Genomic DNA, 57,671 nt, shown 5'->3' with positions numbered 1-57,671 from the left:
CGGCACCGGCCAGGTCGTTGTAGGTGAACTCGATCGTGTCGGCCCGCTGGTTCGGCGTCGTGCCGGACAGGCCGGGCGTGCACCAGGGGTCCGCGCCGTGGTAGGCACCGTGCGCGACCAGGACCTTCGTCCGCCCGGTCGCGGCGCGGGCGACCATGAGGGCCTGTGTGGTCGCGTCGGTGCCGTTCTTGGAGAACATCGCCCAGTCCGCGGACGGGATCAGGTCCACCAGCAGTTCGGCCAGCTCGACCATGACCGGGCCCGGCCCGTTCAGGCAGTCGCCGTACGCCTGCTGGGCCGTGGCGGCGGCCTCGACCCTGGGGTTGCGGTGCCCGACGATCATCGGCCCCCAGCTGCACATCAGGTCGACGTACTCACGGCCGTCGGCGTCCCACTGCCTGGCGCCCTCGCCGCGTACGAAGAACTGCGGGTAGGCGTCGCCGTGCAGGGCGGCGTTGAGGTGGCCGTACATGCCGCCGGGGACGACCTTTGCGGCGCGCTCGCGCAGCGACGCGTCCGAGAAACCGGTCACGGAGATCTCCTTGGTGCTGTCGGGGATGGTCACAGGGCGGCCGGGTCGACGCCGTCCAGGTCGGCGTCGCTGCCCAGCCCTCCGGCGACCCTGGCGGCGACGGCCGTGCCGAGCCGGGCGGCGCCGATGACGTCGCGGCCGCCGAGGAGGCCGGCGATGAAGCCCGCGCAGTACGCGTCGCCGCAGCCGGTGGTGTCGACCACCGGGACGTCGAGCGCGGGGATCCTGGTGTGGCCGTCCGAGGTGGCCACGAGGCTGCCCTCGCCCCCGAGCGTGACGAGCACGCTCGTCACGCCCTCACCGAGCAGGGCCGCGGCGGCCTCCTCGACTCCGTCCGCGCCGGTCAGCATGAGCGCCTGCTCCTCGTTGGGCAGGACGTGATCGACGTGCGGCAGGAAGGTTCTGGCCCCCGTCACGAGGTCCGGCATGTTGGACAGCAGGTCCATGGTGACCACCGTGCCGCCCGCGCGCGCCTCGTCCAGCAGGGCGAAGAACGCGGGATCGTGCAGTCCCCACGTGACGTCCATGCCGCCGAGGTGGAGCACCGACGCCCCGGTGATCCGCTCCTTGTCGAGGTCGGCCAGGGACAGCCCGAGGTTCGCGCCCGGAACGTGGAACGAGGGGCGCCCGCCGTCCGGCCGGATCGGCAGGATGGACGCGGCGGTCTGCTCTCCGGGCTTGCGCACGACTCCGGTGACGTCGACACCGTGCCGCGCCATGATCATGATGAGGAAGTCGCCGAGTTCGTCGTCGCCCACGGCGCCCGCGGACGCCACCGGAACGCCGATCTTGGCCAGATCGACCGCGGTGCCCGCGGCCGCCCCCGCGGCCGTGATACGGATCTGTTCGAGGAGATGGGTGTCCTGGCCCTGCGGGATCGACTCCACCGGGCGGGCCAGCACGTCCACGATGTGGACGCCGAGTGTGACGACGGTCATGCCCGGGATAATAGACGGGCGTCCGACTAAAATGTCAACAGACGAAGGAGGATCCGTCATGCCGAAGATCGTGGACCACGGCGAGCGTCGGGACGAGGTGATGGCGGCCGCCCGGCGGGTCATCCTCCGCGACGGCGTCGAGGGCGCGACCACCCGGGCGATCGCCAAGGAGGCCGGCTACTCCAACGGCGTGCTCACGCACTACTTCGCCGACAAGGACGACATCCTGCTCTCGGCCCTGCGCGACTCCCACCGCCGCATCGCGAACCGGCTGAAGGAGAAGCTCGTCGGCCTCACCGGGCTCGCCGCCCTGCGGGAGGTGCTGCTGGACAACCTCCCGCTGGACGAGGAACGCGCCGGGGAGACCGGCCTCGAAGTGGGTTTCTGGGGGCGCGGCCTGAGCAGCCCCGCGCTCCTCGCACTCCAGCGGGAGGACGCGGCCGAGCTGCGCTATCTCGTGCGCAGTCTGCTCCAGTCCGCCGCCGACGCCGGGGAGATCGCCGCGCCAGAAGACCTCGGCGAGGACCTCGACGACGTGACGGAGCGGCTGCTCGCGCTGGTCGACGGGCTCAGCGCGCACCGGCTCCTCTACCCCGACCGGATCACGCCCGAGCGCCTCGAACGCCTCATCCTCCGCGAGCTGGACCGGCTCGCCTCATAGGGAGTTCCGGCCGGCCGCGGCGCGGCCGAGGGGGCCCGTGTTCCGGGCCCCCGCGGAGGTCACGCTGTACGGTGCGGCTCGTAGCGCATGGTGCGGGAGACCCCGATCCGCACGGTCGTGCCCGGGGCGATGGCGACGACCTCGTTCGGCGGGATGTCGTAGAAGTTCGGGTCGCCGGGCGGCTGGATCTGCGTTCCGTTGACCGAGCCGAGGTCGACCAGCGTGACGTCCCATCCGTCCAGCGCGATGCGCAGGTGACGCCGGGAGACCGAACCGTCGGGGCTGGTCACCCGGGCCGGCCTCGCCTCGCCCGACTGCGCCTCCGGCGCACGCTCGGGATCACGCCCCAGCACGTAGTCGGCGTCGAGGCCCAGCGTGACGCCGTCGTCGAGCAGCAGCACGCCGAGCGACGGCCGCGTCCCCTTGTACGGCACGAGCACGTGCGCGGGGATGGGCACGCCGCACACCGCGCAGAACTGGGCGCGCGGGTCGTTGAAGTGGTCGTTCTTGCAGTCGACCCCGTAGACCATGGGCAGCGGGCCGTCGGCCGGCGCGGAGTCGAGCTGGGTGGACTCCCCCTGCTCCTCGTCGGAAGCGGGCGACGGGGAGCTCATGAACGGCTCGAACGGCCCGGCGTCGCGCGCGGGCGGCGCGTCGTCGTTCTCGTGGGCGCCGGGCTGCTCCGGTTCCGGCTGCGGCCCCGTGGCGAAGCCCGGGACCGGATCGGCCATCGGGCCGAAGATCGGTCCTGACGGCGGGCCGGAGACCGGATCCGGCCCGGACAAGGGCGGCGCGGGATAGGGGAACGAGTCCGCGGGCGGCGCGGGATAGGGGAACGAGTCCGCGGGCGGCGCGGGGTACGGGACCTGCTCCGCGGGCGGCCCGGAGTAGGGAAGCGGCTCCATCGGCGGCGCGGGGTACGGCAGCGGCTCCATCGGCGGCCCGGGGTACGGCAGCGGCTCCATGGGCGGCCCGGGGTACGGCAGCGGCTCCATGGGCGGCCCGGGCAGCGGCGGCAGGGCGAACGGCCCCGAGTCGCGCTCAGGCTCGACCCGCGGGAAGGGCGGAGGAGGGACCTGGCCCGGCTCCCTGTGCGGCTCTCCCGGCGAGAACGGCGGCTCCATGGTGCCGAACGGAGAGGGCGGCGGCACGACGGGCTCGCGCGCGGCGATCGGCTCCATCGGCAGGACCGGCGGCCCCGGCATCGGCTGCCGGTGCGGCGGCGGCGGAGGGAACGCGGTCCCGCCCGCCTCGGTGAGGTCGTGAACCACGCCCGCGCCGGCGACCACGCCTCCGTCGAGCCGCGAGTAGGGGCTGGAGGGGCCGGCGCCGGGCAGTCGCAGCTCGATCCGCGTCACGGGGCCTCGGACGAGGCGGTCGGTCCAGGTGAGGGCGTCACGCCCGGAAAGACGGACGTCGCCGTCGGGCCCACCGCTCACGGTGGCCTCCGCGGCGCCGCTGACCAGGACCGCGACACCGCCCGCGGTCTGCCCGGCTATCGCGCACGCGACCGGCTCGCCCGTGGTCCGGTCCATCGTCCCGGCCAGGACCTGGGCGACCCGGCGGGCCAGCGCCCGGCCGTCCCCGCCCGAGGCCGCGGTCTCGCGCAGCGCCGCGAGCAGATCCTCGACCGCCTGATCCGCGGCCGCGCAGACCACCAGCAGGCCGTTCAGATGGGCGACGACGCCCTCTCCCGGCAGCGGGCGGACCACCCCCACGCCCTGTTCCGTCACAGAACTCTCCCTTTCCGGAAACCCCACCAGATGAACGGCACCGGCATCGGCGCGCTCACCCGGACATCCGTCCGCGGCGAGCGGGCCCGGAACGCGACCGTAGGCGACACCAGGTCGATCACCCCAGAACGTAGCAAAAAGAATGGCATGCGGCCTTCTGGAGACCGCGCGCCCCCGGAGATCTCCGGCCGGGCCGCCGCCCGGTCCGCTCCCGTACGCGCCGCCACGGTCACGGCGCCGGACGGCTCGCGGGTCGGTACGCCGACGCTCAGGGGGCTGGCCACTACACGCTCCTGATCAGTTTGACCAGAACACTAGCCCCAGAGGCCCTCACTAGACGAGTGGGAAGAGGGTCAGATCATCAGACCCCGGAGAACACCCGGTTCACGTCCGCGGTGACGAGCACGCCGTAGATCTCGCCGCCCCGCTCGACCAGGAGGTACTCCCCCGACGGGGTGCCGCGCATGGCGTCGAGCAGCGCTTCTCCCTCGAGATCCGCGCCGAGCACCAGGGACGGCTCCAGGGTGCGGGCGAGGGCTCCGACGTTCACCCACGGCCTGCGCTGCTCGGGGGTGGCGTTCACCGCGGCGTCGTTGACGATGGCGACCGGGTGGCTGTCGTGGTCCACCACGACCATCGCCCCGGCGCCTGCGTCCCTCGCCCGGCGCAGCGCCTCCGACAGGGGCACCTCCGCGGTCACCGGGAGCGCTCTGCGGGCCAGGGCGCGTGCTCGCAGGTGGGGAAGGCGGGCCCGGACCCGGGCCACCCGCAGGGACTGCGTGGCGCCCATCCAGATGAACGACGCCAGGATGACCGACCAGATCATCAGGGGCACGTCGATGTCCTGCCCGGTCATCACCGACGTGAGGAGCGGCCACGCGATCATCACCACGGCGAGCCCGCGGCCGACCCAGGCGGCGGCGAGGGTGCCGTTCACGGGGCTCTTCGTGATCTTCCACACACCGGCGCGCAGGATGCGGCCGCCGTCGAGCGGGAGGCCGGGCACCAGGTTGAAGACGCCGACGATCAGGTTCGCCCCGGTGAGCTGGAAGACCAGCACGTAGGCGAGCCCCTCACTCGGCATCACGAAGGTGAGCAGCAGGTAACCCACGGCGCCGAGACCGAGCGAGAGCGCCGGACCCGCCGCGGCGACGAAGAACTCGCGGCCGGGGGTGTCCGGCTCGCGCTCGATCTCCGAGACGCCGCCGAGCATGTAGAGCACGATCCTGCGTACGGGATAGCCGTAGTGCTTGGCGACCACGCAGTGGGCCAGCTCGTGCGCGAGCACCGAAAGATAGAGGAGCACCGCGAAGACCAGGGCCACCGCGTACGTGGCGGGCGGTCCGAACCCCGGAAGGGACCCCGCGAACCACGGTTCCGCGGTCCAGGTGATGAAGACGGCCACGATCAGCCAGGTGGGCGAGACGTAGACCGGGATGCCGAACGGCCGTCCCATTCGCAGTCCGGGGGAGCCATTCACAGGGGTACTCATGGTGGTCGTCTTCCCTCCTTGGCCTTGATGGTACGCGCCGGGAGGTGAGCGCAGGCCATGCCCGACGCGGGCACCCGGTGCCTTGGGGAGGGATTCTGTCGGCTCGGTGGCCTACAGTGCGGGACATGGCCCTCACCGAAGAGCGCGCGATCATCGGCGCCCTTTCCCCTTCCCGTGCCGGCGATTTCATGACGTGCCCGCTGCTCTACAGGTTCAGGGTGATCGACCAGCTGCCCGAGCGGCCCTCCCCCGCGGCGGTCCGCGGCACCCTCGTGCACGCCGTCCTCGAGCGGCTGTACGACCTGCCCGCCGAGGCGCGCACGGTGGCCGCGGCGCAGGAGCTGCTGGAGCCGCAGTGGCGGCGGCTGCTGGAGGAGGAGCCGGAGTACGCCGGGCTGTTCGCCGACGACGACGAGCGGGAGGGCTGGCTCACACAGGCCCGGGGCATGGTCGAGCGCTACTTCACCCTGGAGGACCCGCGCCGCCTGGAGCCCGCGGAGCGGGAGATGTACGTCGAGGCGGTGCTGGACAGCGGGCTGCTGCTGCGCGGCTACATCGACCGGCTCGACGTCGCGCCCACCGGCGAGGTGCGGGTCGTCGACTACAAGACGGGCAGCGCGCCGGGGCCGGAGTTCGAGGCCAAGGCGCTGTTCCAGATGAAGTTCTACGCCCTCGCGCTGTGGCGGCTGCACGGGAACGTGCCGCGGATGCTCCAGCTGATGTACCTCGGCAACGGCGAGATCATCCGGTACGTGCCCGACGAGGCCGACCTGCGGGCCACCGAGAGGAAGGTCCAGGCGCTCTGGGAGGCGATCGAGCGCTCGCTGCGGTCCCGTGAGTGGCGGGCCAGGCGCTCGCGGCTGTGCGACTGGTGCGACCACCAGGCGCTGTGCCCCGAGTTCGGCGGCACTCCCCCGCCCGTCCCCGCGCGGGAGCCGGGGCTCAGCTCGCGCAGGAGCAGCCACCGGGCCGCCAGCGACGAGCTGTGACCAAGGGCACGCCCGCGGGCGTGGCAACCGGGACATCAGCGGGCGCACCGGCGGGCGCGGCGGCCCGCGACGAGCTGTGACGGGGGGTCACGCCGGTTGACATGGGGACCGGCGCTCCGGCTCATCCGTTCGGACGAGCCGCATATCCGCCCACGGCAGGGGCGGACTCCCAGGATGGGTCCGTAAATTTGGATCCGTGCGTCCCACCCCCGGTAGTCCGAGATCTCGGATCCGATCTCACCATCTGATCAACGACTCGGTTCTGGCGGTGGCCCTGACCGCGGCCTCGCTCGCGCTCATCCCGCTGATGGGGTCCGTGCAGTGGCCGGATTCCTCCGTCCCCCAGCTGCGGGACCCCGACGCGCTCAGCCTCGTCCTGGCGGCGCTGTGCACGCTGCCGGTGGCGGCGCGCCGCCTCTGGCCGTTGCTCGCTCTCACGTTCACCACGCTGCCCGGCCTGGCTCTCCAGGCACTGGGCCACAGCCCCGGCCTGCGCGGTGTCGCGGCGCTCATCCTCCTCTACTCCGTGGCCGCGCATCGCGGGCTCGCGCTCAGCCTGATCGCCCTGGCCGTCACCGGCCTCGGGTACGCCGTGGGCGTCCTGCTGAGCGGGGAGCCGGCCTCGTGGACGGATCACGTCATCGTCGTCGTGCTGACCATGCTGTGCTGGATGGGCGGCCGCAGCGTCCGGCTGCGCCGGGCCTACCTGGCCGAGTTGGTGGACCGTACCGACCGGCTGGAGCGCGCGCGGGAGGCCGACACCCGGGCCGCCAGGGCCGAGGAGCGGTCCCGCATCGCCCGTGAGCTGCACGACGTCGTGGCGCACCACGTCAGCGTCATGACCGTCCAGGCCGCGGCCGCGCGCAAGATGCTGGCCGTCAAGCCGGACGTGGCCCGCGACGCGCTGACAGCCATCGAGGAGATGGGACGCACGGCGATGGCGGAGATGCGCAGCATCGTGGGGGTGCTGCGCACCGACGGCCCGGCGGAGCTCGGGCCGCAGCCCGGCGTGCAGGACGTGCCCACGCTGGTCGAGCAGATGCGGGAGGCGGGCCTGCGCACCCAGCTGAGCGTCGAGGGCGACGTCGGCGGCGCCGCCGAGGGCAAGGAGCGGGCGCTGCCGCCCGGCGTGGACCTGGCGGCCTACCGCCTCATCCAGGAGGCCCTCACCAACAGCCTCCGGCACGCCGGTCCCGCCGCCAGGGCGTGGGTGACCGTACGCCGGGAGAGCCGCGAACTGCTGGTCCATGTGGAGGACGACGGGCGCGGCCCGGCGGCGGAGCAGCGGCCACCGGGACGGACCGGTCACGGTCTCGTGGGCATCAGGGAGCGAGTCGCCCTTTATGGTGGAGTCCTGCGGATCGGTCCTCGCGACGGGGGCGGGTTCGAGGTCAGCGCCCGTTTCCCCCTCAAGGACAGATGATGCCCATCAGAGTGCTGCTGGTGGACGACCAGCCGCTGCTGCGTACCGGATTCCGCTTCATCCTTGAGGCCGAGCAGGACGTCACCGTGGTCGGCGAGGCGGGTGACGGGGCGACGGCGATGGAGCAGTCACGGGCGCTCCTGCCCGACGTCATCCTCATGGACGTCCGCATGCCGGGCATGGACGGCATCGAGGCGACCCGCCGCATCGTCAGGGAGGCGGCGGCGAGCGCGCACGTGCCGAAGGTCCTCGTGCTGACCACGTTCGACCTGGACGAGTACATCGTGGAGGCGCTGCGCGCCGGGGCCAGCGGGTTCCTGCTGAAGGACGTGCCGCCCGACGATCTCGTCCAGGCCATCCGCGTGGTCGCCGCGGGAGACGCGATCGTCGCGCCGAGCGTCACGCGGCGGCTCCTCGACCGGTTCGCCACCCGGCTGCCGTCCGCGCACGAGCGTGCGATCCCGGCGCGGCTGGACCGGCTGACCGAGCGTGAGCTCGAAGTGCTCCAGCTCATCGCCAAGGGCATGTCCAACGCCGAGATCGCGGCGAAGCTGGTGGTCAGCGAGACCACCGTGAAGACGCACGTCGGCAACGTGCTGACGAAGCTGTCCCTGCGCGACCGGGTGCAGGCCGTGGTGCTGGCCTACGAGACCGGGCTGATCACGCCGGGGACCCGTTCCTGACGGGCCCACCGGCGTGATCGGGCGTCACTCCGCCGCGGGGCCGCCGTCCGCGGTCACGAAGCCGTCTCCGGTCGTGGAGACGTCCCCCGGCGCGGGCGCGTTCTCCGGGAAGTGACACGCCACCTGGTGGCCGGTCGCGAGCGCCAGCAGCGGCGGCTCGACCTGCGAGCAGATCTCCTGCGCCTTCCAGCAGCGGGTGTGGAAGCGGCAGGCGGGCGGCGGGTTGAGCGGCGACGGGACGTCGCCCTGCAGCCGGATGCGCTCGCGCTCCTTGCGCCGCTTCGGGTCGGGGATCGGCACGGCCGACAGGAGCGCGTTGGTGTACGGATGCATCGGCGACTCGTACAGGCTCTTGCGGTCGGCCAGCTCGACGATCTTGCCGAGGTACATGACCGCGACCCGGTCGCTGATGTGCCGGACCACCGACAGGTCGTGCGCGATCACCACGTAGGTGAGGTCGAGCTCGTTCTGCAGGTCCTCCAGGAGGTTGACCACCTGCGCCTGGATCGACACGTCCAGCGCGGACACCGGCTCGTCGGCGATGATGAGCTTCGGCTTGAGCGCGAGGGTGCGGGCGATGCCGATGCGCTGGCGCTGGCCGCCGGAGAACTCGTGCGGATAACGGTTGTAGTGCTCCGGGTTGAGCCCGACCAGTTCCAGGATCTCCTGGACGGCCTTCTTCGTGCCCTGCTCGGTCTTGATCCCCTGGATCCGGAACGGCGCGCCGACGATGGCGCCGACCGTGTGCCGGGGGTTCAGCGAGCTGTAGGGGTCCTGGAAGATCATCTGCACGTCGCGGCGGAGCGGGCGCATCCGCCCCTGCGACGCGTGGGTGATGTCGTGGCCCTCGAAGACGATCTTTCCGCCGGTCGGCTCGATCAGCCGTGTGATCAGCCGCCCGGTCGTCGTCTTGCCGCAGCCCGACTCGCCCACCAGGCCGATCGTCTCGCCCTTGACGACGTCGAAGCTGACGCCGTCCACGGCCTTGACCGCTCCGACCTGGCGCTTGAGCAGTCCCTGGGTGATCGGGAAGTGCTTCTGCAGGTTCTGAACACTCAGCAGAGGGTCCGTCACGATGCCTCCTTCGTGGGCTCGTGACGGATCGTGCCGTGTCGACCGGCTCGCTCGCTACGCGCGCTCACGACGCCTCCAGGTTGGGCTTGATCTCGTTCTCCCAGACGGCCCGCCGGACGTCCCGGGGCAGGTGGCAGCGCACCAGGTGGCCGCCTTCGCTCTCCAGGAGCGCCGGCACCTCGGTGGTGGATTTGCCGCCGGTGCGGTCCTCGTACGCGCAGCGCGGGTGGAAGGCGCACCCCGGCGGCACGTTGATCAGCGAGGGCGGCGTGCCCTTGATCGGGACGAGGCGCTCGGTGCGCTCCCGGTCCAGCCGTGGCATCGATCCCAGCAGGCCCCAGGTGTACGGGTGCTCCGGCCGCTCGAAGATGTCCTCGGCCGTGCCGTACTCGATGGCCTTTCCGGCGTACATCACGAGGATGTCGTCGGACAGCTCGGCCACCACGCCCAGGTCGTGGGTGATGATGATCAGCGCGGCGTTGAAGTCGCGCTGCAGGTCCCGCATCAGGTCGAGGATCTGCGCCTGCACGGTGACGTCCAGCGCCGTGGTGGGCTCGTCGGCGATCAGCAGCTCGGGGTCGCAGCTCAGCGCCATGGCGATCATCGCGCGCTGCCGCATACCGCCGGAGAACTCGTGCGGGTAGCTGTCCACCCGCCGGTCGGGCTGCGGGATGCCGACCCGGTCGAGCATGTCGATCGCGTGCTTGCGCGCGACCTTCTTGCTCACGTTGTGGTGGATCCGGTACGCCTCGATGATCTGGGCGCCGACCGTGTAGAACGGGTGCATCGCGGACAGCGGATCCTGGAAGATCATCGCCATCTTCTTGCCGCGCAGGGTCCGTACGTGCTCGGCGCTGGCGCTGACCAGCTCCTCGCCGTCCAGCCAGATCTCACCGGAGATCTTCGCCGGGCCGCCCTTGTGCAGGCCGAGGATGCCGAGGCTGGTGACGCTCTTGCCCGAGCCGGACTCCCCGACGATGCCGAGGGTCTTGCCCCGCTCCAGGCTGTAGGAGATCCCGTCCACGGACTTGACCAGGCCGTCGTCGGTCGGGAAGTGGATCCGCAGGTCCTTCAGTTCCAGGAAGGTCACGAGAGCCTCACCCTCGGGTCGACCACCGCGTACAGCAGGTCGACGATCAGATTCGCCACGACGACGAAGAACGCGGCGAACAGCACCACGCCCATGACCTTGGGCAGGTCCTGGCTGTAGATCGCGTCGATGGCGTACTTGCCCATGCCGGGCAGCGAGTACGTGCTCTCGGTGAGCACCGCGCCGCCCAGGAGGAGGCCGACGTCGAGGCCGAAGATCGTCAGGATCGGGGTGAGCGCGCCGCGCAGGCCGTGCTTGAGCACCACCGTGCGCTCGGCCAGCCCCTTGGCCCGGGCCGTTCGGATGTAGTCCTCGTTCATCGTCTCCAGCATCCCGGCCCGGGTGAGCCGCGCGTATCCGGCGGCGTACAGGAAGGCGAGGGTGATCCACGGCAGGATGAGGCTGTACGCCCATTCCACGGGATTCTCGAATAACGGGGTGAAACTGCCGCCGGGGGCGGTGATCTCGAACGGGTAGCCGTAGCTGAACACCACCAGCGACGCCATTCCCGTGAAGAAGATGGGCAGCGACACCCCTCCGAGCGCGACGGTCATCGCGGCCCGGTCGAAGAAGCTTCCCCTCCGCAGAGCGGAGACCACTCCTGTCGCCACGCCCGCGAGCACCCAGATGACCGCGGCGCCGAACGCCAGTGACATCGTCACCGGCACGCGGTCCAGCAGGTCGGGCCAGACCGGCAGCCGGGTGAGGAAGGAGTAGCCGAAGCAGGGGGCGGGGCACTGCTCCACCCCCGGGCCGTAGTCGTACTCCGAGCCCGCGACGATGCCCTTGGCGAATCGTCCGTACTGCACGACCAGGGGATCGTAGAAACCGAGTTTCTCAGCGGCGATCTTCACCTGTTCGGCGTTCGCGGTACGGCCGACGTAGCGCGTGGCGAGGCTCTCCGGTGTCGCGCCCGCCAGGCGCGGCACCAGGAAGAAGATGGCGAACGTGACGATGCTCACGATGGTGAGCATCGCGGCCGCCCAGATCAGCCGCCTGATGATGTATGTGACCACAATCCCCCCGGCTCCGGGGGCCGGCTCGGACGAGCCGGCCCCCTTGCCGCGTTCACGTGTCTGTCGGATCGGTTACGCGACTACTTGACGCCGAGGCCCAGGTAGTCGTACATGCCGTAGGCGTCGTTCACGAAGATGTTCGTCGCGTTCTTGCTGCGCACGAGCAGGCTCTTCGTCCAGACGCCGGGGAGGATGTAGGCGTCCTCCATGACCTTCTTGTCGATCGCGGTCCAGATCGCGTCGCGCTTGGTCTTGTCGGTCTCCGCCATCGCCTGGTCGAGCAGCTTGTCGACCTCGGGGTCCCGGACGCTGATGTTCGAGGAGCCACCGGTGTCACGGATGACGCGGCTGTCCACGATCTGGCCGAGGAAGCCGAAGCCGTCGGGCCAGTCCGACATCCAGCCGTTCTGGGCCAGGCCGATCTTGTTGTCCTTGGCGTAGCCCGGCTTGCCGGCGTACAGCGCGAAGTAGTCCGCCTGCGGGAACGGCTTGAGGGTCAGCTTGATGCCGACCCGGCTCAGGGCCTGCTGCAGCGCCTCGGCCGCGGCCTTCTCATTCGGACGCTCGGCGCGGTAGGAGATGTTGGTCTCGAAACCGTCCGGCTGGCCACAGGCCGTCAGGTGCTCCTTGGCCTTCGCGAGGTCGCCCTTGTTGTCGGCGCCCGGCGGGTAGAGGTTGAAGTCCTCGTGGCCGGGGATCGCCGGCGGGAGCAGGTTGGTCGCGATTTGACCGCCCGCGATCTCGCCGCCGAACGCCGTCTGGTAGTCCACCTTGTTCGCGGCGTACTGGACGGCCTTGCGGCAGTCGATGTTGTCCAGCGGGGGGACGTTGCCGTTGATCGACGTGTACCAGAGACGGGTGCTCGTCGGGTTGTCGGAGGTGGCCTTGACCGCCGGGTCGCCGAGGACCCGGCCGAGCGCGGCCTGCTTGATGCCGGTGCCGAGCACCGCGACGTCGAGGTCGCCGGACAGGACCCGGTTGTCGATGTCGTCGGCGTTGACGTTCGTCGAGACCTCGATGCTGTCCGGCAGCGCCGGGCGGTTCGGGTCGGTGGCCGCGTCCCAGTTGGGGTTGCGGACCAGCGTGAAGCCCTTGCCGATCTCGTTCTTCTGGAACATGTACGGCCCGGAGGCGATCACGTGCTCGCGGTACTTCGCACCGGTGTCCTTGGCCTCCGGGACCGGGATGGTCGCCGGGAGCTGGGCGAAGTAGTCGAAGTTGCTCAGCGGCTGCTTGAGGTGGAAGACGATCGTCTGGTCGTCCGGCGTCTCGATCGCCTTGTCCGTGTTGACGCCCTTGGACTTGTACGGACCCTTGTAGTCCTTCGGCAGGTCCAGGAAGTCGTTGAAGTAGGTGTACCCGTCGGGGAACACCTCCTTGTCGAGCGAGCGCAGCACGCCGTACTTGACGTCCTTGGACGTGATCGGCGTGCCGTCCTCGAACTTGACACCCGACTTGATCTTGTACGTCCAGGTCTTGGCGTCGTCACTCGGCTCGCCCATGCCCTCGGCCAGGTCGGGCGTGAGCTCGTTGCCCTCCTTGCCCGGCGCCGACTTGAACATCAGCAGCGAGCGGCCGTAGAGCCGGACGAAGTTCCAGGAGTAGCCGTAGTACGTGTCGCCGGGGTCGAGCGAGTCCCAGTCACCCTCGTTGGCGAACTTGAGGACTCCGCCCTTCTTGTCGGACGGGTTGACGATTCCGGTGAGGGCGGCGTTGAACTCCGCCTTCGCCCCGTCGGCGGCCGGCTTCGCCGAGTCCTTCGGCGTCGTGCTGCTGCCGCCGCCGCAGGCCGACAGCGCGAGGGCGAGCACCGCGCCCACGGCCGCCGCGCCTGTCGTGGTTCTTCTCTTCATCTACAACCCCTTGGTTTCGGAGCGGGGAACAACAGGGAATCGGGTGAGCTCAGCGGGCCTTCGGGTCGAGGGCGTCCCTCAGCCCGTCACCGAACAGGTTGAACGCCAGAACGGTGACGAAGATCGCCATGCCCGGGAAAAGCATGAAATAGGGCATCGTGTAGAAGCGGACGGCGTCCGACAACATGCCACCCCACGTCGGTGTCGGCGGGCGGACGCCGACGCCGAGGAACGACAGCGACGCCTCGAACACCACGTTCGTCGGGATGAGCAGCGTCGCGTAGATGAGGATGGGCGCCACCAGGTTCGGGAGGATCTCCCGGAAGATGATGTAGGACCCGCGGGCACCGAGGCTGCGCGCCGCGTCGACGAACTCGCGCTCGCGCAGCGACAGCGTCTGCCCGCGGATGATCCGGCCGATGTAGGGCCAGTTGAAGAAGCCGATGACGAAGACCAGCAGCGCCACGCGCAGGGTGTCACCGGTCAGGCCGAACGCGTCGTCCGGGATGATGCCGGTCAGCGCTATGGCGAAGACCAGGATCGGGAAGGCCAGGAAGACGTCCATCGTCTTGCTGATGATCGAGTCGACCAGGCCCCCGAAGTAGGCCGCCGTGACGCCCAGCAGCGTCCCGATGACCACCGACAGCAGGGTGGCCAGGAAGGCGATCAGCAGCGAGATGCGCGCGCCGTACACGATCCGGCTGAAGATGTCGCGCCCGTTGACCGGCTCGACGCCGAAGAGGTGCTCGGTGCTGATGCCCGTGCCGTCCTTGGGCGCCATGGTCGAGGAATCGATGAGATCGGAGTTGAACTGGAGGGGGTCGTGCCCGAGCACCCCGACGATGAGAGGCGCGAAGACGGCGACCAGGATCAGGAAGATAACGACCAGCCCGCCGGTGATGGCGATCTTGTCGCGCTTCAGCCGCATCCAGGCGATCTGCCCCAGCGAGCGCCCCTGGATGGCCGTGGCGCTCACGCCGGCGGCCGCGGACACCGGCGCGGGATCGGTCGGCGTGGCCGGCACGTCGAGCGGCGCGGTCACCGGAGTTCCCCGTTCCCGTCCGCCGGAAGCGTGTTCCGCTCCACGGCGGATCCCGGCGTCGACTCCACGACCGAAGTGCGGTGCGTATTGATGACCCTGCTGCGCGCGGCCATGCGTGTCGGCCCCCTGGGTTCCAGACGTTATCCCGTGGTCCCGGAAGGCACGCCGGTCCCAGAAGGGAGAATCTACGTCCTGAACTGGGTAAACAAGCCCACAAGGGGTCTATGTGGCCCAACTGTGATTGACGCGAAACTCATTCGTATTGATCTTGAAAGGAATGTCAGAAACCGATGCCGGTTACGTCTCGGAACCGTGACATTCCCACCATCCGAGATTTCGCGAGCATCGCTCAGCTGATGCCGCGTCGCTTGAGGATGTCCTCGATGTCGGAGAAGTCATCCGCCGGGGCCGGCTTGGCGGGCCGCTCGATCGGCGTGGTCTTCCCGCCGGGCGCAGCGGCGGGCGTTCCGGTGGGGGTCGGCGCGGAGGCGTTCTCCCCGCCGGTCCCCGTGCGGTCCCGCGCCAGAGCGCGCCCGCGCAGGGCACCGGAGACGACGAAGAGCAGGGCGGAGAGCCCCGCGAGGACGATCCCCGTCCAGACCATCGGCGACAGGACCAGTCCGGTCACGAAGGACACGAGCGAGGAGATCACGTTCCACAGCGTCTTGAGCGCCCCGGTCAAGTACGCGGCGAGCGGCAGCAGCGCCCACGCCGTGGCACGCAGCCCCGCGGCCAGCCCCCTGCGACGGAACGCCAGATAGCTCAGCACGATCCCCACGGCGGTGAGTGCGGCGCACAGCGGCATCCACGCGATCTGGTCAAAGGACATAACAGGCTCCTCTTACGGCGTTCGTTCCATCCTGGCACGCCCCGCCCGCCTGTGAGCGCCCCGAGATCACCACCGAGCCCCGAGATGCCCCTGAGATTCCCGCGGGGAACCCTGAGACGTCCGCGAGGAGCCAGCCGGCCATCGCTACGCGCGCGATCAGGCGATGAGGCCGCGTAGGAGCGCGACGTCCACGTGGCGCAGCGAGGGCACCACGATCCGTCCGGGGGCGGGGTCGATGGCCACCAGGCTGGGCACCGCGACCACCTGGCATCCCGCCGCCGACGCGGACGCCACGCCGTTCGGGGAGTCCTCCAGTACGGCGCAGCGCGCCGGATCGACGGAGAGCAGGCTCGTCGCGGTCAGGTAGGGCTCGGGATGCGGCTTGGTCCAGGTGACGTCGTCCGCCGTGACGATGACGTCGAAGTGCTCACGGCCGATGGTCTTCAGCACCGAGTCCGCGATCACCCGCAGCGACGAGGTGACCAGCGCGATGGGCACGCCCTCGTCGGCGATCGCCCGGAGCAGTTCGAGTGCCCCGGGCATGGTGACGACTCCGTCCGCGAGCCGCCGCTCCATGCCGTCGAGCAGCCACTCCCCGATCAGGGACGGGTCCACCTCGGCCCCGGTCATCGCGAGCATGTAGGCGACGCTGCGCTCCCACGACCCGCCCACGAGCTGTTCCTGGTGCTCGGGCCCCCAGGTGCCGCCGAGGCGGGTCACCACCTCGGATTCCACCTCGAACCACACCTTCTCGGTGTCGACGAGTAGTCCGTCCATGTCGAAGAGAACCGCGTCCAAGCTTCCCCCTTGCCCGCTTCGCCGTACCGCGTGATCGAGGCGCGTCGCGCATGCCGGGGGGACCCCGCGTGATCACGATCAATGGGTGTGCAGGTCAGCCATGCTATACGGCCCCGGCCACAAGATCACGCGGGGGGACGGTCAGACGTTGAAGTACTTCGCCTCCGGGTGGTGGACCACCAGAGCCGAGGTGGCCTGCTCGGGGTGCAGCTGGAACTCCTCCGACAGCGTGACGCCGATGCGCGAGGGGTCGAGCAGCTCCATGACCTGAACCTGGTCCTCCAGGTTGGGGCAGGCCGGGTAGCCGAAGGAGTAACGGCACCCGGCGATGTTGACCTTGAGCATGTCGGCCAGGGACTCGTCACCCCCGATGCCCAGCTCGGAGCGCACGCGGGCGTGCCAGTACTCGGCGAGCGCCTCGGTGAGCTGGACGGACAGGCCGTGGAGTTCGAGGTACTCGCGGTAGGAGTCCTTCGCGAACAGCTCGGCGGTGGCCTCGCTGATCCGGTTGCCCATCGTCGCCACCTGGAAGGCGACCACGTCGACCTCGCCGGAGTCGCGCGACCTGAAGAAGTCGGACAGGCACAGGTGCCGGTCGCGGCGCTGGCGCGGGAACGTGAAGCGGGTCCGCTCGTTGCCGGCGTCGTCGAGGATGATCAGGTTGTCGCCCTCGCTGACGCACGGGAAGTAGCCGTACGCGACCGCGGCCTCCAGCAGCCCCTCGGTCTGCAGCCGCTCCAGCCACATGCGCAGCCGCGGCCGGCCCTCGAGCTCGACGAGCTCCTCGTAGGACGGTCCGTCGCCGCCGCGCGCGGCCTTGAGGCCCCACTGGCCCATGAACGTGGCGCGCTCGTCGAGGAAGGAGGCGTAGTCGGCCAGCGGGATGCCCCTGACGACCCTGTCGCCGAAGAAGGGCGCCGTGGGCACCGGGTTGTCGGCGGCGACGTCGGACCTGGCCGGCAGGTCCTCGACCGCGGTGCGGGTGAGGACCGCGCCGGTCTTCACCCTGCGGGTGCGCAGCGCGGGCAGCTCGGCGCCCTGCTCGCCCCGCTTGACCGCCATGAACGCGTCCATCAGCCGCAGGCCCTCGAAGGCGTCCCTGGCGTACCTGACCTCGCCCTGGAACAGGTCGGCCAGGTCCTGCTCGACGTACGCCCGGGTCAGCGCGGCACCGCCGAGGAGCACGGGGTACTTCTCGGAGATCCCCCGGACGTTCATCTCCTCGAGGTTCTCCTTCATGACGACCGTCGACTTCACCAGAAGCCCGGACATGCCGATCACGTCGGCCTTCTTGTCCTCCGCGGCCTCCAGGATCGCCGACACCGGCTGCTTGATGCCGAGGTTGACCACCTCGTAGCCGTTGTTGGACAGGATGATGTCCACGAGGTTCTTGCCGATGTCGTGCACGTCGCCCTTGACGGTGGCGAGGACGATGCGGCCCTTGCCGTCGCCCTCCACGCGCTCCATGTGGGGCTCCAGGTAGGCGACCGCGTTCTTCATGACCTCGGCCGACTGGAGCACGAACGGCAGCTGCATCTCGCCGGAGCCGAACAGGACGCCGACGGTCTTCATGCCGTCGAGCAGCACGTCGTTGATGATCTCCAGGGCGGGCCGCTGGGCGAGCGCCTCGTCCAGGTCGGCCTCCAGGCCCTTGCGCTCACCGTCGACGATGCGGCGCTTGAGGCGCTCCCACAGCGGGAGCCCGGCCAGCTCGGCGGCCTTGCCCGCCTTCAGCGCGGCGGCGTCGACGCCCTCGAACAGCTCCATGAACCGCTGTAGCGGGTCGTAGCCCTCACGTCGCCGGTCGTAGACCATGTCGAGCGCGACCTGGCGCTGCTCGTCGGGGATCCGCGCCATCGGCAGGATCTTGGAGGCGTGCACGATCGCCGAGTCGAGCCCGGCGTTGACGCACTCGTGCAGGAACACGCTGTTGAGCACCATGCGCGCGGCCGGGTTCAGGCCGAACGACACGTTGGAGACGCCCAGAGTGGTCTGCACGGTGGGGTGGCGGCGCTTGAGCTCGCGGATCGCCTCCATGGTCTCGATGCCGTCGCGCCGGGTCTCCTCCTGGCCGGTGGCGATCGGGAACGTGAGGCAGTCGACGATGATGTCCTCGACCCGCATGCCCCAGTTGTGCACCAGGTCCTCGATGAGGCGGTCGGCGATCCTGACCTTGCCCTCGGTGGTGCGGGCCTGGCCCTCCTCGTCGATGGTCAGCGCCACGACCGCCGCGCCGTGCTCCCTGACCAGGCGCATGATCCGGGTGAACCGCGAGTCGGGGCCGTCGCCGTCCTCGTAGTTGACCGAGTTGACGATCGCGCGGCCGCCGAGCATCTCCAGGCCGGCCTCGATGACGGCGGGCTCGGTGGAGTCGATCACGATCGGCAGGGTGGAGGCGGTGGCGAAACGGAACGCCAGCTCCTTCATGTCGTTCACGCCGTCGCGGCCGACGTAGTCGACGCACAGGTCCAGCAGGTGGGCGCCGTCGCGGGCCTGCGCCCTGGCGATCTCGACGCACTCCTCGTGGTTGCCCGCGAGCATCGCCTCGCGGAACGCCTTGGAGCCGTTGGCGTTGGTCCGCTCGCCGATGGCGAGGAAGGAGGTGTCCTGGCGGAACGGCACGTGCTGGTAGAGCGAGGAGGCGCCGGCCTCGGGACGGGGGCGCCTGGCCTCGCGACCCCGGCCGCGGACGCGCTCGACGACGTGCCGCAGGTGCTCGGGAGTGGTGCCGCAGCAGCCGCCGATCAGGGCGAGGCCGTAGTCGCGGGTGAACGCCTCGTGGGCGTCGGCGAGCTCGCCCGGGCTGAGCGGGTAGTAGGCGCCGTCGGAGGTGAGCTGCGGCAGGCCCGCGTTCGGCATGCACGACAACGGCACCCGGCAGTGCTTGGCCAGGTAGCGCAGGTGCTCGCTCATCTCGGTCGGCCCGGTGGCGCAGTTGAGGCCGATCACGTCGACGCCGAGCGGCTCGATCGCGGTCAGCGCGGCTCCGATCTCCGAGCCGAGCAGCATGGCTCCGTTGGTCTCGATCGTCACCTGGGCGATGATCGGCACGTCGCGGCCGGCCGCCTCGGCGGCCCGCTTGGAACCCACGACCGCGGCCTTGACCTGGAGCAGGTCCTGGCAGGTCTCGATGATCAGCGCGTCGGCGCCCCCGGCGATCAGACCCGCCGCGTTGTCGCGGTAGGCGTCGCGCAGCGTGGCGTACGGCAGGTGCCCCAGCGTGGGCAGCTTGGTGCCCGGCCCCATCGAGCCGAGTACGAACCGGGGGTGGTCGGGGGTGGACCACTGGTCGGCCTGCTCACGGGCGAGCCGCGCGCCGGCCTCGGAGAGCTCGTAGATCCGGTCGGCGATGTCGTACTCGCCCAGCGCGGCGTGGTTGGCGTTGAAGGTGTTCGTCTCGACACAGTCGACGCCCACCGCGAGGTAGGCGTCGTGCACGGCCCTGACGATGTCGGGGCGGCTGACGTTGAGGACGTCGTTGCAACCCTCGTGACCCTGGAAATCGTCGATCGTGGGGTCGTAGGACTGCAGCATGGTGCCCATCGCCCCGTCGGCCACCAGCACGCGCTCGGACAGGGCTCTGCGGAAGGACGGTCCACTCGTCATGCGCCAAGCCTATCCGGATACGCGTCAGCGCTATTGAACGCGTAGGCCAATAGGAACGACCGGCGGCCCCCGCACGGTTCCCGGACTACCGCAGACGAACGATCATCATTGGGCGCGTGGGTGACGCCGGAGGCCCCTCACCGAATAGTCTTGGGGGAAGGCCATATCCCTGTGGGCCAGTGAGGAGGCGGCGCGTGATCGAGCTCGAAGGGCTCCCTGAGCTCGTCGACCCGGTGCTGATCGCCGCGTTCGAAGGGTGGAACGACGCGGGTGAGGCGTCCAGCGGAGTGCTCGCGCACCTCGAGTCGGAGTGGAAGGCGACTCCGCTGGTGGAGCTGGACCCGGAGGACTATTACGACTTCCAGGTGACCCGCCCGGTCGTGGAGATGGGCGACGACGGCCTGACCCGGTCCATCGCCTGGCCGACGACCCGGTTCCTCCTCGCCCGGCCGCCGGGCGCCAAGCGCGACGTCGTGCTGCTTCGCGGCATCGAGCCGAACATGCGCTGGCGCTCGTTCTGCTCGGAGGTCGTGGGCCTGTGCCACGACCTCGGTGTGGACCTGGCGGTGCTGCTGGGCGCACTGCTCAACGACTCGCCGCACACCCGCCCGGTGCCCATCGTCGGATCGGTGAGCGACGCGGGGATGGCCCGCGCGCTCAACCTCGACATGTCGAAGTACGAGGGCCCCACCGGGATCGTGGGCGTGCTCCAGCACTCCCTCGGCTCGGCCGGGCTGCGCGCCGTTTCGCTGTGGGCGTCGGTGCCGCACTATGTGGCCCAGCCGCCAAACCCCAAGGCCACCCTGGCGTTGCTCCGCAGGATCGAGGACATGCTCGACATCCCGATGCCGTACGGCGACCTCGCCGAGGAGGCGAGGGCGTGGGAGCACGGCGTGGACGAGCTGGCCGCCCAGGACACCGAAGTCGCCGAGTACGTCAGGGAGCTGGAGGAGCGCAAGGACGCCACCGAGCTGCCGGAGGCCAGCGGTGACGCCATCGCGGCCGAGTTCGAGCGCTACCTCCGCCGCAGGGACCGCGGCACCGACGGCTGACCCTGCGGCGGATCCGCCGCAGGGCTCCCTGATGACGCGGCGCATCGAGCGCGCGACGGCGAGGAGCCGTCGCGCGTCGCGAAACAGGTGGCCACACCGATCAGGAATCGAGAAGCGCGGGCCTCCGAGCCGCGGCTAGCGTGACCGTCGTGGGCATCACCATTCACCCGGGCTTTCTCCCGCACGACGACCCGGACCCGTCCCTGGCCTTCCATCGCGACCGCCCGGACGTGGTCCCGGTGGCGCTCCTTCTCCTGCGGGCCGGGCCCGGTTGAGACGAACGGCCGGCGGCGAACCCGCCACCCCCGGCGATCGGGCCGTCCGTTCCCCGACTTCCCGTTCGACTTCAAGCCGGGCGCTCCCGACCGGACTGACGCCTCGACGGGCACGCCGCCGGCCGGGGCCCAGAGGCTCCACGGGCCGGAGCGCAGGAGAACCACACGTACTACTGTTCGAATCTGGTTAGATCGAGCCAGGCGACGCCGACCGAGACCGCGAAGGCGGCCCACGCAACAGATGGAGAGACGATGAGCATGGCCACGAGGACCGACACGCAGTCGCCTGCGCGGCACGCCGCCGACAGCCACGATCTGATCCGCGTGCAGGGCGCGCGCGTGAACAACCTCAAGGACGTCACCATCGAGATCCCGAAGCGACGGCTGACGGTGTTCACCGGCGTCTCCGGCTCGGGCAAGAGCTCGCTGGTGTTCGGCACGATCGCCGCGGAGTCGCAGCGGATGATCAACGAGACCTACAGCGCCTTCGTGCAGGGCTTCATGCCGACGCTGGCGCGCCCCGAGGTCGACGTACTCGAAGGGCTGACGACCGCGATCATCGTCGACCAGCAGCGGATGGGCACCGACCCCCGCTCCACGGTCGGCACCGCCACCGACGTCAACGCGATGCTGCGCATCCTCTTCAGCCGACTCGGGACGCCGCACATCGGCTCGGCCCAGGCGTTCTCCTTCAACGTCGCCTCGATCAGTGGAGCGGGCGCGGTCACCATGGAGCGCGCCGGACGGAACGTGAAGGAGCGTCGCAGCTTCAACGTCACCGGCGGCATGTGTCCGCGTTGCGAGGGCCGGGGCTCGGTCAACGACATCGACCTGACCCAGCTCTACGACGACGGCAAGTCGCTCAACGAGGGCGCTCTCACGATCCCCGGCTACAGCATGGACGGTTGGTACGGCCGCATCTTCAGCGGCTGCGGCTTCTTCGACCCGGACAAGCCGATCCGCGAGTTCACCAAGAAAGAGCTGAACGACCTCCTCCACAAGGAGCCGACCAAGATCAAGGTCGATGGCATCAACCTGACCTACGAGGGTCTGATTCCGAAGATCCAGAAGTCGATGCTGTCCAAGGACGTCGACTCGCTGCAGTCGCATATCCGGGCGTTCGTAGAGCGGGCGGTCACCTTCACCACCTGCGCCGAATGCGACGGCACCCGGCTCAACGAGGCGGCCCGGTCATCGAAGATCAACGGGATCAGCATCGCCGACGCGTGCGCGATGCAGATCAGTGACCTGGCCACATGGGTTCGCGGCCTGGACGAGCCGTCGGTGGCGCCGCTGCTCACCACGCTGCAGCACACACTCGACTCGTTCGTCGGGATCGGCCTGGGCTACCTGTCGCTCGACCGGCCGTCGGGCACGCTGTCGGGTGGCGAGGCGCAGCGCGTCAAGATGGTCCGCCACCTCGGCTCCTCGCTCACCGACGTCACCTACGTCTTCGACGAGCCCACCACGGGCTTGCACCCCCATGACATCCAGCGGATGAACGACCTGCTGCTGCGGCTGCGGGACAAGGGCAACACGGTGCTGGTCGTGGAGCACAAGCCGGAGACGATCGCGATCGCCGACCACGTCGTCGACCTCGGCCCCGGCGCCGGTACGGCGGGCGGCGCCGTCTGCTTCGAGGGCACCGTCGAGGGGCTGCGGGCCAGCGACACCATCACCGGCCGCCATTTCGACGACCGGGCCACCCTCAAGGAGACGGTGCGGAAGCCCACCGGCACGCTGGAGATCCGCGGCGCGACGGCGCACAACCTGCGCGAGGTCGACGTCGACGTCCCGCTCGGGGTGCTTGTCGTCGTCACCGGCGTCGCCGGCTCCGGCAAGAGCTCGCTCGTGCACGGGTCGATCCCCGCCGGCGCGGGTGTGGTGTCCGTCGACCAGGGCGCGATCCGCGGCTCGCGACGGAGCAACCCGGCGACGTACACCGGACTGCTCGACCCGATCCGCAAGGCGTTCGCGAAGGCCAACGGCGTCAAGCCGGCGCTGTTCAGCGCCAACTCCGAGGGCGCCTGCCCCAGCTGCAACGGCGCCGGCGTCATCTACACCGACCTGGCGATGATGGCCGGCGTCGCCACCACCTGCGAGGAGTGCGAGGGGAAGCGGTTCCAGGCATCGGTGCTGGACCACCACCTCGGCGGCCGCGACATCAGCGAGGTGCTCGCGATGTCGGTGATCGAGGCCGAGGAGTTCTTCGGCTCAGGCGAGGCGCGCACGCCGGCCGCGCACGCCATCCTCAACCGGCTCGCCGACGTCGGGCTCGGCTACCTCAGCCTCGGCCAGCCGCTCACCACGCTGTCCGGCGGCGAGCGGCAGCGGCTCAAGCTGGCCACCCACATGTCCGAGAAGGGCGGCGTCTACGTCCTCGACGAGCCGACCACCGGCCTCCACCTCGCGGACGTCGAACAGCTGCTCGGCCTGCTCGACCGGCTCGTCGACTCCGGCAAGTCCGTCATCGTCGTCGAGCACCACCAGGCGGTCATGGCGCACGCCGACTGGATCATCGACCTCGGTCCCGGCGCCGGCCACGACGGCGGCCGGATCGTCTTCGAAGGCACACCCGCCGACCTCGTCGCGGCCCGCTCCACCCTCACCGGCGAGCACCTCGCGGCCTACGTCGGCAGCTGACCGAGGCCCTCGGGGATACCGTCAGACGAGTTCTCTCATCTGTTTCGGCGGTCCCGGTGAACTGGCACGGGGTGTGTTCGACAAGGGCGAGCGGCTCCTCCCGTGCCGGTTCCGTCTCGACGGCACGGACCACGAGAGCCATGAGACCCAGGCCGTCCTGATCCGGCGCCACGTCCCCTGGCGCAACCGGCGCGCGGGATCGAATGCCGCGTGAGAGTCCGTGTGATGAACCCCGAAGTAGAGCGTCCGTGCAAGTCAGGACTGTCTCGCAGAACGCCGGGGTGGTGAGAGGAGTTCTGCGGACGGTCACCTGGGCGGATGGATCGCGGAACGTCCGTGGCGCCGACCTCGCAGAACTGGTCATTTTGCGAATGGTGTCCATAAGCTGTCCGGCCGGATGAGTCATCGCCCGTCCAGCCGGTCACCCGCCGACCCCGGCGCGACACGAGAGGCACAGCACAAATGGTGAACCGCGACGCCGCCGCGCTCGACGACCCGGTGGGCGCGTCACTTCGCGGTCACCACGCACACCTCGCCCGCCGACTCGGCCGGGCTGCTACCTACCAGTCGGGAGTCGCGACCTTCTCCGCGGTGGCCGCCGACCCGGATCCGCAGGACTGGGCCGACCTCGCTCGACTACTCGGCCGAGGCGAGCTCGCCGACATGTTCAGCCGCGCGGCGACACCGCCGCCGGACTGGGAGCCGGTCTTCGTCCTCGAAGGCCGCCAGATGATCTGGGCCGGCGACAGCCGACCCGATCACCTCCCTGCCGGGACCGGCGCCGAAGTGGTCGAACTCGGTGTGGACAGCGTGCCCGAGATGCTCGACCTCGTCGCGCGGGCCCAGCCCGGGCCATTCTGGCCGCGCACCCGCGAACTCGGCACCTATCTCGGCGTCCGCGACGAGGGCACGCTGGTGGCGATGGCGGGCGAGCGACTCCGGCCACCGGGATGGACCGAGATCAGCGCCGTCTGCACCGCCCCAGGGGCACGCGGGCGAGGCTACGCCGCCCACCTGATCAGTGCGCTCGTCGCGCGTATCGTGGCTCGCCGCGAACGTCCCTTCCTGCACGTGGCCGAGGCGAACACGGGCGCGATCGCCCTCTACGAGCGGCTCGGCTTCGCGACCCGCAAGCCCGTGACCTTCCAAGGGTTCCGCACGCCCTGACGGCCTCAGGCACTGAGATGCGTGCGCGGAGACGCGGACACCGCCGAAGGCGACGCTGGAGCTGCTCCACCAGCTCCAGCGTTCACAGGTACTACGCGAGCTCGACTAGTTCTGTCGGGGGCCGTCGCGCCGCGCGAGCCGGCTGGGCCACCACATCCACCGGCCGACGTCCAGCGTCAGCGCCGGGACCAGCAGCGAGCGGACCACCAGCGCGTCGAGCAGCACGCCGAACGCCACCAGGAACGCGAGCTGCAGCAGGAACAGGATGGGCAGCACGGCCAGCGCGGCGAACGTCGCGGCCAGCACCACCCCCGCCGACGTGATGACCCCGCCCGTCAGGGTCAGTGCGCGGAGCATGCCCTGGCGGTGGCCGTGCCGTACGGTCTCCTCCCGGGCCCGCGTCATCAGGAAGATGTTGTAGTCGATCCCCAGCGCCACCAGGAACACGAACGCGAACAGCGGGACGACGGGGTCGGCCCCGGGCAGGCCGAGGATGCCGTTGAAGACGAGCGCGCCCACTCCGAGCGCCGACGCGAACGACAGCACGGTGGTGGCCACGAGCGCCAGCGGCGCCACCAGGGAGCGGAGCAGCACGATCAGGACGCCCAGCACGACCAGCAGCACGAGCGGGATCACCACCCGCAGGTCGCGCGCGGAGGTGTCGAGCGTGTCGAGGGTGACCGCCGCGCTCCCGCCGACGAGCGCGCCGGCGCCCGGGACGGCGTGCACGGCGGCGCGCAGGTCGCGCACGATGTCCACCGCTCCGGTCGACCCCGCGGGCTCGGCGAGCGTGGCGTGGACGAGCGACCTGCCGTCCACGACCTTGGGCTCCGGCTTCGGCCCGCCGGCGTTATCAGGCGCTCCCTCCGCGCTCCCGGTGACGGCCGCGACGGCGGTCACGCCGTCCACCCTCCCCGCCGCGGCGATCACCTCGTCCAGGTGGGACGCGTCGGCGAGGATGACGGCCGGGGTGGCCGAACCACTGGTGCCGAAGCCGCGTTCCAGGGTCCGCTGCGCGGTCACCGACTCGACCTCGGTGCGGAACACGTCGAGCTGTGCGGTCCCCTCGGCGCGGAACTGCGGGACGAACGCCGCGGCGACGGCGAGCAGCGCGACAGTGGCCGCCCAGTAGAAGCGAGGCCTGCGGTCGACGGTCGCGGCGACCCGGCTCCACAGCGGATGGTTCCGCGCTCCGGCCGGGTCTGTGGCGCGCGCCGCCGGAGTGACGGCTTCTGAGACGGCGGCTTCCGAGATGGCGGCTTCCGAGGTGACGGCCTCCCCGGCGGGGCGCGGCCGTACCGGCCAGAAGGCGGCCCGGCCGAGGAGCAGCAGCACGGCCGGGAGGAAGGTCAGCGCCGCCACCAGCGCCGCGGCGATGCCGAGCGCGGCGACCGGCCCCAGACCGCGGTTGGACGACAGGTCGCTGGCGAGCAGGCACAGCACGCCCAAAATGACGGTTCCGCCCGAGGCGAGGATCGGCTCGACTGTGCCGCGCAGCGCGGTCCGCAGGGCGTCGATCGGCCGCGCGTGCTCGTGCAACGCCTCCCGGTAGCGGGCGACGAGCAGCAGGGCGTAGTCGGTGCACGCACCGACTACCAGGATGAACAGGATGCCCTGGCTCTGGCCGTTCAGCTTGATCCACCCGACGTCGGCCATCACGTAGACGGCGACCGCCGCCAGCACCAGGCCGAGCATCGCCGAGACGATGACCACGAACGGCAGCAGCGGTGAGCGGTACACCGCGATGAGGATGATCAGCACGGCGCCCAGCGCGACGGCGAGCAGCGTGCCGTCGATCCCGCCGAAGGCGGCGCTGAGGTCGGCCGCGAGCGCTGCGGGGCCGCCCACCTGGACCTCGGCGCCGCCCACCGCCGAGTCGGCGAGCAGGGTACGCAGCTCCTTGACCGCGGTGGACGGCTTGACCCGCTCCGACACGGGGACGACGAGTTGGGCGACGCGGTCGTCCGCGGTGCCGGGGATGGGGCCGACGATCCGGCCCTCGATCCAGGGCTGCGCGGCGAGCCTGGCGGCGTCCTTCGATATCTCGGCCAGTCGCTCCGCGGCCATCGGCTCGGGGACGGAGTAGACGACGATCGCGGGGATGGCCCCGCTGTCCTCGAACCGCTTCTGGGCCTCCTGCACCTCGGTGGACTCCGCCCCGATCGGGAGGAAGGCGGCCGAGTCGTTGCTCTGCACCTCCGCCAGCCGGCCCATGAAGGATCCGAGCGGGCCGACCCCGGCTATCCACACCAGGGCGATGAGGATGGCGGCTCCGTACCAGACTCTCCGTCTCCGCCTGCTCTGACCAGGATCGACGGGCTCCTTCGGCCGCGATCCTGGCCGCCTTGTCAGGCCGTCGTGGATGGTCATCCCGCCCCCCGTGGATCCGCGGCGCCATCGCCGCGAACGCTTCCCGCGTCTGCTTGGCTCGATAGTCAAGATGCTCGGAAAGCAAGATACATTAGCGGCGAGGGGTGGGAGTGCGACGGGCCGGAGCCACGGCGGGGTCAACGGAGAGCATGGGCGGCCCGCGCGGAGCAGCGCCGCCGGTCGGCGGACCCGCCCTAGAATTCCTGTGCGACGCACGAACGAGACGACGACCCCGCCCCGCGATCCGCCGCGCCGACCCCGTTGGAGACGAATGGACAGCGCCCCGGGATCCGGTCGGCCGGAACAACCGGACACGCGACCCGAGAGCCGACCCGAGACGCAGGCTGAGACCCGGCCTGAGACACCGCCTGAGACACGGGCTGGGGCACGGGCTGGGGCACGGGCTGAGACGCGATCCGGCACAGGGGCCGACGCGGAGCGCCCGGAACCGGTCCGATCCCGCGAGAGCCTCTATCTCGCGATCCAGGGCGACGGGCAGCGGCTCGCCGCCGGCCTCATCCGGCTGCTGCACGCCATGTCGGCCGGCCTCGACCTCAACCCCACGGACTTCCAGTGCTACATGCTGCTGCGAAGCGCGGGGGCGATGACCCCAGGAGAGATCGCGCAGTGGCTGAAGCTCGCCACCGGCTCGGTCACCGGCCTCATCGACCGGATGGAGGCGCGCGGCCTGGTCGTACGCGACCGCCACCCCGAGGACCGGCGCAAGGTGGTGGTGCGGCTGGCCGACCCGTCCGGCTCCATGTCCGCGGGGGACAACCCGCTGGGGATCCGCGATGCCATGACGGCAATGCACGCCCGGTATTCCGAGGTCGAACTGGAGATCATTGCGGACTGGCTGAACCGCCTCGGAGACACCCTCAACGAGATCTCGGCCGGCATGTACCGCGGGTGACGCGTGTCGAGCCACCGGTTCCGGACAGCACTCGCCGTAAGACCTCGGGTGCTCTCCGCAAGACAGGCTCGGATGCTCGCCGTAGGACAGGCTCGGGTGCTCGCAGCAGACGGGCTCCGGGCTGCGCTACCGCGCGACGGGATCCGGGCGGCAGGCCGTACCGGCGACCGTCTCCGCCACCTCGTCGAACCGCGTCCACACCAGCGCGGCGAGGTCGTCGTCGGCGCCCAGCGGCTCGCTGACCAGGTCGGCGCCGCTCTCGCTCAGCCGGGTGTGGAAGAACCCGGGGGCGAGCAGGTAGGACGCGATCACGGCGCGCGGCGCCGGGCCCGTCCGCACCCCGTCGAGCGCCTCGCCGATCGTGGGGCTCCCGTTGGCGGCGAAGGCCGCGGTGACCGGGCGCGACAGCCGTACGGCGAGCAGGCGGGCGGCGGCCCGCACGTCGTCGAGGGCGGCGGGGTCGGAGGACCCGGCCGCGCCGAGGATCACCGCGTCGCAGGAGCGCAGCCCGGCGGAGGCGAGCCGCCGGGCGAGCACCGAGGCGAGCAGCGGATGAGGCCCGAGGCGTCCGGCCACGACGGCGTCCGGCCGGGCACGGGCGACCACCGCGGGCAGGTCGATGTGCGCGTGGTATCCGCCGGCGAGGAGCAACGGAACGACCACGACCGGGCCGCGTACGCAGGCCAGCACCTCGGTGAGGGGCGGCGAGCTGATCTCCAGGAAGCCGAGCTCGACCGGCGTGCCGGGACGCGCGCGGCGCACCCGTCCGGCGACGGCGGCCATGACCGCCGCCCACCGGGGGTCGCGGGCGCCGTGCGCGGCCAGGACGAGGGTCGTCACCATTCGTCCCGGTCGCAGGCCAGCCGGTAGCCGCGCTTGACCACGGTCTCGACGATCCCTGCCGGGCCGAGGCCGCGGCGCAGCCGTGTGATGGCCATCTCGACGGCGTGCTCGGCCGAGTCGCGCGACGCGCCGCCGGGGAGGACCAGCCGCAGGTCCGATCGCGCCACGACGTGGCCCGGCCGCTCGGCGAGGCGCTTGAGCACGGCCATCGGGGCGGGCGGCAGCGGCTTGAGGTCGTGGTCCACGACGACGGCGTGTCCGCGGATCTCCAGGCGGTGACCGCCCGCGACGAGCCGCGTCACGCCGTTCTCCGGCAGGTGGCGGGCCAGCGTGCGGGCCAGGGCACCGAGGCGGGACCGGTCGGGCTGGATCACCGGGACGCCGCGTTCCGTCAGCGGGGCCGCGGTGACGGAGCCCACGCAGGCCGCGACCACCGGGCCGCGGAAGGCCGCGATCAGGGCGTGCTCCAGGCCCTCGGCGCGGGCGGCGTTGAGCATGGCGAGGACGGCGGGCGCGCTGGTGAACGCGACGGCGTCGACCGATCCGGAGATGGCCTGGGTGACCAGGCGGCGCAGCGGCGAGGGGTCACGGTAGGGCAGCCACCGGTAGACGGGCACCTCGATCACCTGCGCCCCCGCCGCGCGCAGCGCCTCCACGAAGCCCGTCAACGGCTCGCCGTGCAGCTGGACCGCGACGCGGCGGCCGCGCAGGTCCTGGCCGAGGAGGTACTGCTTGACCTCCTCGCACGACTCGGTGGGCGGCGTCCAGTGGTCGGCGAGGCCGGCGGCCCGTACCGCGCCGCGCGCCTTGGGTCCGCGGGGCAGCAGCCGCGCCCGCGACAGCCGCGCGACGATCTCGGAGGACAGGCCCCAGCCTTCGGCCGCCGCCATCCAGCCGCGGAAGCCCACGCCGGTGGTGACCACCACGTCGTCGACGGGGGCGGCCAGGCACTCCCGCGTGGCGGCGAGCAGTTCGGTGTCCTCGGCCACCGGCACGAGCCTGATCGCCGGCGCCTGGACGACGCGCGCGCCGCGGCGTTCCAGCAGCGCGGAGAACTCCTCACGGCGCCGGGTGGCGGTCACCCCGATCGTGAACCCGGCGAGCGCGTCGGGCGCGGTCTCCGGACTGTGCTCCGGTGAGCCGGGCACGCCCGGCGCCGCCTCTGAGTACGGCCCGGACGCCTGCCCGAAGGAGGGTACGGACGGCAGCGCGGGCTGCGGTCCCGGCGGCACTGCCGGGAGGCCGCCCGGCATCAGGCCGGGCGTCGGCGCCGGCAGCAGGTCGGGCATCAGGTCAGGCGGCGCGGTCAAGGCCCACCTCCACGGTTCCGTCGGTGACGCGGATCGGATAGGTCGGTACGGCTGTCGCCGGATCGTCCAGGCTGACGCCGGTCAGCAGCGAGAAGACCTGCTTGTGCATGGGCGAGGCCACCGTCGGCTCCGCGCCCCTGCTGCCGACGATGCCGCGCGACAGCACGTAGGCGCCGCTGTAGGGGTCGCGGTTGCCGATGGCGTACAGGCCGCCTTCGAAGGTGCGGAACACGGCGACCTGGTGATGGCCGACCAGCGCCGCCGCGCCGCGGTCGGGCAGAAGGTCGGCGTACCGGCAGACCGGGGTCCAGGCACGCTCCCCGGCCGGCCTTCCGGCCATGGCGGGACTTTCCTGAAGAACGCTCATCTGCTCACTGCCTCCAGGGGGATCAGGGTCGGTTTGATCTGCTCACGCTCGGTCTCGAAGGCGATGGACGGGTCGGGGGTGCCCGGCGCGTTGACGAAGCTCACGAACCGGCGCAACCGCTCGGGGTCCTCGAGGGTGGCGCGCCACTCGTCGGCGTAGTCGGCGACGTGCCGCTCCATCTGGGCGTCGAGGTCCGCGCAGATGCCGAGCGAGTCCTCGACGATCACCTCGCGCAGGTAGTCGAGTCCGCCGTCGAGGTTCTCCAGCCAGGCGGAGGTCCGCTGCAGCCGGTCGGCGGTGCGGATGTAGAACATCAGGAACCGGTCGATCAGGCGGACCAGCTCATCGGCCGGCAGGTCGGCGGCGAGCAGATCGGCGTGCCGGGGCGTGAAGCCTCCGTTGCCTCCGACGTAGAGGTTCCAGCCCCGCTCGGTGGCGATGATCCCGAAGTCCTTCGACCTGGCCTCGGCGCATTCGCGGGCGCAGCCGGACACCGCCGACTTGAGCTTGTGCGGCGCCCGCAGCCCCCGGTAGCGCAGTTCGAGGGCGATGGCCAGGCCGACGGAGTCCTGCACGCCGTACCTGCACCAGGTCGAGCCGACGCACGACTTCACCGTGCGCAGCGCCTTGCCGTACGCGTGGCCGGACTCGAAGCCCGCGTCCACGAGCCGCTTCCAGATCCGCGGGAGCTGCTCGACGCGGGCGCCGAGAAGGTCGATCCGCTGCCCTCCGGTGATCTTGGTGTACAGCCCGAAGTCGCGGGCCACCTCGCCGATCACGATGAGCCTCTCCGGCGTGATCTCGCCGCCGGGGACGCGCGGCACCACGGAGTAGGTGCCGTTCTTCTGGATGTTGGCGAGGAAGTGGTCGTTGGTGTCCTGGAGCGCCGCCTGCTCGCCGTCCAGGATGTGGCCGTTGCCCAGGGACGCGAGGATCGAGGCGACCACCGGCTTGCAGATGTCGCAGCCGCGTCCGGTGCCGTGCTCCGCGATCAGGCGGGAGAAGGTCGTGATCCCGCGCACCTGGACGATGTCGAACAGTTCGGCCCTGCTGTACGCGAAGTGCTCGCACAGGGCCTTGCCCACCTCGACGCCCGACTCGGCCAGGATCCGCTTGAGCATCGGCACGCAACTGCCGCAGGTCGTCCCGGCCCTGGTGCATTCCTTGACGCCCTGAACGTCGGTCAGGCCGTGCTCGGCGACGGCCGCGCGGACCCGGCCCCTGGTGACGTTGTTGCAGGAGCAGACCTGCGCGTCGTCCGGCAGGTCGACGCGGTCGCCGCCCGCACCGGCGAACAGCAGGTCGCTCGGCGTCCCCGGCAGGTCCCTGCCCACGAAGGGCCGCAGCGTGTCGTACGGCGCCGCGTCGCCCACGCAGATGCCGCCGAGCAGCGTCCTCGCGTCGTCGCTGACGAACAGCCGCTTGTAGATCCCGGCGACCGGGTCCATGTAGGTGACGTCGAGCGCCCCGGCCGTCGCGCCGAACTGGGCGACCTCGACGCCGAGCAGCTTCAGCTTCGCCGACAGGTCCGCGCCCTCGAACGTCGCCGTGCCGCCGAGTATCCGGTCGGCGGCCACCTCGGCCTGCGTGAAGCAAGGCCCGACCAGCCCGTAGACCATGCCCCCGGCCAGGGCGCACTCCCCCACTGCGTAGACGCGCGGGTCCGAGGTGCGCATGGCCGCGTCCACGACGACGCCTCCGCGCTCGCCCACCGCGAGGCCGCACCGCCGGGCGAGCTCGTCGCGCGGCCTGATGCCGGCGGAGAACACCACCACGCGGGCGTCGATCGCCTCGCCGTCCGGCTTCACCAGGCGGGCCGCCCTGCCGTCCTGCCCCGGCTCGACCGCCGCCACTCCGGCGCCCGTGTGCACGGTCAGGCCGAGCGCCTCGATGTGGTTCCTGAGCACCGCGCCGCCGCCCTCGTCCACCTGCCGGGGCAGCAGCCGGTCGCTCATCTCCACGACGTGGGTGGTCAGGCCGAGCCTGCGCAGGGCGTCGGCGGCCTCCAGGCCGAGGAGCCCCCCGCCGACGACGACGCCGGGACCGCCGTCCCGCGCCGCCTCCCTGATCGCGTCCAGGTCGTCGATCGTCCGGTAGGCGAAGCACCCGGGCAGGTCGCTCCCCGGCACCGGCGGCACGAACGGCGCCGACCCGGTCGCCAGCACCAGCACGTCGTACGGCACGGCCTCGCCCGCCGCCGTGACCACTGTGCGGTTCTCGCGGTCGACGTCCACCACCCGGGCGCCCACCGTGACCGTCACGGTGACCGCCGCGCCGCCGGGCACCGGGTAGGTGAGGTCCTCGACGGTACGGCCGGCCAGATAGGAGGTCAGCGCCACCCGGTCATAGGCCGGGCGCGGCTCCTCCCCGAGCACCGTGACGGTGCCCGCGAACCCGCCCGCGGCGAGCGCCTCGACCAGCCGGTGCGCCGTCGGGCCGTATCCCACGACGACGACCCGCCGTCCCGTGCTCGGCACCGCTTCCCCGGTCGTCCTCCGCTCCGGCCTCATGATCACGCCACGCTCCTCGTTCGCCGTACTCGCCGCGTCCCTTCGCCGCTTCGCGTTCACGCGTGCACGCCCTCCTGCTCGCACAGCCAGCCGATGATCCCCTCCACCGCGTCGCGGCACCCGCCGCATCCGGTCGTGGCCCGCGTCGCGGCCGCCACCGCGGCGACGTCCCTCGCGCCGGACTCCCAGCAGGCCCTGATCCGGCCCTTCGTGACGTCGTTGCACCGGCAGACCCGGGCCGAGTCCGGCATGCGCACCGGGCTGTCCGCCACCGCTGCGCCGCCCCCCGCGCCCCCCGCGCCTCCCGCGCCGAGGCCGGCGAGACCGGCGAGACCGGCGAGACCGGGGAAGAGCAGGCCCGCCCGGTCGGCGGGCAGCGGCCCGCCCCTGTCGAACAGCTGGGTCAGCGTGCCCACGGCCGCCGTCTCGCCCAGCAGGATCGCGCCGACCAGTCGGTCGTCCCTGATCACGAGCTTGCGGTAGGTGCCGTCGCGCCGGTGACTGAAGCGGACGATCTCCGCCTCGTCCTCCGTCAGGTGGGTCTCCCCCATCGCGGCGAGTTCCACGCGATTCGCCTTCAACCGCGTGACCAGCCGGGAACCCCGGTAACGCGCCTCCTTGTCCGTCCCCGTGACCAGGTCCGCCACGACGGACGCCTGCTCCCACGCCGGGGCCACCAGGCCGTAGACCGTGCCCGCGTGCTGCGCGCACTCCCCGATCGCGAAGATCGCCGGGTCGTCGGTGCGCAACTCGTCGTCCACGAGGACGCCGCGCTCGACGCCGAGTCCCGCGTCGCGGGCCAGCCCGACGACCGGCCGGACACCGCAGGCGAGCACGACCAGGTCGGCCTCGACCGGTCCGCCCTCCGACAGCTCCACCCCTCCCTCGGCGATCCTGATCGCGTTCACCCCGGTCACCGTCTCGACGCCGAGGGCGGCGAGCGTCTCGCCGAGCACCAGCCCCGCCTCCGCGTCGAGCTGGCGCTCCATCAGATGGCCGGCGAGATGGAGGAGCGTCACCGGCAGGCCGAGCCCGGCCAGACCGCGCGCCGCCTCGACGCCGAGGAGCCCACCGCCGATCACCACCGCGCGGCGCGCCGTCGCGGCGGCCTCCCTGATCCGGTCGCAGTCGTCCAGCGTCCGGAACGGCGTCGCCCGCTCCACCCCGGGGATCGGCGGCACCACCGGCTCGCTGCCCGTGGCCAGCACCAGCACGTCGTACGGCTCTCGCGTCCCGTCGGCGCCCACGACCGCCCGGCCGTCCCTGTCGACGGCGCTCACCGCCACACCGAGACGCGCCGTCACGCCGTGCTCCGCGTACCACCGGGGGTCGAGCAGGCGGACCTGTTCCCGGGTCGAGGTGCCCGCCACCACGTTCGAGAGCAGCACCCGGTTGTACGGCTGCGCCGCCTCGGCGCCGAACACCGTGATGCGCACGTCCGCGCTCCGGGCGCGCACCTCGCTCACCAGGCGGGCGCCCGCCATCCCGTTCCCGACCACGACGAGCCTCATCGGGCACGCTCCGTACCCGCCGCCGCGGCGTTCCCGGCTCCCGCGACGGCTCCCGCGACGGCTCCCACGGCCGCCCCCGCGACGGCCGTCGCGAGGGGCGGCGTCCGGCGCTCCAGCGTCGCCGCGCAGACCTTGAACTCCGGCATCTTCGACACCGGATCGAGCGCCGGATTGGTCAGCCTGTTGACGCCCTCCCAGTGGAACGGCATGAACAACGTGTCCGGCCGGATCGCGGCGCTCACCCGGGCGACGCACTCGGAGGAGCCGCGCCGGCCGCGCACCAGGACGGTGTCGCCCGGCTCGATGCCGAGCCTCTCCGCCAGGTCGGGGTGGACTTCCACGAACGGCTCGGGCGACGCGGCGTTCAGCGCGGGGACCCGTCGAGTCTGGGCGCCCGACTGGTAGTGCGCGAGCACCCGGCCCGACGTCAGGTAGTAGGGGAACTCCTCGTCGATCTCCTCGGCCACCGGCCGGTGTTCGACCGGGACGAGCCTGGCCCGGCCGTCGGCGGTGGCGAAGCGGTCCAGGAAGGGCCGCGGCGTGCCCGGATGCGGCCCGCCGTCCTCACCGGTGCGCGGGCAGGGCCAGAAGACGCCGGTCTCGGCCGCGATCCGCTCGTAGGTGATGCCCGAATAGTCGGCCATCCCTCCCTCGGACGCCCTCCTCAGCTCGTCGAAGACCGTACGCGGGTCGGTGGGGAACAGGTCACCGCGGCCGAGCCGGTCGGCGATGCCGTGCAGGACGGCCAGGTCGCTCCGCACTCCGGGCGGTGGGTCGGCGGCCCGGCGGCGGAGCAGGACGCGGCCCTCCAGGTTCGTCATCGTGCCCGCCTCCTCGGCCCACTGCGTGACCGGCAGCACGACGTCGGCCATGGCGGCGGTCTCCGAGAGCACGAGGTCGGTGACCACGAGGAGGTCCAGCGCGCCCAGCCGCTCGGCGACGTGCCCGGCGCGCGGCGCGGACACCACCGGGTTGGACCCGAACAGCAGGAGCGCCTTGGGCCCTCCCGGTGTGCCCAGCGCGTCCAGCAGCTCGTACGCCGACCGTCCGGGGCCGGGCAGGTCGTCCGGATCGACGCCCCACACGGACGCGACGTGAGCGCGGGCCGCCGGGTCGTCGATCTTGCGGTAGCCGGGAAGCTGGTCGGCCTTCTGCCCGTGCTCGCGCCCGCCCTGTCCGTTCCCCTGACCGGTGACGCAGCCGTAGCCGGACCCCTCGCGGCCGGGCAGGCCGAGCGTGAGCGCCAGGTTGACGAACGCGGTCACCGTGTCGGTGCCCTTGGCGTGCTGCTCGGCGCCCCTGCCCGTGAGGATCATCGCCCTCGGGGCGGTGCCGAGCAGGCGTACGGCCTCGCGCATCCGGGCCACCGGCACCCCGGTGACCCGCTCGACGCGTTCCGGCCACCACGCCGCCACCGAGTCCCTGACCGCCTCGAACCCGCTCGTACGCGCGGCGAGGTAGCCGAGGTCCGCGTACCCCTCGGCGACGGCCAGGTGCAGCAGGCCGAGCGCGAGGGCGAGGTCGGTGCCCGGGGTCACCTGCAGGTGGAGGTCCGCGAGCGCGGCCGTCGGGGTGACCCGCGGATCGACGACGATCAGACGCCCGCCGCCGTCGCGCATCCTCGTCAGGTGGCGGACGAAGGGCGGCATGGTCTCCGCGACGTTGCCGCCCGCGAGCAGCAGCGCGTCCGCGCGCCCGATGTCCGTGATCGGGAACGGCAGGCCGCGGTCCATCCCGAACGCCCGGCAGGCCGCGGCCGCCGCCGACGACATGCAGAACCTGCCGTTGTAGTCGATCTGGGCGGTGCGCAGCGCCACCCTGGCGAACTTGCCGAGCTGGTAGGCCGCCTCGTTGGTGAGGCCGCCGCCGCCGAACACCGCCACCGCGTCGTGGCCGTGCTCCTCCTGGACTGCCCTGATCCGCGCGGCGACGAAGCCGAGCGCCTCGTCCCAGGTGGCGGGCCGGCCGCGCAGCAGCGGGGTGGTCAGGCGTTCGGGGGACGCGAGCAGTTCCGCCGAGGTCCATCCCTTCTGGCACAGGCCACCGGCGTTGGCGGGGATGTCCTCGCGCGGAGTGACCTCTCCCCCGGCCACGTTCATGCCGCACTGCAGGGCGCAGTACGGGCAGTGGGTGGCGGGTCCCTCCGGCACCCGTGACATCACAGGCGCTCGGGGGGACGGTGAGATCGGCACGGGTCCGATGGTGCTGACAGGGGGTTTCACCGCTGGGTCCCTTCTGTTACCTCTGTGCTACAAGCCGCTAACCGCGCTAACGGGCGGGCTCGGCGCGCTGTGAGGGGCCGGTCAGACCCGCGCCGCGGCGAGGCCCGCGGCGGCTCTGGAACCGGCCCTCCGCAGGTAGCAGAACCAGGTGAGCGCGAGGCAGACCGCGTAGAAGGCGGCGAAGGCGGCGAGTGCGGCGGACGCGTCCCCCGTCGCCCCGATGGAGGTGCCGAAGCCCCGGTTGATGAAGAATCCGCCGAACGCGCCGATCGCGGAGATGACGCCGATCGCGGCGGACGCGTCCCGCCGGCCGTTCGCCGCCGCCTCCGCGAACGCCTCCGTGTCGGATGCCGGGACCCCGGCCGTCGCCCGCGCCCGGAAGATCGCGGGGATCATGCGGTAGGTCGAGCCGTTGCCGACGCCCGTCGTGGCGATCAGCAGCAGGTACGCGCCGAAGAACAGGGTGATGTCGTGCGCGGCCAGCCCCCGCCACACCAGGAGGAGCGCCAGGGCCATCGCCGCGAACCCGGCGATGGTCACCCGGGCACCGCCGAGCCGGTCGGACAACCAGCCACCGGCGGGGCGGACCAGCGAGCCGACGAGGGCTCCGGCGAACGCGTACCCGACGAGCGAGGTGTGCTCGGGGAACTGCGACTTGATCAGCAGCGGGAACGCGGTGGAGTAGCCGATGAACGAGCCGAACGTGCCGATGTAGAGGATCGACATGATCCACGTGTGCCCGCTCGTGACGATCTTGAGCTGTTCCCTCGGGCCGGCCTTCGCCGAGGTGAGGTTGTCCATGAAGAGGTAGGCGCCTGCGCTCGCGGCCACGATGAACGGCACCCAGAACAGTCCGGCGGCGGCGAGGCCGAACGCGCCGATCACCAGCGGCATGAGGAGCTGGACGGAGCTGACGCCGATGTTGCCTCCTGCGGCGTTCAGCCCGAGGGCCGCGCCCTGCCGCGACTGGGGATAGAAGTAGGTGATGTTCGCCATGCTGGAGGCGAAGTTGCCGCCGCCCAGCCCGGCGGTGGCCGCGATGGCGAGGAACGCCCAGTACGGCGTGCCCGGATCGCTCACCGCGACCGCGAGGAGGACGGCGGGGATCAGCAGGAACAGCGCGCTGGCGATCGTCCAGTCGCGCCCGCCGAACCGGGCGGGCGCGAAGGTGTAGGGGATGCGCAGCGCGGACCCGACCAGGTTGGGCAGGGAGACGATCCAGAACAGCTGGTCCGTGGAGAACTCGTAGGCGCCGAGCTTCACCGCCACGATGCTCCATACGGTCCACAGGGTGAACCCGAGGTGCTCCGCGACGATCGAGAAGATCAGGTTGCGTCGCGCGACCCTGCGGCCCGTGCTCTCCCAGAATGCCGGGTCGTCCGGCTCCCAGTGGCCGATCCAGCGGCCTTTCCGTGGTGCGCTGCGCGCCTCTCGCGCCATCGTCATCGTTCCTCCCGCGTTCGTCGGGGCCGGCTGGGGGACCGGCTCCGACGCTAGGAGGCGCGCGTTACGCACGATGACTCTCGGTGATCGTGCGGGGGTTACAAGTGACGCACCCGTGAAACATCCGATCTACAGGTATCACCGTGGTAATACGGATTTAACAGAGATTGGAACGCGCCCCGTGCGGGCATTTCGTTGTGGTGTCGTCGTCGCCGCGGGGAGCGTGCATGAGTGCCCGGCAGATCCGGATGTTCAGTGATCCAGTGCTACGGAGCGTAGCCGAACCGGTCACCGCCTTCGATCGTTCCATCCGCGATCTCGTCCGGTCGCTCACCGCGACCATGCGGGCCGGGTCGGGACGGGCCGGGCTGGCCGCGCCGCAGATCGGCGTCCCCCTCAGGGTGATCGCCTTCGAGGTGGACGGAAGGGCGGGCCACATCGTCAACCCGCGACTGGAGGTCTCCGGCCGCCTGATCCGGGCCGACGAGGCGTGCCTGTCGGCCCCGAACCTGTGGTGGCCGCTGGAGCGCTCCTTCTCCGCCGTCGCCCGCGGCCGGGACATGTACGGCAAGCCGCTCACGATCCGCGCCATCGGCATGCTCGCCCGTGTGCTCCAGCACGAGGCCGACCACCTGGACGGTGTCCTCTTCATCGACCACCTGCCCGAGGAGGAGCGGGAGCGCTTCCTCGCCGCCATCCCGTAACACGCCCGGCGCAGCGGACATACCCGTCACTATCCGACCGCGAGGAGTAGTCGTCTCCGTGCCTGGGGACGATGGCTTCGACCTTCCCGGCCGACGTGGAAACCCCGAGAATTCACGCTCGATTCGGGGAGGGTCAATATGTCCGTGTTCTTCCGCGGTCTCACGCCGGACGATGAGGCCGCACACTCCGGCGACCTCGGGCCGGTGCCCGAGGCCGCGCGCACACGCGGTCTCACGCCGGATGGTGAGGCCGCGCTCAGCCGACGGGCGTTCCTGGCGCTCGGGGGCGGTGTCGCGGGCGTGGCTCTGCTCCGGCCGCCTCCCCCCGCCGTCATGCCTCCGGACGCGCCCGCGACCGCCGCCGCGACGTCGGGCACGGCATCGGGCACGGCCTCGGGCACGGCATCGGGCACAGCCTCGGGCAGTACGGCGGGAGCCACAGCCGCCACCACCGGGGCCACGGGGGCGACAGCGGCGGGAACGGCGGAGGCCGCGACACCCGCGGCGGGAACGGCGGCGGAGGCCGCGACACCCGCGGCGGTCCCCGCTGCCGCGGCGACTACGGCACCGACTGTGGCGGCGCGGACGGCGTCGACCACCGGGACCGTCATCGCCGCCCCGCCGCGCATCCATCCGCGCCAGGACTGGCAGGCCCGCCCGCCGCGGCGCCCGGCCCGGGTGGTCGACCACGCGCCGGACCGGATCGTCGTCCACCACACGGCGACGGCCAACGTCGCCGACACCGGGATCGACGCCGCCTTCCGGCTGTCGCAGGCGATCCAGCGCTACCACATGGGCCGCAACGGCTGGGACGACATCGGCCAGCAGTTCACGATCAGCCGCGGCGGCTACGTCATGGAGGGAAGGAACGGCACGCTCGCCGCCATCGCGCGCGGGGAGCACGTGGTGGGCGCGCACACGGCGAACCACAACAGCCACACGATCGGCATCGAGACCGAGGGCACCTACATGACCGAGTTGCCCCTCCACCGGCAGATCGTGGCGCTGACCCGTCTCGCGGCCTGGCTCTGCGGCGTCTACGGCCTCGACCCGAGCGTGGCGATCGTCGGACACCGCGACCTCAACGCCACCTCGTGCCCGGGCGACAGCCTCTACGCGTATCTGCCGGAACTGCGCAACCGGGTGATCCGGCGGATCGCCCGGTTCCAGGACCCCGCCCAGGCGGCGGCGCTGGTCGCCAGTGCGGCTCAGGCGGCGCCGCTGGTCCCGCTGGAGCGCCGGCCTCCGCGGCGCCTGGCCCTACCCGGCGGGGGCGGTTTCATGGGGGCCGCCGTGCCGTTCGAGCACGGGCCCGCGCTGGGCCCGCGCGACGTGACCGGCTGACCCGCCCGAGGACCGAGGCCACGGGTTCGATCACGATTTGAACACGGAGTAAACCAGGCGATAAGACCAGACGTCAGCGTTGACACCAAAGTGCGCACTTGGTCAGATATGTTTAACGATCAGCCGCCGCTAGGGTTACGCGTTTTTCCTTTCCTCCGAGCCCGAACCCCGGCGCCGGCGCAAAAGACGCAGTTCGGCGAGGGTGGGGGCATTGAATGAGATCCGTTCCAGAATCGGGGCAAAGGGCGTACCTCGTCATCGGCCACCCGGGACATAGATCAGGAATGTAACGTAGCCCTCGTTTTTCGGCGGATTTTCGGTCGTCCTGCCAACCGAACCGGGCCGTCGCGAGACCTATCCAGTACGTTCCAACGTCCTCGCTGATAGCGACGGGCAACGTGCCCCCGCGCCGACGACGCCGCCAGCACCATGCCCCGAATGCCCCCGGAGGATCCACATAACATGAACCCCGAGAGCACCAAATCTCTCTCCCGTTCACATTTAACGACACTCACTCACAAGTCGTCCAGTGACGGTTTTATCCGCCTAACGCCCGATATGGCGATCTCTCCGCGCGTTAGTGTCGTCGTGCCCGCTCTCAACGAGGCGGAGAACCTCCCGCACGTCTTCGCGACCCTTCCCCGCTGGGTGAGCGAGGTCGTGCTCGTCGACGGCAACTCGACGGACGACACCGTCGCGGTGGCCCGGCGGCTGCGGCCCGGCCTGCGGGTGGTCCAGCAGAGCGGCAAGGGCAAGGGCGACGCGCTGGCCGCCGGATTCGCCGCCTGCACGGGCGACATCATCGTGATGATCGACGCGGACGGCTCCACCGACGGGCGGGAGATCATCAGGTTCGTCGGCGCGCTGGTCGCGGGCGCCGACTACGCCAAGGGGTCGCGGTTCGCCAGCGGCGGCGGGAGCGACGACATCACGCTCTGCAGGCGGTTCGGCAACTTCGTGCTCAGCACCCTGGTCAACCGGCTGTACGGCACCCGCTACACCGACCTGTGCTACGGCTACAACGCTTTCTGGGCCCGCCACCTCGACGCCCTCGGCCTCGACTGCGACGGTTTCGAGGTCGAGACGCTCATGAACATCCGCGCCGCCAAGGCCGGGCTGCGGGTGCACGAGATCCCCAGCCACGAACGCAACCGCATCCACGGCGCGAGCAACCTGCGCGCGATCCGGGACGGATGGCGGGTGCTCAAGACCATCGTGCGCGAGCGCGGCGGCGGGGCGCCCGTACCGAACCGGACGTCCGCCCAGGCCCCACCCGCCGCGGCGGACCAGGGGGCCGCGTGATCGTTCCGGAGGTCTCGTCGCTTCGCGGTACCGGTTGCGGCGCGGCGGTGTCCTGCCGGACAATCACGTGGGTCCTGCCGCCCGGCTCGGCACGACGCGTTCCCGTTGACCGGCCCGACGTGGGAGTGCCCGCTGTACCGCTGGAAGCGAGCCCGTGACTGAGATCCTCCCCCGCACGACGCCCGACGACGTGACGCGGGAGGATCCGGGGCGCACGCCCCGCGGACGCTTCACCCTCGGCCTGCGCGACCCCCTCCTGCGCAACGCGTACGCGCTCATGGTGAGCGCGGCCGGATCCGGCGCGCTCGGCCTGGTCTACTGGGTGCTCGCGGCCCGCTTGTACGACACCGCGAACGGCGGCCGCGCGATGGCGGTGATCGGGGCGATGCGCCTCCTCGCGGCGATCACGTCGTTCGGCTTCGTCGGCACCCTGACGCGGTTCGTCCCGGACACCGGCCGTGCCACCGGCCGGTTCATCCGCTCGGTCTACCTGGTCTCCCTCGCCGCCGCCGGCCTGGCGACCGTGGTGTTCCTGCTCACCCTGGACCGGTGGGGGGACAACTACCGCGACCTGGCCGGGTTCGGCCCGGGGGCGCTGTTCGCGGGCGCGGTCCTGGTCTGGGTGGTCTTCACCCTCCAGGACGTCGCCCTGACCGGCTTGCGGAAGGCCACCTGGGTCCCCTTCAGCACGATCGGGTCCAGCCTGGTCAAGATCGTGCTGCTGGTCGCGCTGTCCTGGATCCTGCCCCGGCAGGGGATCACGGTGTCCTGGGTGGTCGCGGTCGCGATCTCCGTGCTGCCGGTCAACCTGTTGATGTTCCGCAGGCTCGTCCCGAAGCACGCGCGCGACACCGCGGACCGGACACCGCCCACGGTGCGCGCGGTCGGCCGCTTCCTCGCGGGCGACTATCTGGGCTCCACGTTCATCCTCGCGATCACGTACCTGCTGCCCGTGATCGTGGGCGTCCATGTCGACGCGACGACGTACAACTACTACTACAGCACCGGGATGCTGGGCGGCATCCTGGAGATGCTGGCCTTCACGATGGCCACCTCGCTGACCGTGGAGAGCGTCTTCGACACGGCCATGCTCGCCCAGCACGGCCGTCGCGCCCTCGCCCGCGCGTTCATGGTCCTCGGTCCGGCCGTGCTCGCCACCGTCGTGCTGGCGCCGTACATCATGGCGGTCTTCGGGCCGGGGCACGCGGAGCACGCCACCGGCCTGCTGCGGCTCATCGCGCTGGCCGCGCTGCCCCGGGCCGTGATCGAGATCTACATCGGCGTCCTCCGGGCGCGCAGCCGCGTCAGGACCCTCGCCGTCGTGCAGGGCGCGATGTGCGCCCTCGCGTTCAGCGGCACCTTCCTGCTGCTGCCCCGGCTCGGGATCTACGGCGTCGGCGTGGCCGTCCTCGTCGCCCAGCTCGCGGTGGCGATCGCGATCGCGCCCTCGCTCCTGCGCGCGCTGATCGTTCCGGGGCGCGCCGCGACGGACCCCGTCTCCCGCATGATGGTCTTCGTGACCACGATCGGCGACCGCGTCAGCCACCTCCTCGCGCCCATGCGGGCGACCTCTTCGGACGGCGCGCCGTCCGGCTGGCCCGAGCGGGCGAGGCGGTGGGTGCTGCCGGTGCTGGCGGTGGAGGGGTTCGCGATCTTCGTGTTCGCGATGGTCGCCCCGCCGAGCCGGCTGACGGGTGTCGATCTCGACCGGATGAACGGCCTCGGCCTGATCTCCGTGCTCCCCCCCGCGGCGCTCGGCGGCCTGGCGCTGCTGGTCGCGTCGTTCTTCGTGACGCTCTCGCAGCGTCGTTACCGTCCGGTCCTGCTGCTCCTGCAGCTCTTCGCCATCGCCTTCTGCCTGCACGGCGCCTCGGCGCTCGTCTCCCCGGAGCCCCGCTTTCCGACGGCGTGGCTGCACGCCGGGTTCGTGGAGTTCATCGCCAGGAGCGGGGAGACCCTTCCCGGGCTGGACGCCCGCTTCAGCTGGCCCGGGTTCTTCACGCTGTTCGCCTTCGTCGGCAGCGCGCTCGGCATGGACGACCTGCGCCAGTTCATGAACTGGTACCCCGTCGCCTCGAACGTCCTCTACCTCATCCCTCTCCTGCTGATCCTGCGCAGGATGCGGGCCGACCGGCGGGCGAAGTGGCTGGCCGCGATCCTGTTCGTCACCCTCCAGTGGATCGGCCAGGACTACTTCTCCCCGCAGGGCACCACGTACCTCATGTACCTGCTGTTCCTGGCGATCCTGCTCACCTGGTTCGGCCGCGAGGAACGCGCCGACACCGGCAGGACGCCGAGGAGCCTGCTCGGCCGCCTGGTCCGCCGCCTCGACGAGGCGGATCCCGGCGAGTTCACGTCCCGCCCCGCCGACTCGATGACCCGGATCGTGCTGTTCCTGGTGCTGATCCTGCTGGGCGCCGCCGCCACCGCCAGCCACCAGATCACGCCGTTCATGATGGCCTCGGCCTGCCTCGGTCTGGTGATCGTACGGCGCTGCTCCCTCGGCACGCTGCCCTGGCTGGTCGGCGCCCTGGCCGTCGCCTGGGTGAGCTACCTGGCCACGCCGTACTGGGCGGGCCATCTGGGGGACATGTTCGGCGCGTTCGGGTCACTCGTGAGCAACCTGAGCTCGAACACCACCGGCCGGATCGCCGCCTCCACCGGAGACCCGCTGCACTCCGTCGTCCTGAAGGTGCGGCTCGGCTTCGCCGGGGTGCTCGCGCTGCTCGCCGGGATCGGCCTGCTGCGGCGGCTGCGCCGCAAGGTGATCGACCGGGTCGCCCTGGTGCTGACGGTCATGCCGGTGTCGGCCATGGCCATGCAGAGCTACGGCGGCGAGATGGGGCTGCGTGTCTACTTCTTCATGCTGCCGGGAGCCTGCCTGCTCGCCGCGTACGCGTTCTTCCCCAACTCGCCGGACAGCGTGCGGCTGCGCGAGGTACGCGAGGGCCGGGTCGCCCGCTCCGTCCTGGTGCGGCTCCGGGCGCGGCTGCCGATGGTGCTCGCCTTCGTGACCGCCCTCGCCCTCGCCGGCGGCTTCTACGTCGCCAAGTACGGCAACGAGCAGTTCGAGCGCGTCTCCACTGGCGAGATCGCGGCGCTCGACTACATCTACGCCCATGACAAGCCGAGCGCGCGCGTCCTGATGCTGACCCCCATGGAGGAGAAGCCCGGCACCGTCACCGGAGACCTCGCCTACAGCGTGATCCCCTGGCGGGAGAAGCACGTCGAGCGGATCGAGTGGCTGGGCGTCTCGGCGCCGGTCGATCCGTCCGACACCGCGCCGATCGTGGCGGCGCTGCGCGAGACGGGGCCCGGCTCGTTCCTCCTCGCCGCGCGTAACCAGGAGACCATGATGGAGGTCACCGACCCGCTCGGCAGCGGGTTCACCCCTGGCTGGGGCGTCCGGATCCGCGCCGCGATGGCCGCCTCACCCGACCTGGTCACGCTGTACTCCGACGAGGACGCCGCGGTGTACGCGCTGCGCCGCCCGCCGGCGGGCTCCGTGCCGCCCGCGCCCGACCTCACCGTGACACCGCCGGGCGTCACGACGTGGACCCCGGTGGGCGTCGCCGCCGCCGTCCTGTTCATCGGCACCCTGATCGCGGCCGAGACGATGCGGCTCTCCGGATCGCCCCGGACGCGGGCCCGCCGCCGGCTCCTCCAGGTCTCGGTCGTCCTGCTGGTGATCGCGGTGGCCGTCGTGGTCGAGCGCTTCGTCAGCCTCGGGTTGTGACCGTCAGCGGTCCATCCAGCGCACCTCGTACGGCTCCAGCGTCACGGCGCCGCCGTCCACGCGCGCCGCGAGCCTGCCGTCCGTGGTGTTCACGACGACCATCCGGCCGTCCCGCGCCAGCACGCGCACCTGGGGGACGGAGACGTCCACCGCGACAAGCTCCGTCCCTTCGGGGAACCAGCGGGCGAAGTCCTGGAGCAACGCCAGGGACTCCGTGGGCGCGCCGTCGTCGCCGGACCACAGGCACAGCGGGCAGTCCCGGGTCTTCGGCCGATGCGTGTCCCAGTAGAGCGCGGTGTCCGCGCCGCTCTCCGCCAGCTCGATCAGCGCGACCGCCGTCACCGCCGTACGGCGCCGCTCGTCCCAGGTGAGCGCCGGGCACGAGCCGCCGGGCTCCAGGGAGGCGCAGGGCAGGGGATAGAACTCGGCCCACCACACGGGCAGGTCGGAGTGTCCGCGCAGCCACCTGGTCATCGCGCCGAATTTGCCGAGCGCGGTGAACTCGTCCGGCCGAGCCCGCCCGTCCTCGGAGGTCACCCCGCCGTCCACCACGACGAAGTCCGCGCCCCGCTTGTGGCGCAGCCAGTAGTCCACGGCCTTCAGCACCTTGCGGTCCACCGAGCCCCAGGGCCCCGCGACCTCGGAGGCGGCCGCGTCCCCGGCCCGGCTGGCCACCGGCACGTAGGGCCCGCCCACCTTGATCTCCGGGTTCACCGCCTTGAGCGCGTCGTACACCTGGTTGTAGAGCTCGGTGTAGGCGGCGGCGTTCCACTCCCGGCGCGGGCCGTCCCAGAACCCCTTGAACTCGTTCCACACGATGAAGTGGCGAACGTTCGGGTAGCGCCGGGCCATGGCGGCGGCGAGCCGGGCGAAGTCGGGGAAGTGCTCGTGGCGCGGCGCGATCTCCAGCAGGCTCCAGTCGGTGTCGCCGGAACGCCCGCCCTTCATCCAGTCGGGAGCGCAGCAGAGGGTGATGACAGGAGCGGCTCCGGTCTCCACCATGAGCCTGACCCGCTCGTCGAGCGAGGAGAAGTCGTACTCTCCCGGCTTCGGCTCCGGATTGCCCGCCCCGAACCCCATGATGTGCTGGTTCTGCACCACGGCCCGCGCGCCGAGCGCCTCACGCGCCCGTTCCGCCGCCGCGGGCCCGTCCTCGGTGACGCTGTACTGCGTGTGCGTCATCCCCCACCGGGGCCATCGTTCCGGCGTACGCGCCTGGTCGAAGGACAGCGGCGCCACCGCCACGGCCGGGCGCGGCGTGGGCTTGGCGCCGGAGCGCCGGGCGGCGGCTCCTCCCAGAATCGCGGCCATCGCGGCGACCATGATCACAATCAGGCCGAGGGCAAGCGGCCAACGAGGCAGCGCGATACCACTCGAATGCCGTCCCACGCGCGAAAGAATATCGATGCGAGATGGCCCTTGCGGGCGTTTGGGGTCGCTTATCGGGTTTAAAGCGAGATTATGGCGTGGTGCAGATTTCTGTGATCCACCCCAACGACCTCGGTGAGCCGGAACTCGACCGATGGCGAAAGTTCCAGGACGCGGATCCGGAGCAGGACAATCCCTTTCTCTCCCCCGAGTTCGTCCAGACCGTCGGGAGCCTTCGCCCATACGTGCGCGTCGCCGTCGTGAGCGACGGTTCCGGAATCGCGGGATTCTTTCCGTTCGAGAAACACCGCCTGGGCATCGGGCGGCCGGTCGGCGCGGGCCTCACCGATCTCCAGGGCATGGTGTACGCCCAGGGCCTCGAAATCGACGCCACCCGGTTGCTGCGCGCGAGTGGCCTCGCCACCTGGGAGTTCGACCACCTCCACGTCGGGCAGCCGATGTTCGTCCCCCATCACTCCGCCCGTTTCCCCTCGCCCGCCATCGACATCGGCGACGGGTTCGACGCCTACCTCGCCACGCTGCGGCGGCGCTCCCCCAAGACGCACAAGATGACGCGCTACCAGCGGGGACGGCTCGGCCGGGAGGTGGGCGAGGTCCGGCACGTCGCCGAGTCCTCCGACGGCGCGGCGCTGCGCGAACTGCTCGCCTGGAAGTCGGCCCAGTACCGCCGCACCGGCCGCATGGACCGGTTCGCGCATCCGTGGATCGTCGAGCTCGTGGAGCGGCTGCACGCGATCCGCACCGACCGGTTCGCCGGCAGCCTGTCCCTGCTGTACGCCGGGGAGCGGTTGATCGCCGGGCACTTCGGCGTGCGCACGGGGAGCCGGCTGTGCATGTGGTTCCCCACCTACGACGTGGAGTACGCGCGGTACTCCCCCGGCATGGTCATGCACCTGGACATCGCCAGGGACTTCGCCGCGACGGGGCTGACGCTGATCGACATGGGCCGGGGCGAGAAGGACTACAAGGAGAAGCTCAAGACCCACGACCTGGAGGTGGCCGAGGGCCGGGTGGCCCGCCTCTCACCGGCCGCGGGTCTGCACTGGCTGGCCAGCACGCCCGTACGGACGCTCCGCAACACGGTGCTGGCCAACCCTTTCCTGCGCGACAAGGCGGACCGCGTGCTCAAGGGCTACGCGCGGCTCACGAAAACGTGACGGGCAGCCGCCTGATCGCGTTGTTGAACGTGGACACCATGGGCTCGGGGGGCGCGGCGAGCCGGACGTCCGGCAGGCGGGTGAACAGTTCCTGGAAGAGCACGGTCAGCTCGCGCTTGGCCAGATGGGCGCCCAGGCAGTAGTGGGCGCCCGGACCACCGAAGGCGACGTGCGCGTTGGGGCCCCGCGAGATGTCGAAGACGCCGGGGTCGGTGAAGACCCGCTCGTCCCTGTTCGCCGAGTTGTAGAAGAGCACCACCTTGTCTCCGGGCGCCAGCCGCTGCCCGCGCAGCTCGTACTCCGCGGTGACGGTCCGCTGGAGCTGCGTGATGGGCGAGGCGTACCGCACGATCTCGTCCACGGCGCCCGGCATGTACCTGTCGTAGTCCGAGAGCAGCAGCTCGCGCTGGTCGGGATGCTCGCTGAGCAGCGCGAGGGCGTGTGACATGGTGTGCCCGGGGGTGTCGATGCCGGCCACCACGAGGAGCAGGAAGAACGCGCCCAGCTCCATGCCGGTCAGCCGCTCGCCCTCGACGTCGGCGCCCGCCAAGGCCGAGATGACGTCGTCGCCGGGCTCCTTCCTGCGCTCCCTGCCCAGCCGGATCACCAGGTTGCGCAGGCCGAAGGTGGCCCTGGTGTTCTTCGCCGCGTGCCGCAGCATGCCCTTGGGATCGCTGCGTACCGCCTGGTACTCCACCGTGTCGCGTACCCAGCGCAGGACCTGCGGGCGGTCGGCGTCCGGGATGCCCAGCAGGTCGCAGACGACATGGGTGGTGTACGTCTGCGTGACCAACTCGACGAAGTCGCCGGGACCGGCGGCGGCGAGGGCCGACACGGCCTCCTCCGCGCGACGCCGCATGTGCTCTTCCAGCCGCGCCATCATCCGGGGGGCGAAAGCCCTGGAGACGATGCGCCGCAACCGGGTGTGTTCGGGCGCGTCCTTGTTCTCCAAGGAGTCGCCATAGATGTATTTCACCCATTTGGGTGGTTCTGGATTAGTAACCGCTGGACTGTTGGCGAATACCGCGCCGTTCCTGCTCGCCTCGGTCACGTCCGCGTGGCGTACCAGTGCGTAGAAACCCTTGCCCGCGCGCGCCAAGGGAACCTTGGGCTGGGCGAAGAACAAAGGACGCTCCTGCTCCCTGAGCCACGCGAAAGCCTCGTGCCGCTCGGAGACGGGCCGCTCCCAGAAGTCCAGCTTCGCGATGTCGAGATCAGCGATGAGCTTCACTCCCAAAGGATCCCACATCGCGGCATTCTGGCGCCCTACAATGGGCATTCCCCCCGCCGCGAAAGGATCTCATGCAGATCTCGGTCATCCGCCCCCATGAGCTCGGCCCCGGCGAACAGGCGGAATGGCGGTCGATGCAGGACTCCCAACCTCATTTGGCCAGCCCGTTTCTGTCCCCGGAATTCACCATGGCCGTCGGCGAGGTGCGGGACGACGCGTTCGTCGCGGTGCTCACCGAGGGGAACGAGACCGTCGGCTTCTTCCCCTTCGAACGGCGCCCGCTCGGGGTGGGCAGGCCGATCGCCGGCTGGGTCTCGCTGGCGCAGGGGGTCGTCCACCGGCCCGGGGCGGGGTTCGACCCGGCGGCGCTGCTCCGCGGCTCCCGGTTGAACGTCTGGGAGTTCGAGTTCCTGGTCGGCGGGCAGCCCTGGTTCGCCCCGTTCGCGGCCGTCGAGGCGGAGTCGGTGCTCATCGACGTGGGCGGCGGCTACGACGACTACCTCGCGAAGGTGAAGGCCAACGCCCCCCGCACGCTGAAGATGGGCCTCTACCGCGAGCGCAAGCTCGGCCGCGACGTCGGGCCGCTGCGGGTGGAACTGCACAGCGCCGACATCGGCGACCTGCGCACGCTGATGCGGTGGAAGTCGAGCCAGTACCGCCGGATCGGCCGTCAGGACCGGTTCGGGCAGCCATGGGTGGTGGAGCTGGTCGAGCGGCTGCACGCCAGCCGGGCGCCGGGCTGCGCCGGGCTGCTGACCATGCTGTACGCCGGGGACGCGCCGATCGCCGGGCACATCGGCCTGCGCTCGGGCCCGCTCCTCGCCGGCTGGTTCCCCGCGTACGACGCCGAGTACTCCAAGTACTCCCCCGGGCTCGTCCAGCACCTGCTGATGGCCAAGGCCGCGGCGCAGGACGGGATCACCCAGATGGACTGGAGCGTCAGCAAGGGCGACGACTACAAGCAGAACCTGCGGACGAGCGGCCACATGGTGGGCGAGGGGTGCGTCCGCCGCCGCTCGGCGGGCGCCGCGTTGCACTGGGTCAGGAACTCACCGATGCGCGGGGCGAAGCAGTACATCCTGGACCGGCCCCGCCTGTACGGCATCGCGGACCGGGTGCTTCGACGTTACGGGAACCTGCGCGGGAAGACCGCGGCGCAGCCGCGCGGCGAGGGCGGCGCGACGGAGTCGGCGGGATGAGCGGGAGAACGGGATGACGCCGGTTCAGCTGGTGGCGCCGGCGGCGGTGAGCCGCGCGAGCACCCAGGACCGGCTGACCGCGTGCAGGGCCATCGCCGCGACCACGTAGGAGCGGATCTCGAGCGGGCTGGCGCGAAACGCCCGGGAGGCCCAGCGCAGCGACTCCCTCCGCTCACCCAGCATCCCCTTGGACAGGGCGATCTGCCCGGCCAGCCTGGCATACCCCCGGCGCACCCCCGAGAACGCGGGGTATTCGGCGAGCAGCCACTCCAGCGCCTCGGCGATGACCGCCCAGTTGCCGGTGAAGTGCGAGGTGCGCCCCTGCACCCGGACCTGCACCCCGACCTGGCGCACGTACACCACGGGGGAATGCCCCGCCATGCGCAGCAGGATCTCGTAGTCCTCCGCGAACCCGCCGGGGATCTCCTCGGAGAACATCCCCACGGAGCCGAGCAGCAGCTCACGGCGGACCACGAACGAGGAGGGCGAGGCCTCCTTCACCCGGGAGCGCAGCAGGTCGGAGAACGTGATCTCCGGTTTGTCCCAGACGCACTCGGAGGTCCAGCCGTCGTGGATCGTGACGGCGCCGCAGGCCACGGACCCCGCCTCGGGACGCCGTACGAGCTCGGCCACCTGCGCGGTCAGCTTGCCGGGCAACCAGGAGTCGTCGTCGTCGCAGAACCCGACCAGGTCGGACTCGGTGGCGAGGATCCCGGCGTTCCTGCAGGCCGAGGAGCCTGCGGGCCGGTCGCTGAGCATGACGCGCACCTCGCGCGTCGGCCCGTCTCCCAGCTCGGTGAGGCTCTCGTCGGGCACGGCGCGGTCGAACACCACCATGATGGTGATCGGGCCCGCGTAATCCTGATGAACGATCGAGTCCACCGCCTCCCGCAGGAGCTCGGCACGGTCCCCTCGAGTGCAGATGACAGCCGCCACCGAAGGCAGGCGCTGTTCGCTCATGACCGTGATCGTAGCAGCGCACCCTGTTATTCATGGGGTTTGCGGGAACGTGCGGCTTTCGCCGCGAAGCATCCTGGTCACGATGCGATCACGAACTCGAAGGCCGAGTAAATGAATTCTCTAGACTTCTTGCGTGCCTGCGATCTGGATGTACCACTCAATCGATCACTACACGTACGATCCCTACACCCTGACTGTCACTCCGGAGAATTTCGAGTCGCAGATCAGATGGATCTACAAGCAGGACAAACGCGGTGTCACGATGCGGGAGCTGCTCTCCGCCGACGACCCGAGCGGCATGATCGCGCTCACGTTCGACGACGGTTACGTCGATTTCATGGAGCAGGCGCTCCCGATCCTCCGGCGGTACGACTTCACCGCGAGCCTGTACATCGTGTCGGGGCTGCTCAGCCAGTTCAACAAATGGGATCAGCCCGGCCCGCGCAAGGAGCTGATGGGCGCCGACCACCTCCGCGAGGCCGCCGACGCCGGGATGGAGATCGCGTCCCACGGGCTGACCCACACCTCGCTGACCACGCTGGACGACCAGGTACTGGCGGACGAGCTGTCCCGCAGCCGCGAGATCCTGCGGGACATCACCGGCCAGCCCGCCGACGGCATCTGCTATCCGTACGGCGCCGCCGACGTCCGCGTCCTGGACGCGGTCCGGGCCGCCGGTTACACCTACGGCTGCGTGACGGTCGATCCGTACCGCGACCAGGGGCCCTACGCCTTCACCAGGGCCTGCATCGGCGACGGGTTCGGCTCGCTCCGGCTGCACGCCGCCCCGGCGGAGAAGTGGCTGCGCACCATGGTCCGGCGGATCCGCCCGGTCCGTACGGCGGGGCACATCGGGGCGATACCGCCGCTGATCGACGGCATCGCCCGGATCGCGGACAGCGTGCACATCTAGACACGCGCTCCGGAGCGTACCCCTAGGAAGTGGCCCCGATGGCGTCGAGGCGGCGCTGGACCCACGACCTGCTCACCGCGCGCATCGCCAGCGCCGTCACGACGTACGACCGGATCTCCAGCGGGCTGGCGAGGAAGGCGCGCACGGCCCAGCGCATGGCGGTGCCGCGCCGGCCGAGCATGCCCCAGGCGAGGCTGATCTGGCCCGCGATGCGGGCGAACCCGCGGCGCTCCGACCTGAACTCGGGGTAGGCGTCGAGCAGCCACTCGTTCGCCGACGCGATGGTCTCCCAGTTCCCGGTGAAGTGCGACGTCCGGCCGTGACCGCGGACCCGGACCCCCACCTCGTGCGCGTAGACGATGGGCGAGTGCCGCGCGGCGCGCAGCAGCATCTCGTAGTCCTCGGCGAACCCGCCGGGGATCTCCTCGGAGAACAGTCCGATCGGGCCGAGCAGCGCGCTGCGGTAGGCGAGGAAGGAGTCGGTGTTCGCCTCCTTCACCCGGGAGACGAGCAGGTCGGCGTGCGCGATCTGCGGCTTGGACCACATGCACTCCGCGGACCATCCGTCGTACGTCGTGATCGCCCCGCAGGAGGCGAACAACGCGCGGGGCCGCGACCGCAGGGCGGTGACCTGGCTCCTGAGCTTGCCGGGCAACCAGGAGTCGTCGTCGTCGCAGAACCCGACCAGGTCGGACTCGGTGGCGAGGATCCCGGCGTTCCTGCTCGCGGAGGAGCCGGGAGGCCGGTCGCTGAGCATGACGCGCACCTCGCGCATCGGCCCGTCTCCCAGCTCGGTGAGGCTCTCGTCGGGCTCGGCGCGGTCGAATACCACCATTACATTGATTCGACCCGGATAGTCCTGGGCGACGATCGACTCGATCGCCTCCCGGAGAAAGTCGGCGCGGTCACCGCGAGTGGTGATGACGGCCGCAACGGAAGGCCAATTGTGGTCGCTCATGCTGAAAAATGCTACCTGAGCGGATTATCACCCGCGGGAAATCCAGCGCACCTCATAAGGCGACAGATCGACCTCTTTTCCATCGACCGTGGCTTTGACCGCTTTGTCCTGTGTGTTCACCACGACGATCCGCGCCTGCTGGGCGAGCGCCAGTACGGACGAGGGCGCGACGTCGACCGGCACCGTCTTGGTGCCCTGCGGGAACGATCGGGCGAATTCCTGCAGGAGGCGGAGCAGCGCGGTGGGCTTTCCGCCCCCGCCCGCGCGCGGACTCGTCCACAGACAGCCCTCGGGGCACTCCTCGCCCTCCTCCTGGCGGCTCCAGTAGAGGGCGGCGGCCGTCCGGCTGCGGGCGAACTCCATCATCGCGGCGGCGTGCACGGCGAGCCGCTTATTCTCCGGCCAGCCCGAGTCGGCCGGCTCGGCGTACCACTCCGCCCACCAGATCGGCAGGTCGGTGTGCCGGCGCAGCCACCCGTTGACGGCGGAGAACTTCTTCAGCGCGCCGAACTCGTCGGGGACCAGCCCTTTGTCGCTCTCGGACGTCCCGTCGACGACGATGAAGTCCGCGCCCTTGTTGTGCCTGATCCAGTAACGCAGGGCGTCGAGCACCCGCTGGTCCACGTTGCCCCAGTCGCCGTGCAACTCCGACGGCGCGTCGAAGCCGCCGAGCGCGGGATAGGGGCCGCCGACCTCGATCTTCGGATTGACGTCCTTCAGCGCTTTGTAGACCCGGTTGTACATGTCGGTGTAACCCTCGTAGTTCCACCGATGCTTGTCCTCGTCGAAGAAACCCTTGAGCTCGTTCCACACGATGAAGTGGGTGACGTCCGGGTATCTCCTGGCGACCTTGGCCGCCAGGTCGGCGAAGTCCTGGTAGTGACCGGGAAGCGGCGCCGCCTCGATCCGGTTCCAGTCGGTTTCGCCCGGCGATCCGCCCTTCATCCAGTCGGGCGCGCAGCACAGCGTGATGACGGGGATGCCGCGGGTCTTACGGATCAGCTCTATCCGGTCGTCCAGGCTGGCGAAGTCGTACTTGCCCGGACTGGGCTCGGGGTTGAGCGCGCCGAACCCCATGATGTGCTGGTTCTGCAGGACGCGCTTCTCGGCGATCGCGTTGCGCACCGTCCTGAGCGCCGGCTGCCGACCGTAGTCGACGGTGTACTGCGTGTGGGTGAACCCGAAGACCGGCCACGTGGACGCGGTCGCCGCCGCCTCGGTGGCGGTGACCTCCGTCGTGGAGACCGCCCGGCTGGACGTGCCGTTTCCCAGCGTGCACGCGATGAGGATCAGCCCCATAAGCGTCGCACCGGCGGCGGTGCCGGCCCATCGGCGGAATCGAACACGCACGGTGTCTCCCCTTTGAGCCGGCTCACACCCGGAGCCCCCCGGTCTCCGATCAACGCTATAGCACTCCTCACGGAAGCAGCCAAGGTTGAGACGGGCCTGAGAAAATCTTGAAAATCAGCTGACTGTCGGCGGTTCCGCCCGCGCGGTCGTCACAGGGCGATCCCGAGCAGCGCGTCGGCGACGTCCCTCACCAGATCCGGGGCCTCCGTGTCGGTGCCCTCCTCGCCGGCCCACCGGTCGATCGCCTGCAGCGCTCCCGGCGCGTCCAGGTCGGCGGCGATCCGCTCCCTGACCTGGTCGAGCACGGCCCGCCCGTCCGGACCCGAGGGACGGGCGACGGCCGACCGCCACCGCGCCAACCTGGCCTCGGCCTCGGCGAGCTGGTCCGGGGTCCACTCCCAGTCGGACCGGTAGTGCCGGTCCAGCAGCGCGAGCCGTACGGCCATGGGATCGGCGACCTGGCGCAGCTTGGAGACGAAGACGAGGTTGCCCTTGGACTTGGACATCTTCTCGCCGTCCAGCGCGACCATCCCGGCGTGGACGTACGCGCGGGCGAACGGCCACTCGCCGGTCGCCACATGCCCCTCGCAGGCGCCCATCTCGTGGTGCGGGAAGATCAGGTCGGAGCCGCCGCCGGCCACGTCGAACCCGGTGCCGAGGTTCGCCAGCGCGATCGCCGTGCACTCGACGTGCCAGCCGGGACGGCCCGGGCCGAACGGAGAGGGCCACGACGGCTCGCCCGGACGGTGGCCACGCCACAGCAGCCAGTCGAGCGGGTGGCGCTTGCCCTCGCGGCCGGGGTCGCCGCCGCGCTCGCCGAACAGCTCCAGCATCTGCTCCTCGGAATAGCCGGAGACCGCGCCGAACTTGGGCGCCGCCGCCACCGAGAAGTACACGTCGTCGTCGAGGCGGTAGGTCGCGCCCCGGTCGCCGAGCCTGGCGATCAGCTCCACGACCTGGTCGACGACCTCGGTCACCCCGACGTACTCGCGGGGCGGGACGACGCGGAGCGCCTCCATGTCGGTGCGGAAGAGCTCGATCTCGCGCTCGGCGAGCTCCTGCCAGTCGACACCCGTCGCCTCGGCGCGTTCCAGCAGCGGATCGTCGACGTCCGTGGAGTTCTGGGTGTAGTGGACCTCGTGGCCCGCGTCCCGCCACGCCCGGTTCACCAGGTCGAAGGCGAGGTAGGTGTTGGCGTGCCCCAGGTGGGTCGCGTCATAGGGCGTGATGCCGCAGACGTACATCCTGGCCTCGCTCTGCGGCCTGGTCCCACGGACCTCACGCGCGGCGGTGTCGTACAGGCGGAGAGGGAGGCCCGAACCGGGCAGCTTGGGGATGTTCGGAGCAGACCACGATCGCATGAACCGAGCCTATCCGCGCCGGGGAGAGCTCGGATCACCCGGGCGGTTATCCGACATATCTCCCACGCTTCATCGGGTGGGGCCGGTCACCCGTCTCGATCTGATGCCAGGACGAGGGATCTCCGGGAACCGGGCAGAAGTCGTAGCGGACGCCCTCGTCGGCCAGGGCGATCAGCGTGATCGAGAGCGACCCGAAGATCTGGCCGTCCTCGGTCGTCGCCCGGAACACCAGGGCCCGGGGATCGTCCAGGGCCAGCCCGTCTCCCGACGCCAGGGGAAGCCATTCGCCCCAGAACCTGGTGGGGGACCCGGAGCCCATCCGCGCCGGCCGTGCGGCCGCCGCGAACCGGGGCCGAAACCAGGAGACGCGCGGATTGTCCTCGCACTGCTCCCAGCCGCAGTTGACGATCATGTGCACGCCCGCGGGGAGCTTCTCCTCCGACACCCGCTCGCCGTTCCAGCTCCACAGCCGAACGCCGTCGATGCCGCCCACGACGAGATGGAAGGGATCGTAGGAGGTGAGATCCAGCCGCGGCAGCTCTCCCGCCGCGGCGGCGCGGAGCGGAAGGTCGCCCCGGGAGCGGCGGACGTCCTCCGGCGCCGCGATCCCCTGCCCGTTCAGCAGGGCGGCCACCCGCCGGGAAGCCGGATCGACGGCCAGCCAGGTGCCGCCCGCCCGCAGGTCACGCCCGCCGATCAGGCCGGGGTGGTCCGGCCAGTGCCGGGCCGGGGACATCCACTGCCGCGCCACGAACTCGTCCCTGACACCCACGAGAACCACCGGCACGCGGGCCTCGGGGTCCACGCTGACGATCACCGTACACAATGCCCGTTCCCTCCAGAATCGGTAGAGACTCATGCAGAGTGCATGGTTTCAAGCGATTTGCACAAGTATCCGGGGTGTTTCAGATCGGTGGCCACGGAACCGCCGGCCAGTCCTCGGACGGGTATGGATGCGTCCCGGCGTCGATCAGCCGCCGGACCCGCTCCCATGTCGCCTCCACCTCGGACTGGGTGAGGAGCTCCCGCAGGCGCCGCCCCAGGCGTCCGCGGTCGATCTCGCCTTCCAGATGGACCAGGACGGAGACCGCCTCGCGGGAGAGGGGCTTGCCGCGCCACTGCCACAGCACGGTGCGGAGCTTGTCCTCAACCGAGAAGCAGACCCCGTGGTCGACGCCGTAGATGTGCCCGTCGGGCAGCGGCAGCAGGTGCCCGCCCTTGCGGTCGGCGTTGTTGACGACGGCGTCGAAGACGGCCATGCGGCGCAGCGCGGGGGTCCGGCCGCGTACCAGGGAGATGAGGTCGGCCTCCGGGTCGGTGTCGATCCACAGCTGGACCATCCCCGGCCCGAACGGGCCGTCGCGATAGACCGTCGGCGGGACGATCCGCCACCCGGTGGCCGCCGCCACCTCGTAGGCCGCGACCTCGCGGGCGGCCAGTGTGCCGTCGGGGAAGTCCCACAGCGGCCGCTCGCCGCGGACCGGCTTGTACACGCACGCGGCGACGATCTCACCCAGACGAATCGAACAGTAGAGCGTCATGTTGGTGGCCTCGACCAGGCGGCCCGCCACGTCCAGCGCGCCGTCGCGCAGCAGGCGAAGCGCCGTGGCGTCGTCCAGCCCGGCACCCTCCTGCGTGCTCACGGCCGGATCGCTCTCCGCTGTCATCCGGCCCTCCCGCCC

At 71.0% G+C, this 57,671-nt stretch carries 45 protein-coding genes (1 of these 45 running past the window's edge); 17 read left to right on the top strand and 28 right to left on the bottom strand.

The genetic code is table 11. The features are described 5' to 3' along the window. Both IMZ11_RS23870 and IMZ11_RS23865 read right to left on the bottom strand, forming a co-directional pair. Nucleotides 1-532: the 5' end (the start) of an aminotransferase class III-fold pyridoxal phosphate-dependent enzyme gene (locus IMZ11_RS23870; protein ID WP_228644574.1), read on the bottom strand. The gene continues 692 nt to the left of window position 1, outside the view; the window shows 532 of its 1,224 coding nt (coding positions 1-532); its start codon is at nucleotides 530-532; the stop codon falls past the left edge of the window. A gap of 29 nt (nucleotides 533-561) precedes the next feature. Next, entirely contained in the window at nucleotides 562-1,470 is a 909-nt protein-coding gene (locus IMZ11_RS23865; RefSeq protein ID WP_228644573.1) for a carbohydrate kinase family protein, read from the bottom strand. 58 nt (nucleotides 1,471-1,528) lie between these two features. Between IMZ11_RS23865 and IMZ11_RS23860 the strand changes: the two genes are divergently transcribed. Next, a complete protein-coding gene (locus IMZ11_RS23860) occupies nucleotides 1,529-2,131 on the top strand; it encodes a TetR/AcrR family transcriptional regulator (RefSeq protein ID WP_228644572.1) in 603 nt (200 codons plus the stop codon). A 59-nt stretch (nucleotides 2,132-2,190) separates the two neighbouring features. Here IMZ11_RS23860 and IMZ11_RS23855 read toward each other — a convergent pair whose 3' ends face one another. Then, entirely contained in the window at nucleotides 2,191-3,864 is a 1,674-nt protein-coding gene (locus IMZ11_RS23855; RefSeq protein WP_228644571.1) for an FHA domain-containing protein, read from the bottom strand. A gap of 147 nt (nucleotides 3,865-4,011) precedes the next feature. On the opposite strand from IMZ11_RS23855, the gene IMZ11_RS23850 reads away from it, so the two are divergent. Continuing rightward, nucleotides 4,012-4,161, top strand: coding sequence for a hypothetical protein (locus IMZ11_RS23850; RefSeq protein WP_228644570.1), 150 nt, complete (start codon nucleotides 4,012-4,014; stop codon nucleotides 4,159-4,161). Nucleotides 4,162-4,225: 64 nt separating this feature from the next. On the opposite strand, the gene IMZ11_RS23845 is transcribed toward IMZ11_RS23850, so the two are convergent. After that, on the bottom strand, nucleotides 4,226-5,356 hold the full coding sequence (locus IMZ11_RS23845) for a site-2 protease family protein (protein ID WP_228644569.1): 1,131 nt from the start codon (nucleotides 5,354-5,356) through the stop codon (nucleotides 4,226-4,228). Nucleotides 5,357-5,481: 125 nt separating this feature from the next. Between IMZ11_RS23845 and IMZ11_RS23840 the strand changes: the two genes are divergently transcribed. The 3 genes from IMZ11_RS23840 (at nucleotide 5,482) to IMZ11_RS23830 (ending at nucleotide 8,451) form a co-directional block, all read left to right on the top strand. Next, nucleotides 5,482-6,345, top strand: a complete 864-nt coding sequence (locus IMZ11_RS23840) for a PD-(D/E)XK nuclease family protein (protein WP_228644568.1) — start codon at nucleotides 5,482-5,484, stop codon at nucleotides 6,343-6,345. A gap of 268 nt (nucleotides 6,346-6,613) precedes the next feature. Next, a complete protein-coding gene (locus IMZ11_RS23835) occupies nucleotides 6,614-7,768 on the top strand; it encodes a sensor histidine kinase (protein WP_228644567.1) in 1,155 nt (384 codons plus the stop codon). Then, on the top strand, nucleotides 7,768-8,451 hold the full coding sequence (locus IMZ11_RS23830; RefSeq protein WP_061255658.1) for a response regulator transcription factor: 684 nt from the start codon (nucleotides 7,768-7,770) through the stop codon (nucleotides 8,449-8,451). The genes IMZ11_RS23835 and IMZ11_RS23830 overlap by 1 nt, the downstream gene beginning before the upstream one ends. A 24-nt stretch (nucleotides 8,452-8,475) precedes the next feature. On the opposite strand, the gene IMZ11_RS23825 is transcribed toward IMZ11_RS23830, so the two are convergent. From IMZ11_RS23825 to metH, 8 genes are all read right to left on the bottom strand, one after another. Next, the gene (locus tag IMZ11_RS23825) at nucleotides 8,476-9,525 is read right to left on the bottom strand and encodes an ABC transporter ATP-binding protein (protein WP_228644566.1); all 1,050 of its coding nucleotides are present in this window, start codon (nucleotides 9,523-9,525) and stop codon (nucleotides 8,476-8,478) included. Nucleotides 9,526-9,589: 64 nt separating this feature from the next. Beyond that, a complete protein-coding gene (locus IMZ11_RS23820; protein ID WP_228644565.1) occupies nucleotides 9,590-10,615 on the bottom strand; it encodes an ABC transporter ATP-binding protein in 1,026 nt (341 codons plus the stop codon). Beyond that, on the bottom strand, nucleotides 10,612-11,631 hold the full coding sequence (locus IMZ11_RS23815) for an ABC transporter permease (protein WP_228644564.1): 1,020 nt from the start codon (nucleotides 11,629-11,631) through the stop codon (nucleotides 10,612-10,614). The genes IMZ11_RS23820 and IMZ11_RS23815 overlap by 4 nt, the downstream gene beginning before the upstream one ends. Nucleotides 11,632-11,711: 80 nt before the next feature. After that, a complete protein-coding gene (locus tag IMZ11_RS23810) occupies nucleotides 11,712-13,484 on the bottom strand; it encodes an ABC transporter substrate-binding protein (protein WP_228644563.1) in 1,773 nt (590 codons plus the stop codon). Nucleotides 13,485-13,533: 49 nt separating this feature from the next. Beyond that, on the bottom strand, nucleotides 13,534-14,526 hold the full coding sequence (locus IMZ11_RS23805; protein WP_228644562.1) for an ABC transporter permease: 993 nt from the start codon (nucleotides 14,524-14,526) through the stop codon (nucleotides 13,534-13,536). 349 nt (nucleotides 14,527-14,875) lie between these two features. After that, nucleotides 14,876-15,355, bottom strand: a complete 480-nt coding sequence (locus tag IMZ11_RS23800; protein ID WP_228644561.1) for a cellulose synthase — start codon at nucleotides 15,353-15,355, stop codon at nucleotides 14,876-14,878. A 156-nt stretch (nucleotides 15,356-15,511) separates the two neighbouring features. Further along, entirely contained in the window at nucleotides 15,512-16,153 is a 642-nt protein-coding gene (locus IMZ11_RS23795; RefSeq protein WP_228644560.1) for an HAD family phosphatase, read from the bottom strand. A 141-nt stretch (nucleotides 16,154-16,294) separates the two neighbouring features. Next, on the bottom strand, nucleotides 16,295-19,759 hold the full coding sequence (metH, locus tag IMZ11_RS23790; protein ID WP_228644559.1) for a methionine synthase: 3,465 nt from the start codon (nucleotides 19,757-19,759) through the stop codon (nucleotides 16,295-16,297). A gap of 194 nt (nucleotides 19,760-19,953) precedes the next feature. Here metH and IMZ11_RS23785 point away from each other — a divergent pair, with 194 nt between their 5' ends. The 4 genes from IMZ11_RS23785 (at nucleotide 19,954) to IMZ11_RS23775 (ending at nucleotide 24,896) form a co-directional block, all read left to right on the top strand. Then, nucleotides 19,954-20,811, top strand: a complete 858-nt coding sequence (locus IMZ11_RS23785; protein ID WP_228644558.1) for a PAC2 family protein — start codon at nucleotides 19,954-19,956, stop codon at nucleotides 20,809-20,811. A gap of 149 nt (nucleotides 20,812-20,960) precedes the next feature. Then, nucleotides 20,961-21,086 carry a hypothetical protein gene (locus IMZ11_RS45440; RefSeq protein ID WP_255706967.1) on the top strand — a complete coding sequence of 42 codons (126 nt, stop codon included), beginning with the start codon at nucleotides 20,961-20,963 and terminating at the stop codon, nucleotides 21,084-21,086. Nucleotides 21,087-21,338: 252 nt separating this feature from the next. Continuing rightward, entirely contained in the window at nucleotides 21,339-23,729 is a 2,391-nt protein-coding gene (locus IMZ11_RS23780) for an excinuclease ABC subunit UvrA (protein ID WP_228644557.1), read from the top strand. 462 nt (nucleotides 23,730-24,191) lie between these two features. Then, a complete protein-coding gene (locus tag IMZ11_RS23775; protein ID WP_228644556.1) occupies nucleotides 24,192-24,896 on the top strand; it encodes a GNAT family N-acetyltransferase in 705 nt (234 codons plus the stop codon). A gap of 105 nt (nucleotides 24,897-25,001) precedes the next feature. Here the strand turns inward: IMZ11_RS23775 and IMZ11_RS23770 are convergent, their stop codons facing one another. After that, entirely contained in the window at nucleotides 25,002-27,266 is a 2,265-nt protein-coding gene (locus IMZ11_RS23770; protein WP_228644555.1) for an MMPL family transporter, read from the bottom strand. 481 nt (nucleotides 27,267-27,747) lie between these two features. Between IMZ11_RS23770 and IMZ11_RS23765 the strand changes: the two genes are divergently transcribed. Then, on the top strand, nucleotides 27,748-28,179 hold the full coding sequence (locus tag IMZ11_RS23765; RefSeq protein ID WP_228644588.1) for a MarR family transcriptional regulator: 432 nt from the start codon (nucleotides 27,748-27,750) through the stop codon (nucleotides 28,177-28,179). A gap of 126 nt (nucleotides 28,180-28,305) precedes the next feature. Here the strand turns inward: IMZ11_RS23765 and IMZ11_RS23760 are convergent, their stop codons facing one another. The 7 genes from IMZ11_RS23760 to IMZ11_RS23730 all read right to left on the bottom strand — a co-directional run bounded on the left by IMZ11_RS23760 (nucleotide 28,306) and on the right by IMZ11_RS23730 (nucleotide 38,388). After that, a complete protein-coding gene (locus IMZ11_RS23760) occupies nucleotides 28,306-29,022 on the bottom strand; it encodes a sirohydrochlorin chelatase (RefSeq protein ID WP_228644554.1) in 717 nt (238 codons plus the stop codon). After that, nucleotides 29,016-30,332: a uroporphyrinogen-III synthase gene (locus IMZ11_RS23755; RefSeq protein WP_228644553.1), complete on the bottom strand. Its 1,317-nt coding sequence runs from the start codon at nucleotides 30,330-30,332 to the stop codon at nucleotides 29,016-29,018. Before IMZ11_RS23755 ends, IMZ11_RS23760 begins: the two co-directional genes overlap by 7 nt. Next, nucleotides 30,316-30,672 carry a nitrite reductase small subunit NirD gene (nirD, locus tag IMZ11_RS23750; RefSeq protein WP_228644552.1) on the bottom strand — a complete coding sequence of 119 codons (357 nt, stop codon included), beginning with the start codon at nucleotides 30,670-30,672 and terminating at the stop codon, nucleotides 30,316-30,318. The genes IMZ11_RS23755 and nirD overlap by 17 nt, the downstream gene beginning before the upstream one ends. Nucleotides 30,673-30,695: 23 nt before the next feature. Further along, the gene (nirB, locus tag IMZ11_RS23745; RefSeq protein ID WP_228644587.1) at nucleotides 30,696-33,209 is read right to left on the bottom strand and encodes a nitrite reductase large subunit NirB; all 2,514 of its coding nucleotides are present in this window, start codon (nucleotides 33,207-33,209) and stop codon (nucleotides 30,696-30,698) included. A 56-nt stretch (nucleotides 33,210-33,265) separates the two neighbouring features. Next, nucleotides 33,266-34,720, bottom strand: a complete 1,455-nt coding sequence (locus IMZ11_RS23740) for an FAD-dependent oxidoreductase (protein ID WP_228644551.1) — start codon at nucleotides 34,718-34,720, stop codon at nucleotides 33,266-33,268. Continuing rightward, nucleotides 34,717-36,879: a molybdopterin oxidoreductase family protein gene (locus tag IMZ11_RS23735; protein WP_228644586.1), complete on the bottom strand. Its 2,163-nt coding sequence runs from the start codon at nucleotides 36,877-36,879 to the stop codon at nucleotides 34,717-34,719. The genes IMZ11_RS23740 and IMZ11_RS23735 overlap by 4 nt, the downstream gene beginning before the upstream one ends. Before the next feature lie 144 nt (nucleotides 36,880-37,023). Further along, on the bottom strand, nucleotides 37,024-38,388 hold the full coding sequence (locus IMZ11_RS23730; protein ID WP_308066836.1) for an MFS transporter: 1,365 nt from the start codon (nucleotides 38,386-38,388) through the stop codon (nucleotides 37,024-37,026). 224 nt (nucleotides 38,389-38,612) lie between these two features. Here IMZ11_RS23730 and IMZ11_RS23725 point away from each other — a divergent pair, with 224 nt between their 5' ends. The 4 genes from IMZ11_RS23725 to IMZ11_RS23710 all read left to right on the top strand — a co-directional run bounded on the left by IMZ11_RS23725 (nucleotide 38,613) and on the right by IMZ11_RS23710 (nucleotide 45,471). Beyond that, nucleotides 38,613-39,089: a peptide deformylase gene (locus IMZ11_RS23725; RefSeq protein ID WP_228644550.1), complete on the top strand. Its 477-nt coding sequence runs from the start codon at nucleotides 38,613-38,615 to the stop codon at nucleotides 39,087-39,089. A gap of 138 nt (nucleotides 39,090-39,227) precedes the next feature. Then, on the top strand, nucleotides 39,228-40,433 hold the full coding sequence (locus IMZ11_RS23720; protein WP_228644549.1) for a peptidoglycan recognition family protein: 1,206 nt from the start codon (nucleotides 39,228-39,230) through the stop codon (nucleotides 40,431-40,433). Nucleotides 40,434-40,862: 429 nt separating this feature from the next. Further along, the gene (locus tag IMZ11_RS23715) at nucleotides 40,863-41,735 is read left to right on the top strand and encodes a glycosyltransferase family 2 protein (RefSeq protein WP_308066835.1); all 873 of its coding nucleotides are present in this window, start codon (nucleotides 40,863-40,865) and stop codon (nucleotides 41,733-41,735) included. Nucleotides 41,736-41,889: 154 nt separating this feature from the next. Beyond that, the gene (locus IMZ11_RS23710) at nucleotides 41,890-45,471 is read left to right on the top strand and encodes a lipopolysaccharide biosynthesis protein (protein WP_228644547.1); all 3,582 of its coding nucleotides are present in this window, start codon (nucleotides 41,890-41,892) and stop codon (nucleotides 45,469-45,471) included. 3 nt (nucleotides 45,472-45,474) lie between these two features. On the opposite strand, the gene IMZ11_RS23705 is transcribed toward IMZ11_RS23710, so the two are convergent. Next, nucleotides 45,475-46,782, bottom strand: a complete 1,308-nt coding sequence (locus IMZ11_RS23705; protein WP_228644546.1) for a xylan 1,4-beta-xylosidase — start codon at nucleotides 46,780-46,782, stop codon at nucleotides 45,475-45,477. A gap of 158 nt (nucleotides 46,783-46,940) precedes the next feature. Between IMZ11_RS23705 and IMZ11_RS46290 the strand changes: the two genes are divergently transcribed. Then, nucleotides 46,941-48,017, top strand: coding sequence for a GNAT family N-acetyltransferase (locus IMZ11_RS46290; RefSeq protein ID WP_228644545.1), 1,077 nt, complete (start codon nucleotides 46,941-46,943; stop codon nucleotides 48,015-48,017). Here the strand turns inward: IMZ11_RS46290 and IMZ11_RS23695 are convergent. Next, entirely contained in the window at nucleotides 48,004-49,266 is a 1,263-nt protein-coding gene (locus tag IMZ11_RS23695; RefSeq protein ID WP_228644544.1) for a cytochrome P450, read from the bottom strand. The genes IMZ11_RS46290 and IMZ11_RS23695 overlap by 14 nt on opposite strands. Nucleotides 49,267-49,319: 53 nt before the next feature. Between IMZ11_RS23695 and IMZ11_RS23690 the strand changes: the two genes are divergently transcribed. Continuing rightward, a complete protein-coding gene (locus tag IMZ11_RS23690; protein ID WP_228644543.1) occupies nucleotides 49,320-50,447 on the top strand; it encodes a GNAT family N-acetyltransferase in 1,128 nt (375 codons plus the stop codon). Between the two features lie 24 nt (nucleotides 50,448-50,471). Here the strand turns inward: IMZ11_RS23690 and IMZ11_RS23685 are convergent, their stop codons facing one another. Beyond that, nucleotides 50,472-51,407 carry a glycosyltransferase family A protein gene (locus tag IMZ11_RS23685; protein WP_228644542.1) on the bottom strand — a complete coding sequence of 312 codons (936 nt, stop codon included), beginning with the start codon at nucleotides 51,405-51,407 and terminating at the stop codon, nucleotides 50,472-50,474. Nucleotides 51,408-51,540: 133 nt separating this feature from the next. Between IMZ11_RS23685 and IMZ11_RS23680 the strand changes: the two genes are divergently transcribed. Further along, nucleotides 51,541-52,320 (top strand): polysaccharide deacetylase family protein, encoded by a 780-nt coding sequence (locus tag IMZ11_RS23680; protein ID WP_228644541.1) that lies wholly within the window; start codon nucleotides 51,541-51,543, stop codon nucleotides 52,318-52,320. Between the two features lie 22 nt (nucleotides 52,321-52,342). Here IMZ11_RS23680 and IMZ11_RS23675 read toward each other — a convergent pair whose 3' ends face one another. The 5 genes from IMZ11_RS23675 to IMZ11_RS23655 form a co-directional block, all read right to left on the bottom strand. Then, complete coding sequence (locus IMZ11_RS23675; protein ID WP_061255634.1) at nucleotides 52,343-53,278, bottom strand: glycosyltransferase family 2 protein; 936 nt, start codon at nucleotides 53,276-53,278, stop codon at nucleotides 52,343-52,345. Between the two features lie 27 nt (nucleotides 53,279-53,305). Then, on the bottom strand, nucleotides 53,306-54,628 hold the full coding sequence (locus IMZ11_RS23670; protein WP_228644540.1) for a xylan 1,4-beta-xylosidase: 1,323 nt from the start codon (nucleotides 54,626-54,628) through the stop codon (nucleotides 53,306-53,308). Between the two features lie 149 nt (nucleotides 54,629-54,777). Then, nucleotides 54,778-55,989, bottom strand: a complete 1,212-nt coding sequence (mshC, locus tag IMZ11_RS23665) for a cysteine--1-D-myo-inosityl 2-amino-2-deoxy-alpha-D-glucopyranoside ligase (RefSeq protein ID WP_228644539.1) — start codon at nucleotides 55,987-55,989, stop codon at nucleotides 54,778-54,780. Nucleotides 55,990-56,035: 46 nt separating this feature from the next. Beyond that, entirely contained in the window at nucleotides 56,036-56,848 is an 813-nt protein-coding gene (locus IMZ11_RS23660; RefSeq protein ID WP_228644538.1) for an NRDE family protein, read from the bottom strand. Nucleotides 56,849-56,894: 46 nt separating this feature from the next. Continuing rightward, nucleotides 56,895-57,656 carry an SCO1664 family protein gene (locus IMZ11_RS23655; RefSeq protein ID WP_228644584.1) on the bottom strand — a complete coding sequence of 254 codons (762 nt, stop codon included), beginning with the start codon at nucleotides 57,654-57,656 and terminating at the stop codon, nucleotides 56,895-56,897. Between the last annotated feature and the right edge of the window lie 15 nt (nucleotides 57,657-57,671).

This window comes from Microtetraspora sp. AC03309, from assembly GCF_020826795.1.
Taxonomy (GTDB): Bacteria; Actinomycetota; Actinomycetes; order Streptosporangiales; family Streptosporangiaceae; genus Microtetraspora; species Microtetraspora glauca.
Note: the sequence above shows the minus strand (reverse complement) of the source record. Positions and strands in the feature narration are given on the sequence as shown.

Excerpts from the sequence above, each read along its gene's own strand:
- IMZ11_RS23865 (WP_228644573.1), bottom strand. The coding sequence starts at position 1,470 with ATGACCGTCGTCACACTCGGCGTCCACATCGTGGACGTGCTGGCCCGC.
- IMZ11_RS23860 (WP_228644572.1), top strand. The coding sequence starts at position 1,529 with ATGCCGAAGATCGTGGACCACGGCGAGCGTCGGGACGAGGTGATGGCG.
- IMZ11_RS23850 (WP_228644570.1), top strand. The coding sequence starts at position 4,012 with ATGCGGCCTTCTGGAGACCGCGCGCCCCCGGAGATCTCCGGCCGGGCC.
- IMZ11_RS23845 (WP_228644569.1), bottom strand. The coding sequence starts at position 5,356 with ATGAGTACCCCTGTGAATGGCTCCCCCGGACTGCGAATGGGACGGCCG.
- IMZ11_RS23840 (WP_228644568.1), top strand. The coding sequence starts at position 5,482 with ATGGCCCTCACCGAAGAGCGCGCGATCATCGGCGCCCTTTCCCCTTCC.
- IMZ11_RS23830 (WP_061255658.1), top strand. The coding sequence starts at position 7,768 with ATGCCCATCAGAGTGCTGCTGGTGGACGACCAGCCGCTGCTGCGTACC.
- IMZ11_RS23810 (WP_228644563.1), bottom strand. The coding sequence starts at position 13,484 with ATGAAGAGAAGAACCACGACAGGCGCGGCGGCCGTGGGCGCGGTGCTC.
- IMZ11_RS23800 (WP_228644561.1), bottom strand. The coding sequence starts at position 15,355 with ATGTCCTTTGACCAGATCGCGTGGATGCCGCTGTGCGCCGCACTCACC.
- metH (WP_228644559.1), bottom strand. The coding sequence starts at position 19,759 with ATGACGAGTGGACCGTCCTTCCGCAGAGCCCTGTCCGAGCGCGTGCTG.
- IMZ11_RS23780 (WP_228644557.1), top strand. The coding sequence starts at position 21,339 with ATGAGCATGGCCACGAGGACCGACACGCAGTCGCCTGCGCGGCACGCC.
- IMZ11_RS23775 (WP_228644556.1), top strand. The coding sequence starts at position 24,192 with ATGGTGAACCGCGACGCCGCCGCGCTCGACGACCCGGTGGGCGCGTCA.
- IMZ11_RS23770 (WP_228644555.1), bottom strand. The coding sequence starts at position 27,266 with ATGACCATCCACGACGGCCTGACAAGGCGGCCAGGATCGCGGCCGAAG.
- IMZ11_RS23760 (WP_228644554.1), bottom strand. The coding sequence starts at position 29,022 with ATGGTGACGACCCTCGTCCTGGCCGCGCACGGCGCCCGCGACCCCCGG.
- nirD (WP_228644552.1), bottom strand. The coding sequence starts at position 30,672 with ATGGCCGGAAGGCCGGCCGGGGAGCGTGCCTGGACCCCGGTCTGCCGG.
- nirB (WP_228644587.1), bottom strand. The coding sequence starts at position 33,209 with ATGAGGCCGGAGCGGAGGACGACCGGGGAAGCGGTGCCGAGCACGGGA.
- IMZ11_RS23740 (WP_228644551.1), bottom strand. The coding sequence starts at position 34,720 with ATGAGGCTCGTCGTGGTCGGGAACGGGATGGCGGGCGCCCGCCTGGTG.
- IMZ11_RS23735 (WP_228644586.1), bottom strand. The coding sequence starts at position 36,879 with ATGTCACGGGTGCCGGAGGGACCCGCCACCCACTGCCCGTACTGCGCC.
- IMZ11_RS23730 (WP_308066836.1), bottom strand. The coding sequence starts at position 38,388 with ATGACGATGGCGCGAGAGGCGCGCAGCGCACCACGGAAAGGCCGCTGG.
- IMZ11_RS23725 (WP_228644550.1), top strand. The coding sequence starts at position 38,613 with ATGAGTGCCCGGCAGATCCGGATGTTCAGTGATCCAGTGCTACGGAGC.
- IMZ11_RS23720 (WP_228644549.1), top strand. The coding sequence starts at position 39,228 with ATGTCCGTGTTCTTCCGCGGTCTCACGCCGGACGATGAGGCCGCACAC.
- IMZ11_RS23715 (WP_308066835.1), top strand. The coding sequence starts at position 40,863 with ATGCCCCGAATGCCCCCGGAGGATCCACATAACATGAACCCCGAGAGC.
- IMZ11_RS23705 (WP_228644546.1), bottom strand. The coding sequence starts at position 46,782 with ATGGCCGCGATTCTGGGAGGAGCCGCCGCCCGGCGCTCCGGCGCCAAG.
- IMZ11_RS23695 (WP_228644544.1), bottom strand. The coding sequence starts at position 49,266 with ATGTGGGATCCTTTGGGAGTGAAGCTCATCGCTGATCTCGACATCGCG.
- IMZ11_RS23690 (WP_228644543.1), top strand. The coding sequence starts at position 49,320 with ATGCAGATCTCGGTCATCCGCCCCCATGAGCTCGGCCCCGGCGAACAG.
- IMZ11_RS23685 (WP_228644542.1), bottom strand. The coding sequence starts at position 51,407 with ATGAGCGAACAGCGCCTGCCTTCGGTGGCGGCTGTCATCTGCACTCGA.
- IMZ11_RS23675 (WP_061255634.1), bottom strand. The coding sequence starts at position 53,278 with ATGAGCGACCACAATTGGCCTTCCGTTGCGGCCGTCATCACCACTCGC.
- mshC (WP_228644539.1), bottom strand. The coding sequence starts at position 55,989 with ATGCGATCGTGGTCTGCTCCGAACATCCCCAAGCTGCCCGGTTCGGGC.
- IMZ11_RS23660 (WP_228644538.1), bottom strand. The coding sequence starts at position 56,848 with ATGAGTCTCTACCGATTCTGGAGGGAACGGGCATTGTGTACGGTGATC.
- IMZ11_RS23655 (WP_228644584.1), bottom strand. The coding sequence starts at position 57,656 with ATGACAGCGGAGAGCGATCCGGCCGTGAGCACGCAGGAGGGTGCCGGG.